This is a genomic window from Paenibacillus sp. FSL P4-0184 (assembly GCF_038004625.1).
Taxonomy (GTDB): domain Bacteria; phylum Bacillota; class Bacilli; order Paenibacillales; family Paenibacillaceae; genus Paenibacillus_AQ.
Window position 1 is genome coordinate 1,638,187 of record NZ_JBBORN010000001.1, and the last position, 57,671, is coordinate 1,695,857.

Below are 57,671 nucleotides of genomic sequence, written 5' to 3' on the forward strand. Positions count from 1 at the left end.
TGTGACGATTGGCGGTAAGCCCATCCTGCAAATTATGGATCAGCATCGTGAGCGGTTCCAGCATCTGGATCTGGAGGACATCTCCCGCAAGACCAAAGATGCGGGCTGGGAGATATTCACTAAAAAAGGCTCCACACATTTCGGTATTGGCAGCGCACTGGCTTACATTACTCGTTCCATTCTGAATGATGAGCATAAGATCATTGCCGTATCCGCAATTCTGGATGGAGAGTACAGGCAAAGTGGTATATGTACCGGCGTACCTGCCATTATTGGCAACACTGGAATTCAAGAACTACTGGAGCTTAACCTAAACACCGAAGAAGCGGAGAAATTCAACGCCTCCTGCAGCATTGTTCGCTCAGGCATTGAGAGCCTACACTTGGAAGACAGCATTTAATCTCCTGCAAACAGAAAAACCGCTCTTTGGGGATCGGTAGATAACACCAATACCCTAAAGAGCGATTTTTTTATCCTTGATCTTTAACCTTTAATGCTCGGATACTGTTCAGTACAGCCAGCACGGTTACCCCAACATCTGAGAATACAGCCTCCCACATCGTGGCAATCCCAAATGCGCCGAGTATAAGAAATATAGCTTTAACACCTAAAGCGAAAATAATATTTTGCCATACGATCATCCGTGTACGCTTGGCAATTCCGATAGCAACAGGAATCTTCGAAGGTTCATCGGTCATAATTACGATATCTGCCGCTTCAATCGCAGCATCGGAGCCCAGTCCGCCCATTGCGATTCCAACATCTGCTCTAGCTAGTACTGGGGTATCGTTAATTCCATCACCGACAAAAATAATTTTCTCGCGATGTGACTTTTCACGATCCAGCTTCTCGATGGCCTCTACCTTATGCTGCGGCAAAAGCTCCGCGTGAACCTCATCTACACCTAACTGCTTCCCAACATCTTCAGCTACAGATGAAGCATCGCCAGTTAACATCACCGTTTTACGGATGCCAAGCTTCTTGAGGCTCTGAATAGCCTGCTGCGAGTCCTCCTTCACTTCATCAGCAATCACCAGATAACCCCCATACTGATGATCCACCGCGATGTGAACAACTGTACCGCTTTGCGCTGGCACCTCATAAGCTATGCCCTCTCGCTCCATCAGACGCGCGTTACCTGCAAGTACGGTCTTGCCTTCAATCGAAACCTCGATTCCATGACCGGAGATTTCGTTGTAATTCGAGATCGCTTCCTTAGAAATCTGTTCTCCATAAGCCGCCCTAATCGATTCGGCAATCGGATGATTCGAATGGCTCTCCGCATAAGCAGCTGTCTGCAGCAATTCATCCTTAGACTTGCCACCTGACGGATAAATTCCTGTAACCTTAAATTGCCCCTTAGTCAACGTTCCGGTCTTATCAAAGACAACTACTTTCACATCATTCAACGCTTCAAGATAGTTGCTTCCTTTAATCAGAATACCACTGCGTGAAGCTGCTCCAATCCCTCCGAAGAAACCAAGTGGAATCGAGACCACAAGCGCACATGGACAGGAGATTACGAGGAATACAAGCGCCCGGTAAATCCAATCTGAGAAGGTTGCCCCGCTAATCACTAGCGGAGGAACCACAGCTAGCAGCACAGCTGTGATCACTACTATAGGTGTGTAAGCCCGTGCAAACTTAGTAATAAAGTTCTCTGTTTTGGCTTTGTTGCTTGAAGCATTCTGTACCAACTCCAGAATTTTGGATACGGCTGATTCACCAAAGGTCTGTGTAACTTGCATCGTAATAACGCCGTTCCGATTAATAAATCCACTTAATACTGTGCTTCCCGGTCCAGCCGAACGCGGTACAGACTCCCCGGTAAGTGCTGATGTATCCATCATGGCGCTTCCCTCAAGGATCGTTCCGTCCAGAGGTACCTTCTCACCCGGTTTCACAACAATCACATCACCGATCGCTACTTCCTCAGGAGAGACTCGTTTTAGATCATTTCCAAGCTTAAGGTAAGCAAATTCGGGACGGATATCCATAAGTGCCGTGATAGATCGACGTGAACGGTTTACTGCTAGACCTTGGAACAACTCTCCGATTTGGTAAAAGAGCATAACCGCTACGCCCTCTGGATACTCACCAATCGCAAAAGCACCGATGGTTGCAAGAGCCATCAAGAAATTCTCATCAAATACCTGGCCCCTGATAATGTTATTAACCGCCTGCCAGACAACTTCACTACCCACAATGAGATAGGCTGCTAAGAAAATCAGCAGTTCTACTACACCCTCCACCGGTAAGAATATTCCGGCAAGCGCGAGTATCCCACCACCACCTAACCGCAGTAGAATCTTACGCGTATCGCCTTCCCCATGCTCGTGGCTGTGGCCATGGCTGTGACTATTCGCATCATCATGCTTATGTCCGTCTGCAGCCTGATGATCGTGTTCATGGCCATGTTTGTGATCCTCTCCATGCGTATGACTACTGTTATTCTGCAGCTTGCGACTGCCCTGAGTCTTCTCTCTTACATTTACATGGGGCTCAAGTGCCTTCACCGTTTTCTTTGCTTCTACAATCGCCGATTCCTCATAACCTGCGGCGGTTTCCATCGTCATTGTCTTCGTAACAAAATTAACGGAACAAGACGATACGCCCTCAATTTTCTTCACTTTATCTTCGATTTTCCTTGCGCAATTAGCGCAATCTAAGCCTTCTAATTCCCACTGACGTTTTACTTTTCCTTGCATTGTATCCATACGGCACATCTCCTCAAATAAAAACCATATATGAGCACTTGTTCATATGTTTTCTTATTGCTATTATATTCCCTTTATTTTTGAAGGTCAATACGTCATATACACCATTTTTCTCCGCTCTCATAAAAATTAAATAAATTGATCTTTTCGCGAAAATATGGTAAATCATGTATGATCGCACCCGAGATGAATTGGCAACTAAATTACACAGAAGGAAGGATGAATGTAGACCATGTCAAAGCTAGCCAAGACGTCTTCTTTTTCACAGAAACACCCTGTTTGGACCGTTGTTATTATTGAGGTGCTGTTACTTCTAGCTGTATCTGCCGCCGGGACTTACGCTACAATTAAAGAGCTTTCGTACACCGCCCCTGTACTGATCTCCTTTATTCCAATCGCGCTTGTACTGATCATCTACTTCACGGTTAAGAACAAATGGAGTGATCTTGGCTTCCGTCCTCTGAATACCATTTCCTCTGGGAAGTGGATCTATTACGCACCTCTAGCTGTCGTCCTGATCACCATATCCTTTAAAGGTTTTCGTGAGATCAGTACGTCTGAGGTGTTGTTCTTTATCTTCTTCACCCTGCTTGTAGCATTTGTGGAAGAAAGTATTTACCGCGGATTGATTTTCAAGACTTTACTCACTAAGGGCGCTAAAACGGCTGTGATTACTTCAAGCATACTCTTCTCTATTACCCACTTGCTTAATGCTTTATCCGGTACAGACATGACACAAATCCTCCTACAGCTCGTATATTCTCTTCTGATCGGTTTTGTGCTTTCTTTATTGATGCTGAAAAATAATAATATTCTACCGCTGATATTGTTTCATTTTGTACATAATCTGATTCAGTTTGTTGGAAATGATAATACAAGCGAATATATGGGGATCGATCTATTCATCCTTCTCGTACTCGCTGTGCATTGTCTCTGGCTGGCTCTATCCTTTAGAAAACCAACCCTATCGAGCAACCTAAATCAATCTAGTTAACGCAAAAGAGCGGTTCTCCAATAATCGGAGAACCGCTCTTTTTTGAAAAGTACAGCTATTCATGACGGACATGTTCATGCGTCTGCAGAAAAATCTGCTCTACATGCGCATCGTTGAGCGAATAGAATACCGTCTTTCCTTCTTTACGACGCTTCACAATTCGTAAATTGCGTAAATAACGGAGCTGATGGGATATCGCAGATTGTCCCATATCAAGGATCACGGACAAATCGTGTACACATAATTCTTTCTGGGACAAAGCGTAAATGAGCCGCACTCGTGTTGGATCACCCAACGCTTTGAACATCTCTGCCATTTTATCCGTTATTTCTCGGTCAGGCAGAATCAATGCAATGGATTCCGGTTCAAGCTCCGAACCCTTGCATGTGTTATCGCAATCTTCTAATGCCGTTGGCTCCATGCTATCGCCTCCTCCACCAGCTAGTCAGCTATGCTGATTGTTTTCCTCAATTATATGAAAACCAGCTCTGGATGTCCATGGAGAAGGCGTTTATAAGAATCGCTGTAAATCAGACCGCTTTACGATAAAAGGAGAGTAGTCCTGCCGCAAAAAACACAATAAAACTACCGCCCACTACCATCATCAGCGTTTCGAACGGTAAATTAAAAGCCCCAAACGTGTCATCACCATACGGCATCATAGCCAACATCGGTTGTACCCAAGGATAATAGGGGCCATAGGTTGAAGAATTGGCGATCAGCATATTAGGAATGGTCAGACTCACATTAAGCGCCAGCGGTGCGCCAAAACTGCTCCAGCCTTGAGAGATAGCCAGCTGCAGTGCAGCGAGTGGCAGACAGGCAATAAAGCCGCCAAATACCGAGCTAAGCAGCAGCGACCAAGGGATTGAATCCGGAATATTTCGGAATAAACCCATTCCCAGCACCATCACCAGGAACGTTAGTTGAACCGCAGCCAGCAATCCGATAATCATCACATATTTTGAGAGGTACACTGATAACCGAGTCACAGGCAGAGACAGCAACATCTTCCAGCCTCCGTCATGATGCTCATAACGACAGATCAGCGCTGCGAAAATACCCGAGAGCACAGGTAGAAACAGCAAGGCATGCATCATGGACATCACATTTAACAACAGTTCCCAACTCATCTTCTCCCCTTGATTATCTGCCAATGCCCCGGGAAGCAATGCTAAAATCGGACTGCCTATAACTAAAAGCCAGACATATGATTTAGACATTTTTAATCGTTCTGCCGACAACACTCTCCAAAATGAATTCATCGTTAATCCACATCCTTTCGTGCGAAGTGCAGTGCACCCGGCAAAAGAATCAGCAGCCCCAGCAGCAACCCTGCGCCGCTAAATAAGAGACGATGCGAAGATTCCCAAGCCATATATGGCCATGTTAAAGGAACCCACTCCGAAAGTAACATGGAGAAGATAGACACCAGAGATAAGGTTATTCCAAGAGCAACTGGCAATGTCTGATTACGGTTAGCCAGAGAAAGCCACAGCTGCAAAGCGATAACCGGCAACGCTGCAATATAGGACATAAAGCCAATTCGTAACACATCCAAATACGGAATCAGTTCGACCTTGAAGCCCAAAACAAGCCCTAAACCAACTGTACCCACCGAGAGCAGCAAACAAGAAACCGCCACTAGCACCAAACATAACACCAGCTTAGCCATAAATACTGAAGTACGTGAGATAGGTAGTGCCAAGAGCTGCTTCCACGAGCTCATCTGATGTTCTACATTTGCAATCAACGAGCATACTAAGGTCCCTCCAAGAAAAAGAGCAATGGGCACAAATGCAGCTACATTGTTCAGAAGCCCTCCCCATAAATCCGCACTATACTGCTCGCGAAGATAATCATAACGAAGGCCGAAGTTCAAGCCTTGCATGGCTACAAGTCCAAGCGGTCCAAGAAACACTAGAAACCAGAGTCCCTTGCCACGGATTTTGAGCCAATCCGCCGACAGTGCCCGCCACATCATGATTCCTCTCCTCCTACAACCTGCAGGAAGAAGTCCTCAAGTGATTGTCTCCGCTCCTCTACACGATAAATAGCATGCCCATTCTCTACCAAGGCTTTGACTAGCAAGGCAACTCTTGCATCGATCATCCGGGAGAAGACTAGCTTTTGGTCTTGAAGTATCCCTGTGTACCCCCGTTCTTCAGCAAGACGCAGCGCGGCCTCCGGGTCCGAGACTGCTAACCGCATTTCTCCCCCGGCTTGCCGCTGCAGATTCGTTATACTATCTTGGTACACCATTTGCCCTTGACGAATGATCCCTACGGTATCCGCCATTTGCTCAATTTCACTAAGCAAGTGACTGGATACTACGACGGTAATCCCTTGCTCCTGCGGCAATCGTTTAATCAGTCCGCGAATTTCCTGAATCCCTGACGGGTCAAGTCCGTTCGTCGGCTCATCCAGAATAAGCAGCTCCGGTTCCCCGAGCAAGGCAGCAGCAATACCTAGTCTCTGCTTCATCCCGAGGGAGAACCCTTTAACTGGACGTTTTTCTTCCCCTGTTAAGGAAACAATATCAAGCACCTCAGCAATCCGTGACTTCGGAGCACCAAGGATACGCCGGATGGCTTCAAGATTATCCACAGCGCTTAAGTGCCCGTAATAGGATGGAGACTCGACAAGCGACCCTACCTTCCGCAAAATTTGCAGTTTATGCTTGCGAAGATCCTGGCCGAAGACTTCAATCCTTCCTGATGTTGGAGTGATCAGTCCAAGCAGCATACGAATTGTTGTTGTTTTCCCTGCCCCGTTTGGGCCAAGAAAGCCATAGATCTCTCCCTTGCGGATGTTCAAATTTAAATTTTCCACCGCAGCCCGGCCACGGTATTTTTTTAATAAATCCTTCGTTTCAATCACTGTTTCTTTCATGTTCCTCACCTCGGTAATTAGCATAACGTCCCAAGGTTAAGAACAAGGCGGCACGAAGTTTAAGTTTTGTTTAAATTTGACGATATGGATGTTCAATGAAAATAAAGTCCTAGACCGCCGCTGTTTAATCAGCAAGATTTCTTAGAACAACGACATAAGGGTAAGGCTTGGACTTGGTCGCCACTCCGTCCTTCTGTAGTCTGCGGCTTCTCGCAAAGGCAACAGTATGGGCGGCGACCGACGAGCGCTGTGCGAATCAGGCATTCAACATTACGAACGGCGACCTGTTTCGTTGGAATGAGTTATAGCCGAAAATCGCTCAATACTTTGGCATGGAAACAGCGCCTCCGTTGCAGATGTCTCTAGACGTTGTCGGACAAGGAGCAGCTTTGGAACAAAATAATTGAGAAGCATGGGCTTGCTCGGCATTCCTATAAAGACGTATCCTCTTGGCTATTCGGCGATTTCGTGTTTGCATGGGATTACGATTTTTTTGCCGACGGAACTACGGCTCGACGTTTAGGCTTTCACAAATTCGTCGATACCGAAGAAATGTTTATGAACATCTTTGACGACTTCCGCAAGCGTAAAGTCATCCCGTAAATTACCGTATAAATTAAGAATGCCTACCTTATACGTGCTCAACATTTGGTTTTGTTTTATGTGGTTTTATCTAATGTTCGTTAAAAAAGCTTTGCAGCGTTTCTAATTTTACGCATAAAAATCTCCGTTCTGTCCATTCTACTTTTGATTAAAACACAAATGACCCGCAGGAAGGGACACTTTTAAAAAGTGTTCCATCTTACGGGTCACCGTTTCAGAGTTGAGGTTTTTGTACTCCTATTCTCCGACCAACCCAACACTGATTGTATTACCTTGAACAAATACCTGGAAGAACAGTTTAGTTCAGTCCTTGTCCTTTTTGGTGTAATTCAACATGATCGTTTTTGGCTCTGGATTATCCATTGGGTTCTATACCTCATGCGCCTTGACTTGTTATTTCTTCGATGGTGTTTCATTTTTGTGTTCAATAATTTGTAATACTTTTGGTTCAATAGCTTTTAACTGTTGTTCATTTGAACGATTACTTTTAGGAACTTCACCTTTAATTTCACCTTGAATTTGTCCATCAACCTGTGTTTTTGCAATGACATCAATCACTTGTTGTTTAGAGACATTTTTAGATGCTGCAATCTCCACAACAGATTTACCTTTTGCTAATTCTTGTTTTAATTCTTCTGGGCTAATTTTTAGTAAAGAAAACAGTTTTGCATCATTTAGATAGGCATCAGCAGAATAATCAGGCTTACCATTTCTAGAGAAAAAACCTTCTACTTTAATGTTTGAAGGTGTAGTCTCACCTCCGATCAGAGAAACACTGATTGTATTGCTCTGAACAAATACCTGATAGAACGGTGTTTTTGATCCCTTTTTGGTGTAATTCACCATAAACGTTTTTTGATCCGGGTTCTCCATTTTCTCCATAGCAAATTCGTACTCTTCGATGTTGCCATACATTTTATCAATTAGATAATCTACCTTCGACTTGATTTCCTGATCGGATAAAGTAGTGAGTGGCTTCTCCTTAGGCTCCCAATTCTCTTGAATCACGTGTTCAATCGCACCCGTAATACCGTTTGTATGAAGGGTAATCTTTTTGCCGGTTCCTTCTTTTTCCTGCAGTATGATGCTTGTTTGGACACCTTGAACGTTGCTTGCATCGATTATCTCAAACGATTTTGTTTCGGGAAATGTGCTATACAGCTTCTCAAGTGTTGCTTTGCCAACCTCATCCGCCTTGACTTGTTCAGCATTCATTGGTGTTCTAGTAAACATTTCAATCAGGGTAGGGGCCGCATATGCTGCGGTTGGAATTAAAATCGCAGCAGCAACTATTCCACCAATTAATCGTTTTTTCATGGTTATTCCGCTCCTTTTTGGTTGCAAATATTGAGAATAGGATTGTTCTATTCGTTTGGAAATAGCCGGAGGGCACTCCATAGTTTCTGCCTCTTTGTGCAGATGTTCACGGATTTTGCGTTCAGTTAGCATTGATCTTTTCCATCCTTTCTGGGGGGAGATTCCATAAGTTTTTTCGAAGCGCCTGAAGGCCAGCATGATATCTGGACTTGACTGTACCCAGCGGAATATCGAGCAATGTCGCGATTTCCTCAAGAGTATAGTCGTGAAAAAAGCGGAGGATAATCACCGTTCGCTGTTTGTCGGTCAGTTTTTGGATTGCCTTCGATATCATTTGATTCGTCCCATCCATCAACACAGTAGGTTGATCCCAATGAGACTCTTCCCGAGAGAAGGCACGAATGCGTTCAAAAATTCGGAATCTCCGCCAGCTCTTGACCCGAAATCTCTGCACTTGACGGATTACCAAGCCGTGTAGCCAGAAGTGGAAAGGTCGGTTCGTATCGTAGTTAGCAAGTGATGTCCACATTTGCATATAGATCTCATTCATGACATCTTCCCGATCCTGCTGATGATCCACCAGAAAGGAGACTGTCCGGTAGACGTCCTGATAGGTGGCATCATACATCGTATGAAACGCCTGTTGATCACCATCTTTCATTTTTATGAGTAATTGGTACATGTATTCACTTTGCATTCAGAGGGCCCTCCTAAGTAAGCTGCTTACACACTATATTGCCTCTCTATCAAAAAAAGGTTCGGTTTTCTTTGTTTTTTTTGCAAAAGGCTGAGTGTCGCCGACCATCGATCAGGAAGACTACCAGGAGTGCCACGACCCTTATGGCAGCCGTGGCCTGTCTAGTGCTTTATTTTTCAGTCTAATCACACTGATCACTGGCTGTCGTAAAGGGATACTAAGTATTTGGATTGACTCATATACTTGCTTCCGATTTGCTGCATGTGGCAAATATACATTTAACGCAAAACAAACATTACGTCCACTACGAGAATAAAACAAAAGCCGGATTCCTTAGAGTAGGAAAACCCGGCTTTTTAACTATTGGATAGTCCTTCGAAATATTTCAACACAGGTCATTGATAACTCCTGAGAATTGGAACCATTAAATGGCCCTATTAAACATTATAACTACAACCAAATATATTACGCTATTCTGCTCGTTAGTTGTTAAAACAGGTGCCGTTGAGCTCGTTTTTATTGACTATTTTTTCCCGTGAGAGCTTAATGACGATGGTAAGTCTAAGATTTTATTTTCTTTCTACAGCGGATTAAAGATTACTACGGAAGTTCCATCTCCTGTACTCTCCATATCCCACTCTAACTCCATATGCTTCATTAACAGATCCACGATGGACAGCCCTAATCCTGCCCCTTTGTAATCGGATGGACTCTGGATACCTCTGCCGTGATCCGTAATCAAAATAACACGTTGCCCATTACGGGACTCCGTAGAAATCCCTACATAAAGACCACTGCTGGCATGACGTACAATATTCTGAAACAGATTATCAAGAATACGGCGGAACCAGACCTCATCCACCATCCAGAACAGCGGATCAGCCTCCAGGTCAATATCGATCTCGAAGTTCTCTTTTTCCCATACGGGGTACCAAGCAGCAGCACTTTCCCGCAACAAGCGCAAGACATCTTTACGCTCCTTCTTCAAAGTGATCCGTCCGCTGTTGAGGAGATTGTAGGATAAAAGATTCTCGATCAAGACGCTAAGATCTGCTATACGCTTATCCATTAGCTCTAAGGACTGTTGTCCTTGCGGGGTTAAGCTCTCCTTAGTCATTACATGAATGTGGCTGCGGATAACAGTTAGCGGTGTACGTAAGTCATGAGATAAGTTGGATACTAAACGCTTACGCAGCTCTTCCTCTTCGATTTCCCTCTTTCGACTTTCGTCAAGCTTCGCCACCATCGTGTTAAAAGCTTCCTCCAGTCTGCCAATCTCATCCAGCTTGCCCGTCATAATAGACTTAGGCATTCTATCCGGTCCCGTAATCGTCATCGCGGTTTGCAGCTGTAGTAGCCGTTTGCGTATTTTTCTAAAGAACAGCAAAGAAACCAGTGCGAACCCTCCAAAAAGTACAAAGAGCACAAAGTAATACAAAGCCCAAGCCCCGACTCCCCCATAAGCCCCTTTGTTGAGCAGCTTGTTTGGAATTTGCATTACCATAAAGCCTTTACCCGCATCCACTCGGTCTCCCATAAAGGCGACGATGGCTAAAGGATCACGCTTTGTACTTTCTTTCATAAAAAAAATAGCCTCAGCCGCCGTCCACTGCTCCGGAACTCCGCTGCCATGGTCCGGATTGCCTTCATCAGGTGTGAGAATCAACTGGGTCATTCCCTGCCCATCTACCCAAAACATAGTAGCCTCAGTGTATTTCCGGCTCAGTTCATATAGCCGCTCATTTATGCCTTCTGAAGAAGCATCTTCCAATTGAAGCGCCTCTTTATGCCACATGGTCTCCAGCGCTGCAACACTCGAATACAGAGAGGTGTCTACAGGTGGAGCCCCTTTAGTCACTTCATTAACCATATTGTAGAGAACAAAAGATAACGGCAGGACCACAGGGATAAAAAGCAGTGCAGAAACAATAATAAGCAAATATCCCGATAGCAAAGAGGAGTTACGCTGCTTGCGAATGCGCCCTGACCCCCTCATGCTCTTACCCGATATCCGATCCCCCGGACAGTTTCTATAATTTCGGGATTTCCCGGATCAAGTTCTAACTTTTCGCGCAAATATCGTATATGTACCATCAAAGTTTTATCCCCTTCGAGATAGGCTTCTCCCCAGACGGCTTCATAAATCTGCTCCTTCGTCATAATCTGGCCGAGATGACGCAGCAAATAAGAAAAAATCTGAAATTGCTTACCCGTAAGCATGACTTCTTCCTGTGTCTGAGCATTTATTACTCGGTTATCCCCTTCATATACGACTAGGTGTTTAAGCGTGAGCGAATCCTGAACAGATGCCCCATTCCGCCTGAGCAGCACTTCAATTCTGGCAGCCAATTCATCCGGATGAAAAGGCTTCGTCAAATAATCATCCGCGAATTCAAGCCCCTGCAGTTTATCATCAATAGAGGTTCGCGCAGAGAGCATCAAGATCGGAAGCTTAGGGTACGCCCGCTTCAATCGTTGTCCGACAGTAAAGCCATCCAGGCCAGGAAGCATTACATCCAGAATGGCCAATTGACAAGGCGCCGCTTCCTCCGTCGCTCCCTCCCCGCTCCGCAGCCAACGCACACTATAACCACGCTCACTTAAATCCGCAGACACGACGCTGCCGATTTCATGATCATCTTCAATATATAACAGAGTAACGGTCATGTATTTTAAGTCCTCCCCTGAGAAATTACGTAAAAAGTTGAAGTCATTATAACATGTTTTAACAGGTCACTCAGGGACTTATCTTTTAAAAAAGCCCTCCTAAACCCGTGGGGGATAGGAAGGCTTTCAGAATCGATTTTAAATTGGTTTAGGGAGTCCACACGCCGTGCTCTTTATTACTGCCAACATACTCAATACGCGTTGGAGTAAGTTCAAGAATCACATAATTAGGGTCATCAGGCCCAGTAAACCATGGCTCCAGCTCTTTGTTCCACACCTTTGTGCGCAGCCCTTCGTCCTTAGAAACGGTAGCGGTGGCTTCAATCTCCAGCACATCTTTGCTTCCGCCTGACTCATATCCAAGCAGTAAAAAAGCATTCGGATTATTCGATAATTCCTCCACCTTATGAGTTTTGCGATTCGTAGCTAAATAAATCTTCAAACCCTCATGGAAAATGGCCATGTAACGTACTTTCGGCTTATTTCCTTCTTCGATCGTACCAAAGGAACCAAACTTGTTGTCATCCAATGCTCTAATAATGAGTTGCTCCAGTTGTTTGTTATCCATTACGTAAATCTCTCCCTTCAAGCATGTAAACAAAAGTTTATATATCCAAGCTCACCGTTTGGATTTATCATAACAATGGTGCTTATTATAATGTACCCTTCCGGTTCACATTGAATCCGACCTTACTCCATAAACTACTTTCAATATAAGGAGCTTACTTCGTGAAAAAACTGATCTGGATCGGCTGTCTTTCCTACTTTGTCATTGGCCTTGCTCATGTAGTGCTGGGATCTATTCTTCCCGTTCTGCTACAGCATTATGACCAAAATTATAGTGCCGGCGGGCAATTAATCTTTAGTCAATTCGCTGGTTTTTTGGCTGGTGTGCTTGTCTCTCCCCTACTCAATCGCCGTTTTGGGAAACGAGGAGGCATCATTATCGCCACCGCTCTTCTCCTGACTGCTGAGATTGCGTATGCTTTTCTACCCCCTTGGGAGTGGATGTATGTCATTGCTGTTGCGGCTGGCTTTGGTTTCGGTATGATCGAAGCCGTCATCGGCACCATCATTATCGGAGCTGTGACAGAAGGAACCGCGATTGCGATGAGCCGACTTGAAGTCCTATTTGGGATAGGAGCACTTGTAATGCCTCTTATCGCCAGTCCGCTCATTGCTACCGGAGCATGGAGATTGGCATTCCTAATTGTCGCTGGCTTCTCATTACTTTCCCTCATTCTCTGGGGAAGAGGCCATTTTGGGAATCTGCAGCCCATACTGGACGAGCGAGCACCTCGCAAAGTCTCAGCATCCGCACATTCCTCGCAGTCCAGCACACAGCTTCCGTATAAAGGGAAACAATGGATTCTGCTGGGCATCTTCATCCTTTTCTTCTTTCTTTATGTAGGTACGGAGATGAGTCTGGTCAACTTTATGCCCGCCATCTTTATCGCCAAGCTAGGGATGACAGAATCTGCGGCGGCGCTGACAGTCACTTTCTTTTGGCTAGCTATGTCTACAGGAAGATTGTTTGCTGGAGTGATTGCAGAGAAAATTTCTTACCGTGTATATATTTTAAGTAGCTGTTTACTGACCTTGTTACTGCTGGCTCTTTTTCCGTTCACAGATAATCGATTAGCTGCATTCATCGTAATTATGCTACTTGGGCTATTTATGTCCGGTATTTTCTCCATAGCTCTAGTCTTCTCCAGCAAGATGCTACCAGGAGCCGAAGAATCAACACCCAGCATAATGATCGCTGCTGGAGGTGTCGGTGGAGCTCTGCTGCCCCTATTTATGGGCTGGTCTATGGACCATCTAAAAGTGGCACAAACTGCTGGGTTACTTGCCGGTTTTGCCGCCTTCTTGTTCTTGCTGAGCATTGCCACATGGAGATTCCAATCCAGACAAGCAGTGCAAAGAAAGAGTTCCAGTATTTAGAATGTTAAAATGGTATCAACCTAATCCTTTTAGGGTAATGTCATCTATAAGCATATTCTGAGCACAAGGATGGACGATGAATGGATAAGCTTTCAACTGAGCCTTTATTACATACTGCGCTTATGCAGTTTATTTTTCCCTTTTCAATAAAAAAGGGCGATTCTAAGAAGCTTATCCAACAATTGCAGGATGATGGCTTCACACGTTTTTTTCTGGATAATAAAGAGTTAGAAAATGCCTATTACGGAGAAGATCACTGTGTTTCCCATGAACGGATGGAGCGCACCTATTTACCGTTTGCTGCACATATTCTTTTTCCACGCAAGAAGGATGTAGACTCTTTCCGCCGCTTTTCCAGAGTCAATAATCTGGACTGTATTCTAGAGATTCCTCAGCAGTCTATATTTTTTAAAATTCTCTCGACGGATATATTCATATGTCCTTTTCAGCTTGGATTTGTGACGATACGTGTCCAGCTTGAGGGGGATTCGATTCCCTTTAGTATTGCACTGGAATTCGCGGACCGCTTCCGGACGCTTGAGAATACCTTCGTACAGGATGACTACACCTATATCCATTGCGGAGAACAGACCTATGAGATGGTAGAGGATTTTGTCTTCCGAAATCTGGTGGATGGACTGGAGCCTTTTCTGGATCACTCGGATATTAATGGGGCTTATTTCGAGACCCTTCCCTTTTTCGTAGATGAAAGAATGCAGGTGCAAGCCTTTTATGGCTTTCAGAGTGAAGGAGATTCTGATGAGATTAGTATAAATATGCGCTATCGCGCCTCTCAGCTTGATGGAATTGATCTGAACGGGAAGCCCTATGCCAGTGCCAGCGATCCAGCGTATATTGCGAACTACTGTCATGAGCATTCCTATAATCGATGGGGCCCAGACTCGTATTATATGATGAATGAGCAGACCTTTTGCTGTCTGACCCGAGCTGAACCAAAGATCGCCGTTAGCCTGGCCAACCAGATGTACGGGCAATATTATTACGGATTTCTACTCAATATTTTCCACAAAATTGTTCTGCTAAAGCTGGCAAATATGCATTCCCGACTACGCATAAACCACGATTATGATGAGATCGACAATTTAATCTACTCGATTAATAAATTCTCGGCAAAGTTTTATTTCTTGGAGCTGATTTCACAGTCGCAAGGACGGGAGATTTTTCTTCAGCTGCGTAAAGTATACGGGAATGACGCTCTGTTCGAGGAAGTAAAAGAAACCTTGACTGACCTGTTTCAGTATCAAGATAAGTTCCAATCGAAGCGCCGGGATAATCTGCTGATGATCCTCACTGTATTTACGGTGGTAAGTGGGATTTATGGCATGAATCAAGTCATTGACGATCTGGATGGAAAGATTCAATGGAGTAAGATGGTTAGCTATTCCCCCTTTGAGTTTCTTGCTCTTTTCGTGATTATGAGCGGGATAATGATCAGTGTTGTCCTTACGCTAGGTGCTCTGGTTACTGAGCTTAAGCGGCGTCATCGCAAGAAACATAAAGATCTGGATTAATGAAAACGGACGGAGAGATTCGAAAAATTTAGGCGCGTGCTACTAGACATTCCGAGAACAGCCGTCTATAATACACCGTATGCAAGCATAAACGCCTTCAGCGTCCTTATAAAGACGATTAGCGTTTAAGCGAGAAATACCCGTTAACTTCATAGAACCAGGGGTGCTGGAATTGGCCGGCTGAGATTGTATCCCACAAGATACTGACCCTTATACCTGATCTGGATAATGCCAGCGTAGGAATCGCCAATTGGTTTTGGTCCCTGTGACCTTTACTAACCTTGCGCCAAGCCAGCGTCCCGATCACTCGGGGCGCTTTTTTTGTGTAGATCACAAAAGATGTAGAAGAAATGTACATACTACACTTTATGGTTCATGTTGGATGACGGGATCTGGCAACCTTAAAGGAGAGAAGAAGACATGCAACTCAAAAAAGCACTTATGCTTAGCCTCACCTGTATGCTCATTCTTGCGATTGCCGGATGCGGCAGCAACAATGGGAATACAGCCGGAAACAAAGGAAATGCTGCGGATTCGAATGCAGCGACCGGATCAAATGCTCCGAAAGAGCTTACCAAAGTTAAGGTTGCACTGGATTGGACACCGAATACGAACCACACCGGTCTATACGTAGCCAAGGATCTTGGTTATTACGCGGAAGAAGGTCTGGATGTAGAAATCGTTCAACCTGGCGCAGCGGGTTCTGATACTATGGTTACCTCTGGCGAAGCCGCTTTTGGGATCAGCGCTCAGGAAGGATTGACTCTAGCCCGTCTACAAGGCGTTCCCCTTGTCTCGATTGCAGCCATTATTCAGCATAATACTTCGGGATTCGCCGCTCCAGTAGACCGCAATATTAAATCACCAAAAGATTTTGAGGGTAAAACCTACGGCGGTTGGGGCTCTCCTGCTGAAGAAGCAGCCATGAAGGCGATCATGGACCCTGTTGGTGGCGATGTGAAAAAGGTGAAGCTAATCAGTATTGGTGAAGCTGACTATTTTACCGCAGTCAAACGTGACATTGATTTCGCTTGGATCTTCTACGCTTGGACAGGTATTGAAGCCGAACTGCGTGGTGAGCCTCTGGATATGCTCTACTTGAAGGATTATGCGCCTCAGCTCGATTATTACACCCCTGTGCTGACCACGAGTGAGAAGCAGATTTCTGAGAATCCAGATTTGGTGAAGGCTTTCCTGAAAGCTACATCGAAGGGTTATCAATATGCGATTGATCATCCAGAAGAGGCTGCCGCTACATTATCCAAGGCTGTGCCTGACCTTGATGCAGAGCTTGTCCTAGCTAGCCAAAAATGGCTTAGCCCGAAATATAAGGACGACGCCCCACGCTGGGGAGAGCAAAAAACCGAGGTCTGGCAGAATTACGGCGACTGGATGTATGATTTGAAGCTGCTGGACAAACCGCTGGATGCAGCTAGTGCATTCACGAATGATTTTTTACCGGCGGAGTAGACCGGACTTCCCAAGTTCGTTCAAGATTCGACGCCGAATCTGCTTCCTGAATTACATCGTTATCAAAGTTGGCTTTTTGAACTTACCTATTTCAATGAGAGTTCAAAAAGTCGACTTTCAGAACCAAGAAGGTTGAACGTTACTTGAGGAAGGAGGAACGGAGCGTAGTGATGTGCTACGTGAGTACCGGACTTCCCAAGTTCGTTCAAGATTCGACGCCGAATCTGCTTCCTGAATTACATCGTTATCAAAGTTGGCTTTTTGAACTTACCTATACTATTTGAGAGGATTGATTATTGTGGCTAATACATTATTAAGCATTCAAGTAATTCCTAAGACTCCAAACAATGAGGACTCCATCCCATACGTAGATAAAGCGATTGAAGTTATTCAAAAATCCGGCGTTAAACATCAGGTGAATCCACTGGAAACTACTATGGAAGGTGAACTGAGCGAGCTTCTGGAGGTTGTACGTCAAATGCAGGAGGCGCTGATCGAGGCAGGTAGTCCAAGCGTGATCTCCCAAATCAAAATCGCTCATAACCCTAACGGAATCAGCATGGATAAATTGACGGAGAAATATCGGCCGTGAGATCGACCTGGAAGCTAATATGGCCGCCCCTTGTGGCGGTCGTCTTCTTTTTAACCGTATGGCAGTTATCTGTTTCTCTATTCCATATCGAATCCTGGATTCTGCCGAGTCCTGCTGATATTGCTCGCGAATCCACCAGTAATGCCTCAGGTCTCTGGGCTCATACGATGGCTACGCTCCGACTCACATTAATCGGTTTTCCTATTGGTACAGGTGTAGGCTTGATCGTTGCGCTACTTTTGCATCTTTTACCTTGGGCTAGACGGGCTTTTTATCCACTCATTATTCTGAGTCAAAATGTTCCCTCTATCGCACTCGGACCACTGCTTATCATCTGGTTTGGCTTCGGCCTTTTGCCCAAAATCGTGCTGATTACAATGGTATGCTTCTTCCCGGTAGCTGTCGCTGCAATGGGCGGCTTGTCTCAAAGTGATCAGGTCATGATGAATTATATGAAAATGGCGGGCGCAAGCAAGTGGCAAATCTTCACCAAGCTGGAGCTTCCGTCTTCTATCCCGGCACTATTTTCCGGTGTGAAAATATCAGCTACCTATGCGGTTATGGGAGCCGTGGTCGCTGAGTGGATTGGCGCGGATAAAGGGATTGGCTATTATATGCTCTTGCAAAAATCGGCTTACCGTACGGATCGGATGTTTGTCGCTATTGTTATTATTGTGCTCCTTAGTCTTGTGCTTTTTGCGATTATCGCCTTGCTCGAAAAATGGTTAGTTCGCTGGAAACCGCGCCGTAACTCATAGAAAGGAAGATGCCTGTATGTCTCAAGCGACGCAAATAGAGCAAAGAACAACTGAAATCATAAGCTCTCCTGAAGCTCATACTGCACCACCTGCTCTTGAAGTAAGCGGCATCTCCAAGTCCTTCACCCATCGTCGCCGCGAGACGAACGTGCTTAACAACGTCTCTCTTAAGGTAGAGCAGCAAGAGTTCGTTTCGATCGTCGGTCCTTCCGGCTGCGGAAAAAGCACCTTATTCCATATGATCGGCGGACTAGTGAAGCCCGATGCAGGAACGATCCGCATGAACGGCAGAGCCGTTACGGGTCAACGTGGTGAAATCAGTTATATGCCGCAGCAGCCTGCGCTTTTTCCTTGGCGAACGATTGAAGATAATGTACTGCTAGCCGGGGAAATTAAAGGCGCTCTGCAGGATGGAGCTCGTGAAGAAGCGCGCCAGTGGCTCGCCAAGGTTGGCTTGAATGGATTCGAACAGGCTTATCCGCATATGCTGTCTGGTGGGATGCAGCAGCGTGCTGCTTTTCTCAGAGCATTGCTGGCTCCGCAGGAGTTGATGCTGCTCGATGAACCTTTCAGCGCATTGGATGCACTAACTCGCAGCGAAATGCAGCGCTGGCTGCTGGAGCTGTGGGAGGAGAATCGCCGCTCCGTGCTATTCATTACCCATAACATCGAAGAAGCGTTGCTGCTCTCAAATCGTATTTATGTATTCTCAGGTCGCCCCGGCTCCATCCTACATACTGTTGACGTGCCATTTCCACGGCCACGCCGCGATGAGATTACGGATTCCCCGGACTTTCTTAAACTCAAACGCCAGCTGTCACAGTGGATGCGAGAAGAACAAGCTAAAAGCGAGAAGTAGCTTTTTGAATAGAGGTCACTCCACTCACTTTAAACGAGAGATTAAACAAAGAACCGCCCGGGCTTCAATTAGCCCAAGCGGTTCTTTTGTTTTAACCAGAATAGCAGTTAAATCTTATTGTGCTTGTACAAACTCAGCAGATTTAATCCCTGCTTGACGGCCGAAAATAATGATTTCTGCTACAGAGTTACCGCCGATCCGGTTTTGACCGTGCAATCCACCTGTAACTTCACCAGCCGCATACAGGCCAGGAATAGCAGCGCCGTCTTTATTTAATACTTCTGTGTTCGTATTGATCTTCACGCCGCCCATGGTGTAATGAATCCCTGGGGCGATCTTAATAGCGTAGTAAGGACCCGCGGACAAATCGTTGTCCATCCCTGTTGTTCTGCCGAATTCAGCATCGTTCTTGTTCTTTACCGCGCTGTTCCAAGTATCAAGTGTCGCTTTTAGCTTATCGGCTGGAACACCGATTTCTTTCGCCAATGCTTCGATGGTATCCGCTTGGATCACGAAGCCCATTTTGTCATATTGTTCAATTGCTTTCACGCGTGATTTGACACCGGAATCAAAGACAAGCGTAGCCGCTTTTTCAGGAAGTGCATTGATCGCTTCGGTAACTTTATCACGTGTAGTCAATTCGTTTACGAACCGTGTGCCTTCGCTATTTACGAGGATAGAGCCTTCGCCGCGTACAGCTTCCCCGATCAGATAAGATTTTTCTTGTTGAACTGTTGGGTGAACCTGGATTTGATCCATATCAACGGTCGTTCCGCCAAGTGCCTCAATCATCTTGATTCCGTCGCCGGTACTGCCGATTTGGTTAGTCGTTACGTATCCTTCCAGATCAGGTCTAACTTTTGATATCATATCCATGTTGGATCCAAAACCACCTGTTGTTACAACAACTGCCTTCGCTGTAATGGTTTTTTCATCAGCTTGGTTAAAGAGTACTTTGACGCCGTTAGCCTTACCGTCTTTTTGAGTAATTTCTTTAACATCCGCGTTCACAAACAGTGGAATTTCTTTTTCTTGTACGTTTCTAACCAATCCTTTGACAAGGTATTGGCCTACCGCAGAGCCGTCTTCTGGACGGTGGGTGCGTTTTTCGCTCATGCCGCCTGTGATCGTAATATTGTTCAGCTTAATTCCGATCGAATCCAACCAATCGATTGCACTTGCGGAATTGTCAACGAAGAAACGAAGCATCTCTTTATCGTTCGTGTCATGGCCGCCCTTTAATGTCTCTTCATAAAACTTATCATTGCTATCTTCAATGCTTTGCTCTTTTTGAAATTTCGTTTGGGAAGCGTTCATTCCTGAGGAGGATTTACTTGTATTCCCACCTGCAACCGGCATTTTTTCTAAAATAACAGGGTTCAAGCCTTTGGCCTTAGCTTCCAGTGCAGCAGACATTCCTGCACCACCAGCACCAACAATAACGATATCATAATTATCTTTTAATTGATCCAGTGGTGTGTAACTAGCTTCTGATGCACCTGATACGGCTTCAGCTTTATCATTTTTGGCCGTCTCATTTACCTTACTTTTGTTCTCGTTGCCATTACTATTACCTGCGCTGTTGCTATTACTGTTACCGCAGCCTGCGATTACGAGCATGACAGAGAGAATGAGAATGAGAGCAGTACTTGTTGTCTTCTTCATCTTTATAACGCCCCTTTGTGAATGTTTTCACATTTATGATAACGCAAAGTCGATGTTTTGTGAAGGTATTTCTGTAATTAGTTATGATTACTGTTACATTTTCATGTATATTTTCATTTAAATTTCCATAAAAATCCTCAATTTCAAAGGCTCCATAGCTTACTACTCAAAGAAAGCCACCCTATCCAGGGTGGCCTTTAATCTTATTTTCTTATCAGCGTGTGAAACACAAATTTGGGTAGTACGGACTGTCTGTGCCTTAAGGTATATAAGCTATAACTTCAATTTCTACGAGCCCATCCTTAGGCAGACGTGCTACTTCAACAGCGCTGCGAGCAGGGTATGGCTGAGCAAAAAACCTTCCGTAAATCTCATTCACCTTAAGAAAATCATTCATATCCTTTAGGAAAACGGTCGTCTTTATTACCTGATCCATGCTTGTACCCGCCGCTTCCAGTATAGCTTTGACATTCAGCAACGATCGTTTGGTCTGTTCCTCAACCGTAGCAGGAAAAGTCCCCTTAACCGGGTCTAGTCCGAGTTGTCCTGAAGTATATAAGACGTTCCCAAGCTTTACAGCTTGAGAGTAAGGTCCAATTGCACCTGGTGCATCCGTTGTTATTACAGTTTCTTTATGCATATTTGTCATTTTAAAAGACTCCTTTATCCAGCTTGTTCATTAGTGTTACCGTCATATTCCTTTAGCATTTCTGCCTGTTGCTCTGGCGTTAACTTCGCGATACCGAATCCCGTGAAGCCCCATATCGTCGCAAAGATTATTCCTGTCCAACAGAGAACAGCCCAAGGTAAATAATCTAGCGTTGCAACACCCAGCGTACCCGCCATATAAGCACCTGCAGCTGTCCAAGGCAGAATAGGCTCGGTAATCGCCGCTGAATCCTCGATGGTACGTCCCAAGTTCTTCGGATGCAAGCCCCGACGGATATATGCTTCACGCAGCATTTCCCCTGGCATTAAGATGGATACCTGACCATTACTTGTAACTCCGATCATCGTAAGACCTGTAACAATTGTTGCTACGATCATTGAACCTGTGGAATGGACGAACTTCAAAAGCTTATTAACAATCAATTCCAAGGACTTCGTCAGAGATATGGTTCCAGCGAACGTGATTGCACAGAAGCAAATGAGAAGTGTACCCATCATGGAGTTCATTCCGCCACGATTTAGAAGACGGGGTACATCTTCAATAACGTTGGCAGAATCAAACCCAGCTACTTGAACCATAGAAATATTAAATCCATTAACAACAGAAGATACGACATCATTCAAAGTAAATCCCTGGAATACAAGTGCGTTAGCCATAGCGAACATAGAAGAAATCAGCATGACCGGTATTGTCGGTTTCTTCGTAATTGAACCATACAAGATGATTAATACGGGTACTATAAGCAGCAGATTAAAGTCATAAATTGTATTCAACGATCCCATGATTGTTCCAACCTTCTCCGGAACAATAGCACCTGCGGCATCTGTGTTTAGGCCTGTAATAATAAAAACAACGCTTGCGACAATAAAGGAAGGAATTGTGGTATACAATAAATGTCCAATATGTTCATATAGATTGACACCTGTTGCTAACGCCGCAATATTGGTTGTGTCTGAAAGCGGTGACAATTTATCACCAAAATAAGCACCTGCAACTACAGCACCAGCCACTGCTGCTAGGTTTGAATCCATACCCGCGCCAACGCCCATAAAAGCAACCCCGATCGTTCCCGCTGACCCCCAAGATGTGCCCGTACAAAGCGAAACGGCAGCTGTCGCAATAAATGCGGTAATAAGCAGAAATTGTGGACTAATAATTTTTAATCCATAGTAAATCATCATCGGAATCGTTCCACCAACCATCCATGCCCCAATCATAAAACCAACCATGATCAGAATAAGAATGGCGGGCATCGTTTTCGCGATCTTACCAGCGATAGATTCTAGTATGTCGTTATAGCTATAACCAAGAATAATCGCGATAATACCAGCAACAACCGCTGAGGTAATAATAAGTGGTTCTGGTGGTAATTCAAACAACACATACCCTAAACTAAGTAGCACAATCATCGTAATAATCGGCAATAGCGCTAAGAACATCGTCGGCTGTTTCTTGACTCTTGGTGTTTCTGATTTGGACATGATTATTATCCCCCTTGATACGGATCTGAGAAAGGCTACTAACGAGGTCTTTCAAGGTCATTGATAAAGAGTTTTTTTATTATGAATTTTTTAATGGATAGGCTCGGTACAGCCGATGAAAAGCTTCTTGTAACATGGGCAGTGGCGTTGCAATATTTAAGCGAATAAAGCCTTCTCCTGATGCCCCAAAACCTGTTCCAAAGCTCACACTAACCTTAGCATCGGACTCAATCCACTGCTTTAGCTCTGCTTCGTTGGTGCTAATTGCCCTACAATCAACCCATAATAGATAGGTTCCTTCTGACTCGATCACGCGAAGCTCAGGCATATATTCAGCTATATAAGCTTTCACCCAATCGATATTGGCTGTGATATACCCTCGTAATTCTTCCAGCCATTCATCGCATTCCGTATAAGCCACTTCTAATGCAGGTACTGCAAAAAAGGTCGGGTTATGACAGCCTGCTTGCTGTAAGCAATGTCTGAATTTCTCACGCAGCTGATCATTCGGAATCACGATGTTAGCAATTTCAAGGCTTGCAAGATTAAAGGTCTTCCCTGGGGAAGTACAGATAAAGGATCGCTGCTCTGCCTCAGTCGATATCTTCCCGATTATCGTATGCTCATGGCCTTCATGGATAAAATCGGCATGAATATCATCCGATACAATATAAGCATCATACTTTGTACACAAGCTAACGATTCGTTCTAGTTCAGCTCGTGTCCATACTCGTCCAACCGGATTATGCGGTGAGATGAGCAGTACAATTTTAACCCCTGCTTGCATCCGCAACTCCATATCAGCAAAATCGATCTCATAACGCCCGTTCACTTCACGAAGCGGACTTTCCACTAATACGCGGTTATTTAGTTCTACCGATTTAGCAACCGGCTGATAGGCTGGAGTATGAATTAACACTTGATCACCTGGTTGAGTGAAGTTCTGAATGATCAGAGAAACCGCTTGCACAATACGAGGGCAAAACACGATCCATTCTTGCGGAACCTCCCAATCGTAAGCTTTTTTAATCCATCCCTGAACTGCCTCATAATAAGGTGGAAAAGGATCGGTATATCCATATATGCCATGCTTCGCCATCTCCGTTACTCGCTCTATCACCTGTGGGGGGGCTTGAAGATCCATATCCGCGACGGAAAGCGCTATCATTTCTCTGCCCAAAACTTGCGCCATACCATCCCATTTAGCGCAATTGGTCCCATATCGGCTAACAACCTTATCAAAGTCTATTGTCATCTAGCCCACTTCCTCTCTTGAGAGTTCTGTTTATTCTCACTTAATTTTTTGCAAATAACGATAAACTGTTGGCTCAGATATCATCAAGGTCTTAGCGACTTGAGAAACTCCGCCTTTAAGTAGAAACACGCCCTGCTCGTTAAGTACTTTCACAAGTTCAATCTTCTCTTTCGAGGACAATCGCTCTGCCGGGACATTAATTTTACCGAGCACCGAATCAATCATGTGCTGGAGTAGGTCATCTACGTTTCCTTGTAAATACTCTTCCGTCTGCTTCTCTACAACCTCTTGTTGTGGTATTAACGGTACTGGTGGAAGTGTTGATCCTCCTTGCAAAATGTTTTGTATCCACTCAGCTGCAACCTCCATATGCGTGACATCAATGTTAATACACATCATACCGACCAATTCGCTGCTGCTGTTTTTAATATAATAAGTAGCGGAGCGAAATACCTGACCTTGCGAACCACGCGCTTTATAGTTAGCAATAAACGGTTGCTCACGGTAGGACTCATCTTTCAACAGCTTAAGCACGAGATCTGTTGAACTATCGCCTACTTTACGCCCACTAATGTATCCGTTCTCAATAAAAATAATTGAACGCTCTGGATTGCTTATATCATGAATAACAACCTCACATTTTGAACCTATAATTGAAGCAATAAAAGAAGCGATTGGAAAATAGGACTCCAGGCAGCTGCGATCTTCTAACATGTGAGCATCTCACTCCTTTCGTTTTACGTCTTTTCTATTTTGATAATAATTTATTATCTTGATAAGATTTTATTACAACATTCTTAAAAAAGCAATCAGTAATATATTGGAATTGTTCCAGCCAATATTCTCTCTTAAATACTTAGGGCATATTTCCTGTAAAGCGATAACAAAAAAAGTCTTTCACTATTTCTACAAATTGCAGAAATAGTGAAAGACTATATTTACTGCTGTGCCTTATTTCCTAATCATAGCTCGATACACGAATTTAGGAAGAACTGCTTGCCTGCGCCAGCGCGACTTTTGTCCTTTGGCCACAGGTGCGAATAAGAGTCGATGCAGCCACTCCAAATTGAGCTTCTTCCATATCGCAGGGGCTGGAGTCACTTTTCCCGCTATAACATCCAAGCTTCCCCCCACGCCAAACACAACCTTAACCTGAGAAAGCGCCTGTTTATGCTTATAAACCCACTTGTCAGAGTATGGAGCCCCCATCGCGACAATCAGGAAATCTGGCTGTGCGTGCTGAATTTCTGCCACAATGGCCGGTTCCTCTTCTTTAGTAAGAAAACCATTATGTCTTCCGGCAATTTTCACATTCGGATATAGCTCTGTAATCTTTTCGACCGCTTTACAGCTGGTATGCTCATCCGTGCCTAAGAAATAAAAGCTCCAGCCCAGCTTATTCCCTTGTGCAAGCAGCTCAAGAAGTAGTTCATACCCCGTAACTCGTTCAGCTATAGGGTCACCTTTTCTTCTCGATGCCAGCACAATGCCAATCCCATCAGGAGTAATCAAATCTGCCTCATGGAGTATGGTTCGAAGCAGCTCGTCTGATTGGCTTGTTATCGTAATTTCCGGGTTCGCCGTAATCAAATGAAATAGCTTCGGTTCTCCGGATTGAATATGTTTTGTTAGATGAAGTGTTGTCTCGTTAAGTGTTAGTTTTGAAAAAGGAACGCCTAATATAGAGACTGTCCCAGCCATTTAATCACCTCTTACTGAAAAGTTCATTCCAGTATACCTTACCGTAATCAAGAAGGATAGTCAGCGTCATTACTCCGTTTATTCCTTCAAAAACTTCCACCACTCTATTAACCAAGGTTCATCGATCCCTCGCAGGCGGAATTCCTCCAAAAGTATCTTTCGAAATTGTTTTTCCATTTTGACAAAATTATTGTCCTCCTGGTGCATGGGAGCAAAGGATTCATCCTCTCTAAGATAACTCCAAAAATCGCCTGCACACTCCAAAATCTTTCGACCTACGACCGTTTGCTGCGCTACGGGAACAAGCCATTTGTCATAGGGATACGGATAACCTTCAATAGTGATTGCACAGCGTAAAGCCTCTTTATAAAGAGAAACCGCTAAGAACAAGATGGGAAAGGCGTCGCCACGAACTACAGGATTATCTAGACTTCTGGCATAGCTTCTTAGCTGTATGTATGAATTCTTACGAAATTTCATTAGTACTTCAGGTTGGAGTGGAACATAGGAATGAAAAAGTGACTTCAGATCCAGCAGATCGTAGTAAATATAGGACACAGATGCATTCCATAGCCATTCCATATCCCCACTCATTAAAGCTTCTTTGATATCAGATATTTTATGGAGTGTATAATGCCCTATCTTCCCACTCGGAAGCCTTAAATCCATAAAAAAACTACTGTGCTCCGGAATCAGCCCGGCTTCCTCGAACCGATGATTAATACTGTTGTAAGACTCATCCTCACAAATAATGATTATATCTACATCCGACTGCCCATCTACCACCCCGAGTGCGGTCGATCCATCTAGGATAATGCTTACCCTCTGACGATCTTCTTGCAATAACGGATGATTTAGGATCTCTTGCGTAATGTACTTTCCAATCTCCTCTAGTAATTCGCGATGAAGTAGCAACTTATCAGGTGTTAGTAAAATATCCGACAATACTGATTTCATCATCGTATCCATCAGCCTCCAATCGATCTCAATTCCCTCATAAATATAGCGCTTACATTTAATCTGAAATGTGGATTTGGGAATATCATTCTATACTCTGGAGATACATCTTGCAACGATATATAGTACCCTTTTGCCCTTGCCCAAATATAATGAATCATCTAGTCATTTGAAGAGGGGTATAAGCATGGCGCAGCCAAAAGTGATTGCTACAGTCCGCTCTGCCGGACCGATCGGAGATATCGAAGTAAATGTCAGCACAAATAGGGTATACTTTGTTAACCCAGACACTGAGGCTGGAACTATCGGGGTACTCGATGGCATAACGAATCGAATTATCGCACGCATCAATGTTGGAAGACTGCCAACACAGCTTGGGATTAACCCCCAAACTAACCGAATCTATGTAACAAATTTTCGTGACGATACGGTTTCTGTTATTAACGGGCGGACAAACCAGGTGATAAAGACTGTGAAAGTGGGCCGCATGCCTGATAATATCGGAGTAAATGTTCGAAAAAATTTGATTTATGTAACTAGCATAGCAGGAATTATATTCGTCATCGATGGGAAAACAAACCAGATCAAAACGAAGATTGAAGTCGGCGGTCGCCCTTCCAGAATCGTTATTAATGAGCTTACAAATCGTATATATGTGACCAATACAATAAAAAATTCCGTCTCCGTCATTAATGGAAATACACAGGCTATCATTGCCACCATAAAAGTCGGTAATAACCCTGTGATACCACCCGCACTTAATGTAATCACAGGCCGCATTTATGTCGCTAATAACTTAAGTCGGTTTCTCTCGGTAATCAACGGCCGCAACAATAAATTGCTGCAAAATGTACAGCTGGGGCGTCTGCAAAGTGAGGTCGTTATCAATCCGCTGACAAACCGTATCTATGTCTCAAGTGCACAAGTTGAAGGTAAAGGAAAGCTATTCGTCATCAATGGAAGTAACAACAAAATCATCACTACAAAGGTTCTGCCTACCTCCTCCAACATAACCATTAATCCGAATACAAATCATTTGTTTGTTGGTAATTTCGATAAGAACCACATGTCCGTTTATAACGCCACCACGTTTAAAAGGCTCGTAAGATTCCCTTTAGTGTCAGGCAGTACTGTGCTAAACCCAGTCACCAATAGAGTTTATGTTGGAGGAAATGATTCCATCACAGTCATTCAGGATGTATCAGAACTTATATTTAAAAAAGGCGCCCACCATTAGGTGGGCGCCTTTCTATATAACAAATCTCGTAGAACTAATGCGTTGTAACCTGCTTAGCAGCTACTTTCTTTGCAGTCACTTTCTCTTCTGCCGTTTCCTTAGGCTGTACACCTCTTTTAATAAAGAAGGCTAGAATAAATGCAATAATCGCTACGCCTACAGATACTAAGAATGCATCATTAATTCCTTCAATAGTAGCTTTCGCAATGACTTGATTTTGTATACCAAGCAATTGGTCTGCCGAAGGTTTAGCCGTTAATTTACTTACAGCATCAGCGACCATATCTTTCACATGTGAAGTGGTACTGTTAGACATAATGGTTACGAGCAGTGCCCCACCTATCGCCCCTGATACTTGCTGAATCGTACTGTTCATAGCTGTACCATGCGGCGTATATTTGGCTGGGATAGAATTCAAACCATTGGTCATAACTGGCATCATCACCATAGAGATCCCGAACATTCTCACAGAGTATAGAATCATGAGTGTCGAATATTTAGTCGTTTCAGTCAGATCACTAAAGAAATACGTACTAATCACTACAACCGCTAGACCGATTAGCGCTAATACCTTACCGCCGAATTTGTCGAACAATTTACCTGTGATTGGTGACATAACACCCATAATTAACGCACCAGGCAACATTAGAAGTCCCGAATCCAGTGGTGAAATCCCTCTAATATTTTGCAGGTAAATCGGCATTAGCATCATCGCTGAGAACATTGCCATATTCAGTGTAATCGAAATCGCTGAGGATAAAGCGAACATCGGATATTTGTACACTCTGAAGTTAAGCATAGGCTCCTTCATCTTCATTTGGCGCATAATGAAGATCACTAATCCAATCGCTCCGATAATAAGCGCGGAGTAGACCATTGGATCATCCCATCCTTTGTTCCCAGCAGAACTGAAGCCGTATAGGAGACCCCCGAAACCAATCGCTGATAGAACTACAGATAAGAAATCGATCTTAATAGCCACATCTTTTTTAGGATCATGCAATTTGAAGAAGGCCAGAATGAACACCAATACAGCGATTGGGGCAATCATAAAGAATAGTACAGGCCATTCATAGTGCTGAATAATCCATCCAGATAATGTAGGTCCGATAGCTGGTGCAAAAATCATAACCAACCCGAACATCCCCATAGCTGAACCACGTTTCTCAGGTGGAAAGGTAGTGAACAATACATTCATTAATAATGGCATCATGATTGCAGCCCCTGAAGCCTGAACCATTCTGGCGATCAGCAACACAGGGAAGCTTGGTGCTAATCCGCCGATAAAGGTTCCTATCGTAAATAATCCAATCGCAATTAAGAACAACCGTCTCGCGGTATACTTTTGAATCAAAAAAGCTGTTGAAGGAATCATGATCCCGTTCACCAGCATATAGCCCGTTGATAGCCACTGTACCGTTGAGGCACTGACATTAAAATCCTTCATAATCGATGGTAAAGCTATATTGAGTAGGGTATTACTCAGTAAAGCAACAAATGCACCAATCATGAGGATTGCCAATATCCCGTAAGACGCTTTACTTTCTTTTGCTTTCATTTTGGAATCCTCCATTCTATAATCATACTAAAGGTTCAATTTTGAACTCATGTTATAATCCAGTGTAGAATATATTACTCCCTTATTTCTCGCTTGGCAAGACAAAAATCATTTAAAATTGAAATTGTATTAAGTGGAAATATACGCTAGTCTATATTGGAACAAAGAGTTCAGCTTAAAGGGGCACCTCAGATGATAAATAAACGAAAAGAGCAAGTGGTTCATAAAGCGCATGAATTATTTATTGAAAAAGGCTACCACGCCACATCCATTCAGGATATTTTGAATCATAGTCGGATCTCCAAAGGGTCTTTTTATAACTATTTTCCTTCCAAGGGGGATCTTTTTAAGGCTGTATTCACTTCTATTCACATTCAGCTGGAAGAAGGGCGAAATTCACTGCTCATTGGTCAAGATCCCTCTGACATTAAGATATTTGCCGAGCAGGTTCAGCTGGTCATGAAAATTAACAAGAAAAATAAATTGTTACAGCTCGTAGAAGATGCTTTGGTCTCCAATGACCCAGACTTAATAACGTTTATCAAAAAAACAAAGTTCAGCCTCCTTACCTGGGTACATGAACGTTTCCTTCATATTTTCCCTGAGGATAAGAAACCCTATTTACTGGACGGAGCCATCATTTTTACCGGAATTCTGCAAAATATGCTACAAATCAACAGTGCTATGAATGAAGTCATCACCTCTAAGCAAATCATTGATTATTGCACTACGCTTATCCAAACCATTGTTGAAGAAGTAAGTCAAATGGGCATTCAACTCATCTCACCAGAGCATGTGGGCAAATTATTACCCGCAGCGGAATACAGTGATTTTTTCAATAATGATTTATCCTTTGCGACCATCAGCTTAAAAAAAGTAATAGAGAGATCATTTACAACTGGTGATGCGAACCTCACTAATTATCTAAAGCTGTTATACTTTATCCAGGAAGAAATCATGAACAACAAGGAACCGAGACAGTTCTTAATCGAAAGTGCTCTACTATCCTTAAGGACATGTCCTAATCTAAATGAAGCCAAAGAGTTTAAGCATTATCAGGATGTATTATTTAAAATGCTGTAAAGCTAACTAAAAGTGTGGTGAAGCATTTGTTCAAGCTATTATTAATCGAAGACGATTCAACGCTGTTTAATGAGATCAAGGAACGACTTACTCAGTGGTCTTATGATGTGTATGGCATTCAAGATTTCAGCAATGTCACGCAGGAATTTATAGAGATCAAACCTGATTTAGTCATCATCGACATCCAATTACCTAAATTTGATGGGTTTCATTGGTGCCGAATGATTCGTTCCCACTCCAACCTTCCGATTATCTTCTTATCATCCCGGGATCATCCTACGGATATGGTAATGTCGATGCAGCTTGGAGCCGATGACTATATTCAAAAGCCCTTCCATTTCGATGTACTCATTGCCAAAGTACAAGCGATTCTTCGGCGCGTCTACAATTACAACACGGATAACCTTGAGCTCAAGACATGGTGCGGAGCAACCGTGGATTACGAGAGAAATGTATTGACGCATGATATGGGATCGATTGAGCTTACGAAAAACGAGATTTTTATATTGAAATTGCTTATTGAGAAAAAAAATAAAATCGTCACCCGCGAGGAATTAATCAATAGCTTGTGGGATGATAAACGTTTTATAAGTGACAACACCCTTACCGTCAACGTAAACCGGCTGCGAAAGAAGCTGGATGAGCTTGGATTAGGTGTTTTCATTGAAACGAAAGTAGGACAAGGGTATATGGCCATCGAAGAGGAAGCACTATGATTAAAAAGTATCTCTTGGAAAGAAGTAGCTGGATCCTACTAGTCCTCTTTACCAATCTTTTTATACTTTTTGTCACCTATATGGATTCATCAATCCCATTCTCTTCAGTTCTCTATCTGGTCTCCTTGTCGATGCTTTTTTTTGTGATGTTCTTAATCCTTCGCTATCCCAGAGAAACCAGGTTCTATAAAAGCTTGGTTGAGCGAGATGATGATCTGGATGTAACGAGTATCGCCACCCCCGAAAGCCCGTTTGAGCATATTATTGAAGAGAGCATTATCAATCAAGCTAAATGGTTAAAACAGGCTGCCTCGAACAATCAAATGACGTTAGAACAGGAAAAAGATGAACTATTATCGTGGATTCATGAAGTGAAGACCCCTCTGACAGCGATGCATCTAATGATGGAGCGAATCGAAGATGATGTAATGAGGAAACATCTGACCTATGAATGGCTGCGTATACATCTTCTGCTGGATCAACAGCTACATCAAAGGCGAATTCCCTTTATCGAAAATGATCTATATATAGAACATATCGATTTAGAAACGCTTATTTTCGGGGAGATTAAGACGTTGCAATCCTGGTGTATTCAGAAGGGAATCGGCTTTGAGCTGAACTTGGACGTAGCTGAAGTGCTTAGTGATGCCAAATGGCTGGCTTTTATTATCCGACAACTACTAACCAATGCCGTAAAATATAGTGAGGCTTCAGATATTATAGTGAGTAGCTATCAGCAAGCTGAGCATATCGTTCTTGAGGTGAAGGATGGTGGGCGCGGGATAGATCCAAAGGATTTGCCTCGGATATTTGATAGAGGATTTACTTCCACTACCGTGCATCGCGACAATGCCGCCACAGGTATGGGATTATATTTAGCCAAAAAAGCGGCGCAATCCTTGTTGATCGTCATCGGAGTTGAATCGAGGCCCGGATCAGGGACGACGTTCACTTTAACCTTTCCGCTTAAAAATGAATTTGTAAAGCTCTCAAGCGTGTGACAACAATGTCACATGCTTTTTTATTTTGTTCGGGCAATCGAAGGATAAGAACGGCAAAGCCTTTTATAATAAAGCTATACAAAAAGAACGAGTATAAAAAGGGAGTGAATCATTATGGTAATTCTTGAAGCCACTAAAATTCATAAAAGCTACGGAAATAAGTTAAACAAACAATCCGTGTTGAGTGGACTGGATATTTCTATAGAAGAAGGCGAATTTGTTGGGATCATGGGCTCTTCCGGTTCAGGAAAGACCACCCTGCTTAACGTTCTCTCGTCAATTGATCAGATCAGCAACGGATCGATTACCATTGAGGGTACTGAAATTTCTAATATGAAAGAAAAGCAATTAGCTGAATTTCGGAAAAATCATTTAGGATTTATTTTTCAAGAATACAATCTCTTAGATACGCTGACGGTGAAGGAAAACATCCTGTTACCTCTATCCATTACCAACACCCCTAAGAAAATTGCCAATGAGAAATTCGAAAACGTCGCGAGGGAGCTGGGGATTTTAGAGTTGAAAAATAAGTACCCGAATGAAATCTCTGGGGGTCAAAAACAACGCACCTCTGCAGCTAGAGCCTTCATTCATGATCCAAGCATTATTTTTGCTGACGAACCTACAGGAGCCTTGGATTCTAAATCTGCTTCTGATTTGTTAAACAAGCTGAGTGAACTAAATCAAAGACGAAAAGCAACGATCGTTATGGTTACACATGATCCAGTGGCAGCTAGCTATTGCAGTAGAGTTATTTTTATAAAGGATGGTACGATCTATACGCAATTAAATAAAGGAGAACAATCAAGACAAGTCTTCTTTAATGACATCATAAAAACACAAGGTGTACTGGGTGGTGTGCAGAATGAGCATTAATGTACTGATGCTTCGAAATCTGCGAAAAAACATCAGAAATTACTATCTGTATGTATTTGCTCTCGTTTTTAGTGTGGCCTTATATTTCGCCTTTGTTACATTGCAATACGATCCTTCGATGGATGCGGTAGAAGGCTCGATCAAAGGTGGCGCAGCAATCAAGGCTGCCTCAGTCTTGCTGGTCGCGATTGTATCCATTTTCCTGTTATATGCAAACACTATCTTCATCAAACGCCGGGGAAAAGAAATTGGCCTGTTCCAGTTAATCGGGATGACCAAAGGTAAAATATTTCGAATTCTTTCAGCAGAGAACTTCATTTTATATTTCGGCTCTTTAGTTTTAGGGATCGCCGTAGGCTTTTCTGTTTCAAAGTTAATTCTCATGATTCTTTTTAAAATAATGGGGATCGATGCGATAGCATCTCTTCGTTTTTCTACACCTGCCCTGGTTCAAACGCTGATCGTATTCTTTGTAATCTATCTTTTGATCATGCTGATGAATTATGGATTTATTAAAAGACAAAGCATTCTATCCTTATTCCGGGTGACCTCAACCACAGAAGGCAACGTGAAAAAGCTGTCCTTCTTTGAAATGATTATAGGGATCGCTGGGATTGGATTGATTCTGCTTGGCTATTCGATTTCATCCCGATTATTTAGTGGAGACTTAACATCAATGACTGAGTTATCTATAGCCATGATCACTATTCTGGCTTCAGTTATCATTGGGACTTATCTTTTTTATAAAGGCTCTGTAAGCTTTATCTTTCATCTCATTCGCAAAAAGAAAAACGGATATCTGAATATCAAAGAGGTGTTGTCTCTCTCCTCCATTATGTTCCGAATGAAATCAAACGCCGTACTACTGACCATTATTACAACGGTATCGGCACTGGCGCTAGGTTTATTATCCTTGAGCTACATTTCGTTCTACTCTGCTGAGAAAAGTGCGAAGCTCTATGTTCCGTCAGATTTTATTCTTACGGATGTCCAGGATGCTGAACAATTTAAAGAGGCATTAACGGCTGAAAATTTGATGTTTACGGAAAAAATAACCGAAGTCATTCAGGTAGATGTAAATGTGGAGAAACTACTAGGTAACAATCCCCAGGCAATCGGTATGATGTCGAAGAATATGACTCTCCCTGTCATTAGTGAAAATTCTCTTGAGGGCATTGATCTATCCCCGGATGAGGCCTATTTTACGAAGACAAGTAGTGCAATGGAGAATCTGATTTCTATGAAGGACCAGGGTGGCATTGAATTCAAGGGACAACATGAAGTCATTCCGCAGTTTTATAAAAGAATTGATATAGAAGCCCCCGTTTTGTTTTATTTCACGGGTGGAGGGTTACCCCTTGCTATTGTAGACGGTACGACCTTTGAACGCTTAAAGAAGGATCTAGATCCAGCCCTTCAAAGAAAGTCCTCTCTTAATATCGGCATCGATATGAAGGATCGGTCAAGCGTTGAACAAGCTAATGAGCTTTTTCAGAGCATGAAATTTAAAAAGGACAGCAAATACGACTCTCAACTGGAGACGAAGAACAATCAAAAGCAAACTATGGGACTTATCATGTTTATCGTGGCCTTTCTGGGGCTAACCTTCCTGATTACCTCTGGATGCATTCTTTACTTTAAACAAATGGATGAAAGTGAGAATGAAAAGCCCAACTACACGATCCTCAGAAAGCTTGGTTTCACGCAAGGGGATCTGCTTAGAGGGATTCAGGCGAAACAATTATTTAATTTTGGGATTCCATTAGTCATTGGATTGCTTCACAGTTACTTCGCCGTAAAATCAGGATGGTTCTTCTTCGGTACAGAGCTCATGACACCGATGATTCTGGTGATGCTGCTATACACCGCCTTGTATTCGATTTTTGCAGTGCTATCCGTGTTCTATTATAAAAAAGTGATTAAAGAGTCGCTTTAAAACAAAGAGGGGTTCCACAAGCCAGCATGGCTTAGGAACCCCTTGTTGTTATCATACCTCTATCTCCTATCTTCATATTCAATTCTAGTTAACCCGTAGAAGACTATATCCTCGAATTTATCCCATTTTAAAATATGCCGTTTAAATTCCCCTTCAAATCTCATTCCAGCTTTTTTCATAACGTTAGAGGAGGCAGGATTTCTAGTCATTGCCGCTGCCCATATTTTATTTAATGCGAGGTCTTCAAATCCAAAATCAATTAATCGCTTAGCTGCCTCAGTCGCATAGCCATTTCCCCAAAAAGGTGTTCCTACCCAATAAGCAAGCTCACCTCTTTTATGCGATTTGTCTATATTTAGACTCATACAGCCTATTAAGGTATTACTCTCTTTACTAATTAAAGCAAAAGGAAATCCTTCCCCTTCGTCTGCGCTTTTCCTACAGGCACCAATCCAAGATTCAGCCGCTCCATCAGGGTATGGATGAGGAATAGATAGCGTTGTTCTAGCTACTTCTATATCCCCAGCAAGCTCTTGAACTTTACTTGCATCTGTGGATTGAAACGGTCTTAGTATTAACCTTTGTGTTTCAAATGTAGGTTGCATAGAAAGTACCTCTCACTATTGGATTTTCAATAGATTATATTACAATTGTTGGATATTGCAATACATATATCAGCTATTCACAATCCCCAATACGAAACCATCGTACCCTTTACTTCCCACTGTCTGAATGGCAGTAGCCGAAATCTTAGGCTCTTCAGCCAACAGATCATAAAATTCCCGTACGCCTACTACACGAGGATCTTTGCTATTCTTGTTAATGATCTCGCCTTCACGAATCACATTATCGCCTATAATCACCGTACCGGGCCGGGAAAATTGAAGCGCCCACTGTAAATAGTTAGGGTTGTTGGGTTTATCGGCATCAATGAATATAAAGTCAAAGGGTTCCACACCCTCTTGTTTCATCTGAGACAATTGCCCCAAAGCATCGCCTATACGAAGTTCTATCAGATCATCTACTTGAGCAAGCGCAAAATTGGCCCCAGCCACCTGAGCATGCGATGGATCTAGCTCCAAGGTAACGATATGTCCGTCAGATGGGAGCGCCCTTGCCATCCAAATTGTACTGTACCCACCCAAAGTGCCAATCTCCAGAATCCGGCGTGCACCTTTCATTTGAACCAATAGGTTAAGGAATTTTCCCTGACTAGGTGAGACATCAAAGGGCGGCAGCCCTGCCTGTTGATTCGCGGACAACACTTCCTCCAGCACGGAGTCCTGCGGAATTAAGCGCTCTGTGATGTACTGATCGACTTTATCCCATGTAGTCGTTTGATTCATATTTATCACTTCTCCTTTGAATTAAAATTTTCATTTCCACAATTAGGGTTCGATCGTAACTACGAGGAGTGTTTGGACTTCCGGTCGCTGTTGTCTCCAGATTTCCTTTATATAACCAATACTAGAGGTTGAAATCCGGAGACAAAGGCGAACGCTACGCTCCTACAGTTCCAAACCTCCTCTTCGTTACTCCTTTTCCCTAACTAAAGATTCAAGTTCAACTTCAACTTCAACTTCAACTTCAACTTCAACTTCAACTTCATACCTGTATTGTAAATCAGTTATAATCATAAATATAATATATCTTTAAACCGAAAATATATATTTTATATATGAATTAAACGATAACAGATAGGAGCTTAACCATGAATCTACACGCCTTGCGCTTATTCCATGTAATCGCATCGACAGGAAGTGTGACACGCGCCTCAGAAACTTTAAATATCAGTCAGCCTGCGATTACGGCTCAGATCAAGAAATTCGAAAAGGAACTATCCTTCGCTCTATTCAAGCCTCAAGGTAGAGGAATTGCTTTAACGGATGCGGGTGAAGAGCTTGCCCTACTCGCGAAAAGACTGTTCGCTGTCGAACAGCAGATCGAACAATTCACTCAGGATTATGTTAACGGCACGAATGGAAGTATCCGCCTAGCCGCGACGTATTTGCCTGCTCATTTCCTTATCCCTACCTGGATCGCAAAGTTCAAGCAACAATATGAGCAAGTGGAAATGGTGATTACTACCACCAATTCAAGCGATGCCCTGAAGCAGCTGTTAAATGTAGACGTGGATATGGCGATTTACGGAGGGATTACCGAAGCCTATCCAGATACGATCCGGACAGAAGAGTTATTTCAGGATGAGTTATGGTTTGTGGTCGCACCCCATCACCCCTATGCACATCAGCGAATTTCTTTATCCGAAATGATGAAGGAGCCCTTTGTCATGCGTGAGGAAGGGAGTTCGACGAGAGAGAGATTATTATCGTTATGCCGTACATATAATACGCCAGCTCCCACGATCTCTTTGCAATTTAACGGACTTCATGAAGCGATTCAAGCCGTTATCGCCGGGTATGGCGCCAACTTCGTCTCTTCACTCGTTGTTCGCGAATATGTTGAACGTGGAGAGTTATGCCGAGTTTATGTTGAAGGCATACATCTGAAGAACAGCATTGCGATCTGTACGCGAAAAAATGAACCATTATCCGCCTCAGCGGCAAACCTTATTCAAATGATTCGCCAAAATCCTTATACGATGTAGCATTTTTTAAAAAAGGACTGCTCTCTAGGCTGACTATATCCAGCCCGGAGAGCAGTCCTTGTAAGTTTGTAAGTACCGGCTTTATTGGAACGCCTTACGCTTGCTTCTTCTCCGTTAAATAGTACAGAAAAGCCAAGATCGGCAGCGCCAGACCGATCAAGCTGGTCAGACTCCAGCCCCCGTACGCATATGCCCAGCCGCCTAGTGAAGAGCCAACGGCTCCGCCTACAAAAAATATCGCCATAAATAATCCGTTTAAACGTCCTCTCGCCTCGTTGCCAAGGGAATAAATTGCCCTTTGTCCAAGCACCAGATTACCCGATACCCCCATATCCAGCATAATAGCTGCTGCAACCAGCAATCCGAGCGTCACTCTTGAATCATTCTGAAACAAGTAAGCAAGAAGAAAAGCCACAGCTGCCAGCACAAACGCAAGTCCGGTCAAAGGGCGGGTCCAGCCCCGGTCAGCCAATCTCCCAGCGATAGGAGAAGCGATAGCCCCAGCCACACCGGCTAGCGCAAACAAGGCAATACCTTGCTGACTTAAATGATACGTATCGGCCAGATGCAAAGAGACCGTCGTCCAGAACAGGCTGAAAGCTCCAAACAGGCTAGCCTGATAAATCGCCCGGCGGCGCAACACTGGCGTACTCTTCAGTAAAGTACCTAGAGAATGGATCAATCCGCCATAATTCATGGTAGGCACAGGCTGGCGCTGCGGCAGCACACGGGATAATAGAAGTGTTAATAAGGCAATCACTACGGCGGATATAGCATAAATCGCATGCCAGCCCCACAATCCAGAGACAAAGCTAGCCAGTGGCCGGGCGAACATAATACCGAGCAGCAGCCCACTCATTACATTACCGACCACCCGGCCGCGCTGCTCTTCAGCAGCCAGAAAAGACGCATATGGCACAAGAATCTGGGCTGCTACAGAACCGAGGCCAATGAACAGAGACGCTCCCAGAAAGATCGCCGCATTCGGAGCCAGTGTGGCTGCTACCAGTGACACCACCACCACAGCCAGTGACGCCACTGTCAGGCGGCGATTTTCAATAATATCGCTAAGCGGTACTACGAACAAAAGTCCAAGAACGTATCCTACCTGGGTCAAAGTTACAATCAAACCCGCTGCTCCAGAAGAAAGCTGGGTAGCTTGGGCAATCTGTCCGATCAGGGTTTGGGCGTAATACAGATTGGCCACAATTAATCCACAGGAGGCTGCCAGTAAAACTGTAATCCATCCAGGGATCGTCTTTCCTTCCGCATGTTCCTTCGCAGGATTCACTGAATTTACTGAACTTACAGGATTCATTCGTCTTCCTTGATTCATAAGATCTCCACCCTTCGATTTTAAATACTGAACGCACAGTTCATTAATTGATTTAAATATATACTGAACGTTCAGTTTTGTAAATAGGCGATTGGCTACTTCATATAACCTTTTGTATAATGAACGTATAGTTTCTTTTTTTGAATCGAAAGGCAGACAAAGGATATATGAATCGGGAGGGATATCTGATGGATAAAAAAAGAGGACGACCGCGCAATAGTGAAGCCGAGGCTTCTATTCTGGCAGCATCGTATGATCTACTACTGGAGACTGGATTTGGTGCTGTGACTGTGGAGAAAATTGCCGAGCGGGCTAAGGTAAGCAAAGCGACCATTTATAAATGGTGGCCCAACAAAGCAGCCGTTGTCATGGACGGCTACCTTTCTGCAGCCTCTGCAAGATTGCCAGTGCCAGACACCGGTTCGGTCATGGACGATATTATGATCCATGCCACAAATCTGGCTAATTTTCTTCGCAGCCGAGAAGGAAAGATCATTACTGAGTTGATCGGCGAAGGTCAATTTGATGCCGGCCTTGCTGAGGCCTATCGTGCGAGGTTTTTCGCTCCCCGCCGACAAGAGGCACGACAGTTGTTGGAGCGTGGGGTGACCCGGGGCCAATTAAAAGCGGATCTGGATATTGGGATCACGATTGATCTGCTGTACGGACCGATATTTTATCGGCTTCTGATCACAGGGGATGAGCTGGACGAAGCTTTTGTGAAATATTTGATTACCTCTGCCTTTGAGGGCATCAAAGCATAACAAGCATAAACGCCCTTGACGCGTGAAACTTATACTTTTTTATATTTTAAAAAGCCATCCTCTGCAGGATGGCCTATCACATTTATTTACACCGTTCGATCTAAATTAACTTCAAACGTGTCTCCAGTTACATAATCCATATACCTCGTATTCCCATCGTAATCCAAATAAGCTTGATAGCGGGTACGAATAGCCGGTTGTGTAATCCAATCCAGCACTTTCTCTTTTGCCACCCACATCACTTCAGAGGTTTCCTCAGAGGTACATAATTCCCCACCTACGGGCTTGCAGATAAAATCAAACATGACCTTGGTCGGAACATCCGTCACACCATCATACCATTTATGAATGCCTGTATTGGAATACACACCAATCAATTGAGATACCGTGACATCTATTCCACTTTCTTCTTTAATTTCTCGAATTAATGCATCCATCAGGTTCTCTCCGACCTCTACTTGTCCACCAGGAAATACCCATCCACCATTATGAGTCTTTACTAAAAGGATATCTCCTTGTTCATTTTCTGCGAATCCACCTGCCGCTACAATATGTGTTGGCCAAGCCATAGTCTGCACCTCTTTTTTAGAAGAGTCTAACCATTTACCCTTGATCTGTAAACGATATTTTTCTATTCCATAACGCTTTAAAAGCTTCGCAATGCTCTATTAAATCATCAAACTTTCCTTCACCCACGACCGAACCTTGATCCACTACCAGTATTTTATCAACGTCTTTTATAAAATTCAGTCGGTGGGCAACAATGATGATGGTTTTGTCCTTGAATTCCTGCAAAATAGTCTCCATAAGGCTTTGCTCCGTAATATTATCAAGTGCAGAAACAGGTTCATCTAGAATTAGAATGTTTCTTTTCTGAGCAATGATTCTGGCAAAAGCTAAACGCTGTCTTTCCCCGCCTGATAATTTGACCCCTTTTTCACCTACCAAAGTATCTAAACGATCCGGTAATTGGCTTACCTTGTCCTGCAGATGAACCTTTACCAAAATCTCATACAGCGCTTCATCGGACAAGGAATGCTCATCAAATATAATATTGTCCCTAATTGTAGCATCAAAAATCGGCGTGTCTTGTGATAAGTAAGAGATATGATCATAGTAGCTATCCAGATGGATCTCATCGATATCCTTACCGTCCAATAAGAGTTCACCTTTGTCCTTTTTTAATAAGCCTACGATTAACTTAATCAGAGTTGATTTCCCGCCCCCACTTAATCCGACAATAGCAACCGACGTTCCTCGTGCAATCGAAAAGGATAGATTATTCAAGATCTTCACTTGCCCATAATCAAAAGATACATCCCTAAATTCAATATTACCGTGGATCTCAGTGATAACTTCTCCTCGTTCTAGATTCTTATCTTCTGGGGCATGAATAAACTCTTCAAATCTCTTGTAGGTCACTCTATTCAGTCTGTAATCTACAAAGAGGACATTGAAGATAGCAATCGGCGAATAAATCTTATCAATAAACATAAACAAAGCGACCACAACACCGAGTGACGTCTCACCTGCGACAATGCTTTTCACACCGTAAATTAAAACAACGACTTTAATAATCGTGACAAACAACTCGAATATCGCGAAAAAAGCTTCATGGATCATTTGTAACTGAGCATTTTTTTGAATGATAGTGCGTGCAGTCTGGCTTAATTTATCGATCTCTTTCTCATATCTTTTGTTCGTTCGGAAGACGACTAATTCCATAAATCCACGGATAGAGAATCTGGACATCTTTTCTTGTTCCTTTAGAATGGCCGCCTTCATCGCATACAGAAATTTCAACAGCAGATTCGTTATCAAAAAGACGACCACATAGCCAGCAGCAATCACTACCATGATCCTTAAATCATAGAAGCTGATAAAGATAAGACTGAACAGAAGAGTGGGCAATAACTCATGTAATGTTTTGAGGAAAAAGGAGAATATCATGCTGTTTCCAGCTGCTGCTCCATTCTCGATCACTTTAATCATCTGACCTGTGCCCATATCCTGATAGGCTTGAAAGTCGATTTTGGATATTTTAGATAGTGCAAGTATCTTTAACCTCTCCGTTATACTGTTCGATAAATATACACTAGGGTATTCATCCACATAATTTAGGATCACCACCCCAGCCAGCAAAAGGCCGTACACCAAGATTAAATTAAATATCTCACCAAAGCTGTTGATCACCGTGACCTTGTCTAATATTTTTTGAAACACCACAATGCCTAAACTACTCAGCAGCTGAATAGTAAAACCCAATAAAATATAACCGCATATCCACCATTTCAGGTGAGCTAGACTCTTTTTCAACATATCGTTAATCCCCTATCTTTTAATTGAATGCAAAAAAGCCAGGCAACGCCCATCATCCAACTATTAAAAACCATCCACAAATAAACGGTTCTCAAAGTTAAATAGGTTAAGTGCCTGGCTCTATACAAAAAGCTGCCTATGGCACCGTTCAAAGCTCTAGTTGATGTAATCAAAAGGGCAGACTCCCCCCTTGATAGCTGGTACGCGTTTGACCCAGCCCGATAACTAGTTACTTCGAACGATACGGAAAGACATCCATTTCACCCCAATTAAAAGAATTATTCCTATTATAATTCTCTAATCCATATATTTCAAGAATTACGTTTGACGATACGTAGTCCTGCCACTTGGCCCACCTTATGTCCTTCATGTGAAGCGAACTTGATCGTAACCGCTGATTTGCCGCTAGTGATGGTCTGCGGGAGTTCATAGCGAACCGTCTCCAGCTTATTCATCTCCTCAGACTCAAGAGTGCCTACACCAAGTTGCTCCCCATCCGCCAAAATATCGAATGCCAGCGAAGTATCGTTCGACTTCAGATACGTGACCACCAGATCCACTTGCTCCTCTGGCAAGACTTCCATCGTGAAGGAGAACCAGCCATTGATCCAGCTATCGCGATACTTGCGGTTGTAGATTTTGCCTAAGCCTACATACTCTCCTTCGAAGTTATGGTCACGTTCAGGTTGCATTTCAGCAGGTTGTACCGAATCGACGGTTAGCTGTTCAAGCAGCAAGTTATTCTCCACGGCTTCGCGATATTCAACTTCTATCAGCTTCCACTCCTCCGGCGTGAACAAATCCCAATACACGGAATAACGATGATCATACATAGGGTAGAATGGACGAAGCTCATGGTCTCCTGCATATCCTAAACCTTTCATCCGGAACACATTTTTGCTAACGTTAGACTGAATCAGGCTATCCGTTAGCGTCTCGCGATCTCCAATTAATACAGAAGCAAGGGCGCGATCACTGCCTAGCTCAGCATTTATAGGTCCAAAATCACCTGCAAGCACAAGCGGTCCATAGAGGAATGCAATTCGGTTTGGATTATCCGGCATGGACTCGATTCTTACCGACATCGGAATATCATATTCGACAACGTCTCCATCCTGCCATACTCTATCCAAAGCTAGGTAGCTGGATTTGCCCACATTCACTTGAATGTCTTCACCATTTACTTTAACGCTCATGCCTTGCTCAGCCCAGTAGGGGGATCTTAGCTTCAATGTGAATTTAGTTGGTTTCTCCGTGCTGATACACAGGGTGCCTAGTCCCTCTTCAGGGAACTTGGTCTCTTGCTTCAAACTAATGCCTTGCTCTTTCCAAGTCACTGTTGAAGGTACGTACTGATTCACATACAGCTCATCTTCACTATGGAAGTAAATCGCCGAGCCATACATAGAATGGCTTTCCATTCCTGAGCCTACACAGCATGTAAAGCTCTGAAACTGGGAGTTGAACGACTTATGCCCACCCATTTCAAGGGATACAAAATAACACACACGTCCATCTACCGGCTCCTGAGAAGCTAGGATATGGTTATACATTGCACGTTCGTAGTAATCCGCATATGCGGCATAAGCATCCCACTGGAACATATGCTTGGTCAGCTTCAACATGTTGTAGGTATTACACGTCTCACATGACCCCTCTCCCAATCGATCGTTCAGCTTATCCGGTTCGCCAAAATGCTCATTATAGCTGTTGCCGCCGATCACGTAAGAATGATGATTCACAACCCGATCCCAGAAGAAGCGAGAGATGCCTGCATAATGCTCCTGTCCCGTTACCTCATATTGTCTAGCAGCTCCAATGATTTTTGGAATCTGTGTATTAGCATGTCTTCCAGCTAGGGTATCTTTTTCTATAGCAAGATCATTTAGCACTTCTCCATGGTAAAAGCTTTCAGCTAACGTGAGGAAACGGTCATCGCCAGAATCCTCTGCCAAATCTGTGAGGACTTCATTCATACCGCCGAATTCACAACGCAGCACCTCTTGGATCTGATCTTTATTCAGCCCTGCAAAAATATCTTCAAGCCACAGCCCAAGCTTCGTTTCAATAACGAGCGCCTTCTGATTTCCGGCCAATCGATAAGCATCACGAAGACCCGCAAACAGCTTATGCATCGTGTACAGCGGTACCCAGCCACCGTTGAGGTCAAAGCCCTGTGAGCGAATGTCGCCTACCTTCACTTCCTCAAACAGCTCTTTGCCACGAGGAATACCGGAAATGAAGCCATTACCATGCGCATCCTGACAATGCTCCAATTCGTCTACTACATAATTCACGCGGGTGAGCAGCTCTTCATTCCCTGTCGAGGCATACATTAACGCACATCCAGAGATATAATGGCCTAGCGTATGGCCGCTAATGCCTTGAGATTCCCAGCCTTCATAGTGAGCAGCCTTAGGCTCTAAGCCAGCATATTGGCGAAAACGCGACAGTAGCCGATCTGCCTCAAGCTTGAGTAAATAATCAGTATTTAACTCCATCGCATGGAGAAGTGGACCTGAATCAATGCGTACATTCTGCAAATCAAAAGCTTGCGTCTTCAATGAAATCGCTCCCTCGCAATCTTGTCAGGGTGATATGACAAGTGTATATTTGTATCCATAAGATAACATCGGAACCTTGATTTGTCGGTAGATCAGTCGTACAAATAGTGGACAAACCCGACTTATTGATTGCTAGGAGGACCGCATGACCTATTTAAAAATAAATGTAGATGTACCTGTTCATTTTACAGCGGCAGGTGAATTTATCTCAGAAACACCATGGAAGCATGTGGAGCGTGTTATGGGGAACTACGAACTAATCATTGGCGTGAACGAAACGGTATATTTAAATGAGGAGACCAAAAGCTTCGAAGTAGGCCCTGATGAAGCTCTTTTGCTTATGCCTAATCGCACGCATGTCGGCTATAGAGAATCACGACCCGGGGTTAAGTTTTATTGGTTTCATTTCGAGCTGAAAAGCGAGGGGGTATTACTGAGTGAGGAGGAAATGAAGCCTGAGGCGGAAAAAATCTTTTCGCGCACACAGCGCTTATGGTCTGTACATGATCTATATCTACCACAGTTCATAAAGATCGAGCACAGTGACCGGATTCATATCCTGGCGAATCAAATCCTCCATGTAGCTAACTCAGGATATTTGACCTATTCCAGTGTTAATTATTTATTGACCTCACTCTTAATTGAGCTATCTGAGCATGCACTTCAGCCGTTCGCCAGTAAGCTAATCCGTGCGCAGCAAGATGTCACCTTTGTAAAAATAGCCGAGTGGACAAGAATACATGCAAGCGAACCTCTTACGGTGGCAATCATCGCAGAGAAATTCAATTACAACAAGGATTATTTATCCCGGCTATTTAAACAACATACCTCGATGGGGCCTTTGGAGTATATTCATTCAATACGTGTGACTAAAGCGAAGGAGCTGCTAACTAGAACCGCCCTCAGCGTTAGAGAAATCGCGACAGAGACGGGGTTCACCGACGATAAATATTTCATGCGCCTCTTCCGAAAATACGAGAACATGACACCTACCCAATACCGTAACGCCTATCATAAGACGTTTATGAATAATAATTGAAGTAAAAAACTGCGGCAGGCTTCACGTTTTGAAAAGAGTTTGAAACAACACTCCGTTCGTGGATCCTCCTCGCCATGGGTTGAAGAAGGGGAAAGTGGATCCTCCGATAGATAATCAGGGAATATCTCCCTAAAATTCGACCGATTTGCTGAAAAGTATAGATATTACCCCGATTTTAGGGATAAATTCCCTAATTCCATTCATTTAAAGCAAAAATCAGTATTTTTCAGGGATTTTTTCCCTAATTATTCTCAAGAAAAGAAGCTGCCTCTAAGTAGCATTCACTACTTTTGAGACAGCCCCTTCTCTAACTTACAATCTTTATATTATTGAATCGTTTGCGAAGAAGAATTCCATCGCCAGCGTGGAGTCGATCCTTGCAGATGCACCCCACCATACCATTCTTCGATTCCTTTTTTCTGAACCCAGTCTTCATTTCCAGCCAATACACTTTTGCCTAGCTCGCTTAATGCAAGCTTGCAGTCTTTGAATGGCATTACTGGATCGTTATAACCAGGAAAATCATTGACCCCATGGGTTTGCAGCAAAGGGTACGTGCCTTGTACCATCTTTCTTAGGATATGCCAATATTGCAAGTCGCCCATTCCCAAGATATGAAGCTTATCACCCACATTTTTGAATAGCTCATAGGGTGATTTTATTCCCTTATGAATCATCTCCAGAGTCATCTGTTCAACAATCCCAAGTCCATTATAGGTCGAAGGAAATCGTGATAAATGCGCCACGAAGGCGTCATGTGCAAATGGCAGTGCGGACGTATCCTTAGTTAGTAGCTGTTGTAATGATTCTGGATTCGGTGATACATAGGCTTCCCAGAGCGATTGAGCTACTTCTAGTTCTTTGGCTCCGATTAGCTTCCATGTGCCTGATAATGTTTCCATCTGCTCTATGGAAAGTTGTCCAAGACCTCGAAACAGCTCAATGCCGGGATACTCTCCAATGCACAATAAACTCAGCTTCGTTGATCCCTTCTTCTGCTTCGAGAACCAATGGAGCAAATAGCACAGCATCGTCTGGTCGAATAGATCATGCTCGAACCATAGCACCACTTCCTCATATTTATGAAAATCAGCTAATATTTTTTCCTGACTCTCACTGCCCTGTATGAATTCCGTCTGCGGAATCCCCATCGTTTGTTCCAAATATTGCGCTCGAACGGTACGGTTATCTCCATCGGCAGGATCCAAAAATACCGGCCCATGCGAATAAACCTCTCTCCAGACTAGTACATCACCTTTCACGATTCCTTGCCGCAGCTTCTCTCCCACTACATCTCCATTTACAATGTGAAGCACATCTTTTCCCCCTTCGTACAAATGGTTGAATACGGAAAGAACATCTGCCACAGGCAATGCACCTTTCAGCTTGCGGCGGGCATCAAAAAGTCGCTTCTTCAATACCGAAACCGAAGTCCCCAGAAAGTCAGCAATCTCTTGTAGTGAGTAGCCTTGAAAATAATATAATTGAACGGCAATTCGCATATTGGACGTTAATGCAGCTATAGACTCGTGAACCAGCCGCTGGGTTTCCTTTTTCTCAATAACATCTGCTATAGAAAATGAAGATTCTGTCGCTTGCGCAGCTTCATCGTAAGGTACTGCAGGATGCTGCTTTCTTCGCAAGATACGATAACATTGCCGCACCACAATAGCTTTAAACCAGCCCGGGAATGCCTCTACTGCTCGTAATTTATTCAAATGCAAAAAGGCTTCTGTGAAAGCTTCCTGCACAGCATCTTCCGCTAATTGATAGTCCCGCAGTTTTTCGAACGCAACTGCATTTGCCATCGGTGTAAAGTGCCTAACAATCTGTTCAAAAGCTTGTCGGTCTCCTTGTTTAGCCTCTTCGATATACTGAAGCATCTGTCCTCCGCTCCCTTCTTCCGTATTATATACAAGTGCCAATGAAGTTCCTAAAGGTTACGGATGGGATTGAAAAAGTCAGACGTTATTTATTTTTTCCTATTACATCCTTTGCAACCTCTAGAGCTGAAGAGGCTCGCGGCCAACCTACATAAAAAGAAAGGTGGGTGATGGCCTCCACGATTTCTTCAAGTTGTAAGCCGTTCTCTAAAGCCAAGCGCAGATGATAGGGGAGTTGTTCCGTCATGCCCCCCATCACCAAAGCAGAAATCGTAATCATGCTACGATCGCGAAGTGATAATTGCTCACGTCTCCATAAGTCCCCAAATAACACATTTTCCGAGTAGTCGACGAATGCCGGAGCGAACTTCCCTAACGATTCCCGTACATTTGTGACGATTTTCTGATGCGCCATATTACACCTCCCTAACCGGAGGTTGTAGCATTTGAGCAACACCGTTACCAAACGACCAATCTTCGAATTCCGTGTCGACGAGCACAATGAATATATCTTCTTTTCTGATGTTTAGCGTCATCGATAATTCCTCGGCTAGCCTCGCGTAAAAGCTTTTCTTCTGTTCCGTTGATCTTCCGGATTTTAGCGTAACTTGGATATATATCAGTCCGTCGCTTCGTTCAATATTTAAATAATCTTTACTATAAAAAAATCCCCCCGCTTTATGCGCATGAAAAACCTGAAACATATCATCCTCCGGTACATGGAAATGCTGAATTAACGCGCTCATAATCGCTCTGCATATTCCTTCTAGCTGATGATTGTCGTATTGTTGCTCCAGATAACTGACTCTAATGAATGGCATTTTAATTCACTCCTTCTTTGGAATTCTTTTATTGTACTCTCAGTATTTTGATTTATATAATTGAATAAGATAATAATCTTAATCAATTATACCGATAGAGGTGACAATCTTTGAATCTAAAAGAACTGATGGCTTTTAAGACCATTCTTCAAGAAGGCACTTTCTCACGCGCTGCCGAGAAGTTGAATTATGCGCAGTCTACCATTACCAACCAAATTCAACGACTTGAAAAAGAACTGGGCATACAACTCTTTCACAGAGGCTGGGAAGTAGAACTGACAAGTGCTGGGCAAGTTTTTGCAGCGGAAATCGATAACCTTATTCAACATTGGAACTATGTATCAGAACTCACCAAGGCTTTACAGCATGACGAAATTGGCACACTTCATATCGGAGGCATTGAATCCATGATGGAATCCGTCCTACCGAACGCCTTGCGAAAGTTTCATGAGCAAAAACCAAAAATGGAATGTAACTTCATTCAGGGTAACACTGATTCCCTCTCGCAACTCGTCCTACAAAGTGAACTGGATTTCGGCATCTGCGGTGAGCCGTCTGACCTGTCTTTCTTTTATTTCGAACCGCTCTATCACGAGAAAATCGCTTTTATAGTAGATCACAATCATCCTTTAAGCGGACGACACGATATTCCATTTCGAGAAATTCTTGAATATCCAATTATAGCTGGAGGACGGACTTGCTTATATTACCTTCGGTTAGCTAAGCAATTTTCGAGATTCGAATCAAAGCCCACTTTATCCACCATAAACCAAATTTCTGCTATTCCGCATTTTGTAAGAAAAAACCCTGGGGTGGGGGTAGTGCTTGATTCGACAGCTTTAATGACAGATATCGTGAAAATCGATGTTGAACTAAGCGAGCCGTTCATTCAAGTGGGTATATTGCAGCGGCGCAACCGAGAATATCTAGCAACATCATCTAAAAAACTAATCATACAAATCATAAAAGAAGAAATTGAGAGGATTAGTAACGCTAATCCTACGCTCCACATTTGAACCTCAAGCTAGTTCCATATATGATAGCTTTATCATCGTTATCAGGGGAGGATTCATAGAAGTGGCAGTATTAATCAACGAACAAATCAGAGCATCCGAAGTAGTCCTTACAGGACTTAGGGGTGAGAAGCTGGGTATCGTCTCCCGGGAAGAGGCCCTGGCCCTGGCCAGATCAGCAGGTGCTGATCTGGTATGTACCTCGCTAATGAGCAGCCCACCACCCTGCAGCCTAACTGCAAAGGGCAAAGCAAAAGCGGCCGCGCAGAAGGAGGCAGCCTCAGCACGCAAGGCTAGTGGTGGCTCAGCTGCAAAAGGTGGCAGCAAGGAGAAGGTCAAAGAACTCCGCTTCACGGCTCATATTGAAGAGCATGATTACGATACGAAGCTTCGCCAGGCAGAGAAGCATCTCCGTTCTGGCAAGCCAGTGCAATTAGTCGTGAAGGCATCCGGCGCCAAAGAAGCTGCTGCTTCCAAGGCCGTTTTGGAGCGACTAGTGACTGACTTGAAGGAAGTTGGAACGAAGGACACTGGTATCCAGACAGGTGGTAAAGGGTCGCAGGTGAAATTAAATCCACGTTGAAGATTGGCCTATACGCTCCAATCATATAGAGCTAGTAAAAAGGCCATCCTCTATGGGATGGCCTTTCACTTCATAGGCAATGTTCTTAATCTTTTAACTTAAACATGATTGCCCATTAATCCCCTCGGGCGATAGTTCATGCCGCCAGCATAAAGGTGGGAGACATCTCCTAGTCCAATACATCTAGGAACCGCAAAGTGCTCGCTACGCTCTTCGAACAAAATTGTCGTTACCGAGCTTGGCGCTAACCAAAATACGGACCAAGCCAAGGCTAAAGGAATCTGCAATAAATGAGCTAGCCATGCGAGGCCAAAGCCGCCATGGCATACTACTCCAATCTTCTTGGTAGAAGGCTCGAGTATCCGATACAGGCCATCTTCTCTTTTATAATGGTGTCGAATTAAGAATTGATCTGAAGCTGCTTGTAATTCGCTGAACCGCAGTCTGTATTCCTCTTGCTTCAACCAATGATCTGTTTCATCAGACCATTCTCTCTTTCCACTCGATAGTTCGCTAATATGTTCTCCGGGGCTATCCCAAATAGACGACAATTGTCCGTCTAACATAATCTCTGTCCAATCTAGTTCACAAGTCCAAGGTTCTGTCTGAATTACAAGTCCCGTCTCTTTGGCCACATAACTGGCTGTTGTCTGTGCTCTACCCAGTGGTGAAGCATATAGTTCATCCAGACCGATAGATGCCATGCGTCTTCCCAATGCTGCGGCTTCCTGATGTCCGAATTCTGTTAGACCATCTATGGAATAGTCCGGATCACCATGACGAATCAGAAATATTTGCATAATAATGCCCTTCTCCCCTCAAATCCAGCCTTTTTCCTCTGCCAGTCGTACCGCCTCAATTCGACTTTTCACTTCCAGCTTATTGAGTATTTCAGAAATATAATTGCGAACAGTTCCATAAGAAAGGTGTAGCGAAAAAGCGATCTCCGCCGCCGTTTGCCCTTCACCAGCCAGCTTTAAGATCTCCCGCTCCCGTGCTGTTAGTGGATTTTCTTCCCGCAAGCTACCAAAAACTAACTCGGGGGATACCTCCCGATGTCCAGCCATGACACGGCGAATAGATTCAGCCAGCTTATCTACAGGCTCGTCCTTCAACAAATACCCTTGTATACCAGCCTTCACTCCACGCTCGAAATAGCCCGGACGGGCAAAGGTAGTCAAGATGATAATTCGAGTCGGACAACCTTTACTCCGCAATATTTCTGCAACCTCCAGCCCGCTCTTGAACGGCATTTCAATGTCCATGAGACATACATCCGGCTGAACCCTGTCGATTAAAGCTAATGCCTCAGCACCATCACAAGCCTCGCCGACGACTTCGATATCATCCTCAAGATCCAATAAGGAAGCCATAGCCCCCCGAAGCAGACGTTGATCTTCCGCAATAACGATGGTTATCATGCACTCTCACCCCCTGTTGCTTCCTTAACGATTAGAGGGATCATAACGATTAGCGTAGTTCCCTGACCCTCTTCTGAGCTTAGCGACAGAGAGCCATCAATCAGGGATAGACGTTCCGCCATCCCCTTCATACCATTTCCATCACTAAGCTCACCGTTACATCTCTCACCGTTCTGGAGGCCAATTCCGTTATCTTTAACGGTAATTCGAACTTCTCCGGCGGTCTTTGCCACCCCGATGAAGCATTTATCCGCTCTACTATGCTTCACAATGTTAGTCACCGCTTCTTTGATACAGAGGCTGAGAATATTTTGCGTCAGATCGGATACTCCCTCCAGCGAGATATCGCCCTCCACTTCCAAGGCAATCTCCGCCGTGCGCAGCATTTCCCCGGTTTCTGCCAGTTCTTCTGCTACTGAGATCGCACGCATTTCCGACACTAGCTCACGCACCTGACGGAGCGCAGCCCGCGAAGTACGCTGAATTTCCCGCGCTTCCTCTTGAGCTCGCTCCGTATTTTTGGTCACCAGCTTCTCTACGAGTTGGCTTTTTAATGTAATCAAGGACAGCGTATGCCCGAGGGTATCATGTAAATCACGTGCGATTCGCATGCGTTCCTCACGCTTCACCAACTCTTTAATCACCTCATTAGCTTGATCTAGCTCTTTCTCCAGCTTCTGATGTTGATGCATGGATCTTACGCCGAATGGCATAATCAGCATAATAACGATAAACGGGATTAAGAACATAATACTAACCCATTCCAACTCACGGCCTACTAAGACCAACACTGAAAGTACCATGACCACAAAAGAAGTAAATGCAATTTTAAACCCTTTATTCTCCGTATAATAAGCTATAAAATTCACGGTGAAAAAGCCCATGTACAGATTAAATGGCGTATAGAACAAGCTAAGCACCACGATGATGACCATTTGAGTCGTTAACCAAACATTAAACGCGCCACCCCGAACCCAATACAACTGGCGGTAGCTGATGGCAAACACCGCTATCATAATCCCACCTAGAATGAGCTTCACTCCAGTCTCCCCACGCAAATTCAGGATGGGCAAAATCAGATAAACAGCCCATACATAAGGGAAAAACCCCTGACTTCTTGGAAATAACTGGAACTTACTACGCTCGGTCATTACTTTACACCGCTTCCTGTTTTTTTCGAATATAAACCGATAGTAACATAAAAACTACCAAATATCCGAGTAAAATCAAGACATTACTCCAATGCGGGGCTGAGCCACGTACAATCTCCCACGCCCCATTTCCATAGTTATAAGAAGGTAACCAATGACCAATCTTCTGCATTAAACGTGGTAAAATCTCAATTGGCATCCACATGCCCCCCGCTACAGCAAGCGCCATATAAATCACGTTACTGACTCCACTAGCCGTATCCACCCGTTTCATAGCACCCACAAGCGTACCAATCGCCAAAAATGGAAGGGAACCGATCAGAATCCATAGCCCACTAAGCACCCATTGACCCGCAGATAAGGAGACACCGTTGATTAAATATCCTGCGATAAAAATACAAATGACCGAAAACAGATGCATCATCGTTTGCCCGAACATTTTTCCGAAGAAATAAACAGAACCAGGTAGCGGGGTAATCCGAATAAAGGTAGTCCAGCCTTGTGTTCGTTCTTGCACTAAACGGATGCCAAGCGTCATGATCGCAGAGCCCATTACACTAAAGGTTGCCATCGACATTAAGTAGTGAGCGCGCCAAGTCGGGTCATCATTACCTGTATTAACCACGCGGGTGAAGATGAAATAGAACATAATGGGCATGAGCAATGACCAGAATACGTAATAAGGATTACGGATGATCCTCAGCATCTCGGCTTTACACTGTACAGTAATTAATCTCATCTTTAGATAGCCTCCTCTTGGTTCATGGTCAATTGTTCAAAAGCGTCATCCAAACGTCCCTGATCTATACGAACATCCTTCACGGGAAGTCCGGTAACAAAAATCGCTCGCAGCGCTTCATCCGTATCGTCTGTCGTCACATGAATTCGGCCTTCTTTTTCATAACAACCCTCAATAGCGGTTAGTTCCAGCAGGCTCCTGCGTAATTTAGATCGATCACCTATTGGCAAAAAGGACAGCGAACGCTTCACAATCCGCGATTTAATCTCATCTGGACTTCCGTCAGCAACTAAATGGCCTTTGCTAAACAACAGAATACGATCCGCAATATCTTCAGCTTCCTGTAAGTAATGTGTCGTGAACACAATCGTCTTGCCCTGCTCCGCAAGTCCACGAACCGTGTCCCAGAAGCGCCGCCGGGAAGTAATATCAAGTCCAACCGTAGGTTCATCGAAAAAGATCAGCTCTGGATCACCAGCCAGGGCCAGCGCGAAGCCTAGACTACGCTTTTGACCGCCCGAGAGCTTCTCGGCGTATCTATTCAGATCCGCTGGCGCAAGCCCTGTAGCTTTAATTAGAAACTCCATATCCATCGGCTGTGGATAATAGCTACGGATCAGAGCAATGATCTCCCGAACCTTCAGCCGATCCATCACACTTACCTCTTGCAGCATCGCGCCGGTCTTTTCACGTACGATTTTATCTTTTGGATGTTGTCCAAATATTTTCACTGTACCTTCAGTGGGCTCTAATAACCCCAATAACATTCCCAATGCCGTTGTTTTGCCTGCTCCGTTTGGTCCAAGAATAGCTGTAATCGAACCCTTGGCAATGTTGAAGCTGATATTATCTACTGCTTTCTTATCCTTATATAATTTGCTAACTCCATTCATCTCAATAACACTGTCCATTTCGTAACCCCTCCGATTCCGAATGCGTTTGATCTATTTCAATCATATGGAAAAAGGAGACCTGACATTAGTATGGACTGTCATTTCTTTAAGATGACAACTGTCACCTTCATGCCTCAGGGTACGAAAAAGAGGTTGCCCTACCCGTAGTTTTAACTACGAATAGGGCAACCTCTTTAAGCGAAAATACTAGATTACCTCTTAAAGAATCCTTTTCCGAGAAGGAATTCCTTCATATGCATTCGCGCTGGCTGTGCCAACCGTTCTGCCATAATCACAGACCAAGGTGTATCCTTGGCACCATGAGTCCGCTCACGCATATAGTCTGAAGAGACTTTATCGTAAGTCTTGACCTGCTCCACTGTCGTTTCGGCATTGTAGCGATTACGATGTAGAACAGCCTCTAATGGCAGACGCGGACGCAGGCTTGTGGCTCCATCAGGGTAGCCCACACACATTCCAAATATCGGGTAAACCAGCTCGGGCAGTCCAAGCAGCTCCGAAACCTCCGCAATCCGGTTACGGATTCCGCCGATATAAACAATTCCGAGCCCAAGCGATTCCGCAGCTACAGCAGCATTCTGAGCAGCAAGCGCAACATCAACGGTAGCTACAATAAGGTTCTCAGCAGAATCTTCATACGATGTCTCTCCCTGCAAATGAGGTTTTGTCACCTCACGCAACCGATACAGATCCGCGCACCAGACCAAGAAGACTGGGCATTGTTCTATATAAGCCTGATTACCCGCTAATCCGGCAAGCTCTGCTTTTATAGCCGGGTCAGTCACTGCAATAACACTATAGGCTTGTACACTGCTGGAAGTCGAAGCCATTTGGCCTGCTTCAATAATAGCTGCAAGCTGCTCTTCACTTACTGGCTTATCCTGATACTTGCGGACAGATGCATGGTTCATTAATAGAGATATTGTCTCGTTGTTTTCTTGCACAGCGGCCACTCCTTACATAGTTAGGTTTCTCTTAAAGCTTTACCCGCTGCAAACGAAGTGCATTCAAGACGACGGACACAGAACTGAATGCCATCGCAGCTCCAGCTAGCCATGGAGCTAGAAATCCGAGTGCAGCAATCGGTATACCTATTGTATTGTATGCAAGTGCCCAGAACAAATTCTGCTTAATATTACTCATCGTTTTACGGCTCATCATAATGGCATCGGGTATGCTCTTCAGATCTCCCCGCATCAGCGTAATATCTGCAGCCTCCATTGCTACATCCGTACCTGTACCGATCGCCATGCCCGTATCTGCAGTAGCCAGTGCAGGAGCATCATTGATGCCATCTCCAACCATAGCTACCTTTGTCCCATTCCGCTGCAGCTTACGAACTTCCTCCGCTTTGCCTTCTGGTAGAACCTCTGCTAACACTTTTCGAATACCTGCTTGCTTCGCAATAGCTTCTGCGGTGATTTTATTGTCACCTGTAATCATAATGACCTCTATGCCCATCGCATGAAGCGCAGCTACAGCTGCTTTTGAGGTTGGCTTAATCGTATCCGCCACAGCGACAATCCCGGCAATCTCATCGTCCACCGCTACAAGCATAGCTGTCTTTCCTGCCTCTTCCAGTCTCTTCATGACTGGGGTCCACTCTGTGATGTCCAATTGATGATCTTCCATCATACGCCGTGTACCCACCCTAACTTGTTGATCGGAGACAACAGCCATAATTCCCCGTCCAGGTACATTATCAAACTGTTCAGCGGTGGGTAAGATCAAATCTCTGTCAGCGGCTCCTGCAACGATAGCTTCCGCAAGCGGATGTTCTGATAATTTCTCGGCTGCCGCAGTTAAAGCTAATAGACGATTCTCTGCACTTTCTTTACCATAAGCGGCAATTCCAGTGGTAGTCACGATATCAGTCAGCATGGGCTTACCATTTGTAACCGTACCTGTCTTATCCAAAACAACGATCTTAATCCCTTGTGCGCCTTCTAAATGCTCACCACCCTTGAACAGAATACCAAGCTCCGCAGCGCGGCCTGATCCCGCCATAATGGAGGTCGGCGTTGCAAGACCTAACGCACATGGACAGGCGATTACGAGCACCGCAATGGCTTTTTCAAGGGCATCGGCAAATTGACCAGGTGCTGCCCAGAAGTACCAGACCAAGAAAGTGATCATCGCAATGCCTACAACAATCGGTACAAAAATACCTGAGATGACATCCGCGATCCGCTGGATCGGCGCTTTGGAGCCTTGGGCCTCCTCCACTACTCTAATGATTTGAGCGAGCGCAGTGTCTCTTCCTACTTTGTTGGCTTTAATTCTTAAAATCCCATTCTTATTTAATGTAGCACCGATAACGGTATCTCCAGGTTTTTTCTCTACAGGAATACTTTCTCCGGTCAACATAGACTCGTCCACAGAAGAGGAACCCTCTACTACCTCGCCATCCACCGGCACCTTTGTTCCGGGCTTCACCAATACAATATCGCCGGGAATCACTTCATCTGTCGAGATATTCATTTCTTTGCCATCGCGGATCACGAGAGCCGTCTTTGCCTGAAGCCCCATTAAGCTCTTAATGGCGTCAGAGGAACGTCCTTTGGCTAGCGCCTCGAACCATTTACCGACGAGGATGAGTGTGATGAGTACAGCACTCGTCTCATAATACATTGGGGCGGTATGATTCATTCCCTTCATACTTAATGAATCAATCGTCAGATAAAGACTGTAGAAATACGCTGCTGATGTCCCCAGTACGACCAACACATCCATATTGGCACTCCCGTTACGAAGTGCTTTATACGCGCCTACGTAGAACTGCCAGCCGATGATAAACTGTACGGGGGTCGCCAGAACAAGCTGAAACCAAGGATTCATAAATAACTCCGGTGTTGGAATCCAGCTTGTGAATGAGAAATGACCTGCCATCGCCCATAACAATGGGAAAGAAAGAATAGCAGAAATGATCCACTTCCACTTTTTATGCTGAATTTCCTGTACACGACGATCCACATGATCCTTGCGGTCTTCTTTAAGAGTAGCTTTATATCCGATATTGCTTACCTTCTCCATGATCTCTCTTGGACTAATATTACCGGGAGTATATTCTACATGTGCCGTTTCCAGCGCTAAATTCACATTCACTGCTGCGATCCCCGGCGTACGACTCAACACTTTTTCGATCCGCGCCGAGCATGCAGCGCAGGTCATGCCTGATATATCAAAATCCGCGGTCTCTTTGACGGTATCATAACCAAGAGCGCGGATTTTATCTTCAATTTGTGGTAACCCTGATACAGAAGGATCGAATCCGACAGTGGCTTGTTCCAAGGCTAAATTTACATTTGCGCGAGAAACACCCTCCATCCGGGACAAAC

At 44.0% G+C, this 57,671-nt stretch carries 53 protein-coding genes, 1 pseudogene and 1 riboswitch (2 of these 55 only partly in view); of the genes and pseudogenes, 20 read left to right on the top strand and 34 right to left on the bottom strand.

Annotated features, from left to right (window positions below):
* Positions 1 to 400, top strand: the 3' portion of a protein-coding gene (locus tag MKY52_RS06980; RefSeq protein ID WP_341050614.1) for an L-lactate dehydrogenase. Its footprint begins 563 nt before the window's first position; 400 of the gene's 963 nt are visible here — the last part of the coding sequence; its start codon lies off the left edge, out of view; it ends in the stop codon at positions 398 to 400.
* Positions 401 to 470: 70 nt separating this feature from the next.
* On the opposite strand, the gene MKY52_RS06985 is transcribed toward MKY52_RS06980, so the two are convergent.
* Positions 471 to 2,717: a heavy metal translocating P-type ATPase gene (locus MKY52_RS06985; protein ID WP_341050616.1), complete on the bottom strand. Its 2,247-nt coding sequence runs from the start codon at positions 2,715 to 2,717 to the stop codon at positions 471 to 473.
* A 232-nt stretch (positions 2,718 to 2,949) separates the two neighbouring features.
* On the opposite strand from MKY52_RS06985, the gene MKY52_RS06990 reads away from it, so the two are divergent.
* Complete coding sequence (locus tag MKY52_RS06990) at positions 2,950 to 3,711, top strand: CPBP family intramembrane glutamic endopeptidase (RefSeq protein ID WP_341050618.1); 762 nt, start codon at positions 2,950 to 2,952, stop codon at positions 3,709 to 3,711.
* A 55-nt stretch (positions 3,712 to 3,766) separates the two neighbouring features.
* On the opposite strand, the gene MKY52_RS06995 is transcribed toward MKY52_RS06990, so the two are convergent.
* From MKY52_RS06995 to MKY52_RS07010, 4 genes are all read right to left on the bottom strand, one after another.
* Complete coding sequence (locus MKY52_RS06995; RefSeq protein WP_042184384.1) at positions 3,767 to 4,132, bottom strand: ArsR/SmtB family transcription factor; 366 nt, start codon at positions 4,130 to 4,132, stop codon at positions 3,767 to 3,769.
* A 109-nt stretch (positions 4,133 to 4,241) separates the two neighbouring features.
* On the bottom strand, positions 4,242 to 4,976 hold the full coding sequence (locus MKY52_RS07000) for an ABC transporter permease (RefSeq protein ID WP_341050620.1): 735 nt from the start codon (positions 4,974 to 4,976) through the stop codon (positions 4,242 to 4,244).
* 2 nt (positions 4,977 to 4,978) lie between these two features.
* A complete protein-coding gene (locus tag MKY52_RS07005) occupies positions 4,979 to 5,695 on the bottom strand; it encodes an ABC transporter permease (protein WP_076285176.1) in 717 nt (238 codons plus the stop codon).
* Entirely contained in the window at positions 5,692 to 6,603 is a 912-nt protein-coding gene (locus MKY52_RS07010) for an ABC transporter ATP-binding protein (RefSeq protein WP_042184378.1), read from the bottom strand. The genes MKY52_RS07005 and MKY52_RS07010 overlap by 4 nt, the downstream gene beginning before the upstream one ends.
* A gap of 114 nt (positions 6,604 to 6,717) precedes the next feature.
* Between MKY52_RS07010 and MKY52_RS07015 the strand changes: the two are divergent.
* A pseudogene (locus MKY52_RS07015) lies at positions 6,718 to 7,206 on the top strand (NAD-dependent dehydratase); the annotation flags it as partial.
* A 393-nt stretch (positions 7,207 to 7,599) separates the two neighbouring features.
* Here MKY52_RS07015 and MKY52_RS07020 read toward each other — a convergent pair.
* The 5 genes from MKY52_RS07020 to MKY52_RS07040 all read right to left on the bottom strand — a co-directional run bounded on the left by MKY52_RS07020 (position 7,600) and on the right by MKY52_RS07040 (position 12,455).
* Entirely contained in the window at positions 7,600 to 8,655 is a 1,056-nt protein-coding gene (locus MKY52_RS07020) for a hypothetical protein (protein ID WP_341050623.1), read from the bottom strand.
* Positions 8,645 to 9,220 carry a sigma-70 family RNA polymerase sigma factor gene (locus MKY52_RS07025; RefSeq protein ID WP_149646220.1) on the bottom strand — a complete coding sequence of 192 codons (576 nt, stop codon included), beginning with the start codon at positions 9,218 to 9,220 and terminating at the stop codon, positions 8,645 to 8,647. Before MKY52_RS07025 ends, MKY52_RS07020 begins: the two co-directional genes overlap by 11 nt.
* 580 nt (positions 9,221 to 9,800) lie before the next feature.
* The gene (locus MKY52_RS07030) at positions 9,801 to 11,216 is read right to left on the bottom strand and encodes a HAMP domain-containing sensor histidine kinase (RefSeq protein ID WP_341050627.1); all 1,416 of its coding nucleotides are present in this window, start codon (positions 11,214 to 11,216) and stop codon (positions 9,801 to 9,803) included.
* Positions 11,213 to 11,887 carry a response regulator transcription factor gene (locus MKY52_RS07035; protein WP_076285173.1) on the bottom strand — a complete coding sequence of 225 codons (675 nt, stop codon included), beginning with the start codon at positions 11,885 to 11,887 and terminating at the stop codon, positions 11,213 to 11,215. The genes MKY52_RS07030 and MKY52_RS07035 overlap by 4 nt, the downstream gene beginning before the upstream one ends.
* Before the next feature lie 148 nt (positions 11,888 to 12,035).
* On the bottom strand, positions 12,036 to 12,455 hold the full coding sequence (locus MKY52_RS07040) for a pyridoxamine 5'-phosphate oxidase family protein (RefSeq protein ID WP_042184372.1): 420 nt from the start codon (positions 12,453 to 12,455) through the stop codon (positions 12,036 to 12,038).
* 161 nt (positions 12,456 to 12,616) lie between these two features.
* Here MKY52_RS07040 and MKY52_RS07045 point away from each other — a divergent pair, with 161 nt between their 5' ends.
* The 6 genes from MKY52_RS07045 (at position 12,617) to MKY52_RS07070 (ending at position 19,042) form a co-directional block, all read left to right on the top strand.
* Positions 12,617 to 13,831: an MFS transporter gene (locus MKY52_RS07045; RefSeq protein WP_339288931.1), complete on the top strand. Its 1,215-nt coding sequence runs from the start codon at positions 12,617 to 12,619 to the stop codon at positions 13,829 to 13,831.
* Between the two features lie 80 nt (positions 13,832 to 13,911).
* Entirely contained in the window at positions 13,912 to 15,363 is a 1,452-nt protein-coding gene (locus MKY52_RS07050) for a hypothetical protein (protein WP_042123643.1), read from the top strand.
* 149 nt (positions 15,364 to 15,512) lie between these two features.
* A riboswitch (TPP riboswitch) is annotated at positions 15,513 to 15,623 on the top strand.
* Between the two features lie 160 nt (positions 15,624 to 15,783).
* Complete coding sequence (locus MKY52_RS07055; RefSeq protein WP_042123640.1) at positions 15,784 to 16,833, top strand: ABC transporter substrate-binding protein; 1,050 nt, start codon at positions 15,784 to 15,786, stop codon at positions 16,831 to 16,833.
* A gap of 298 nt (positions 16,834 to 17,131) precedes the next feature.
* Positions 17,132 to 17,425, top strand: coding sequence for a thiamine-binding protein (locus MKY52_RS07060; RefSeq protein WP_036682688.1), 294 nt, complete (start codon positions 17,132 to 17,134; stop codon positions 17,423 to 17,425).
* Positions 17,422 to 18,183, top strand: a complete 762-nt coding sequence (locus MKY52_RS07065) for an ABC transporter permease (protein WP_341050634.1) — start codon at positions 17,422 to 17,424, stop codon at positions 18,181 to 18,183. The genes MKY52_RS07060 and MKY52_RS07065 overlap by 4 nt, the downstream gene beginning before the upstream one ends.
* Positions 18,184 to 18,199: 16 nt before the next feature.
* Positions 18,200 to 19,042 (top strand): ABC transporter ATP-binding protein, encoded by an 843-nt coding sequence (locus MKY52_RS07070; RefSeq protein ID WP_341050636.1) that lies wholly within the window; start codon positions 18,200 to 18,202, stop codon positions 19,040 to 19,042.
* A 114-nt stretch (positions 19,043 to 19,156) separates the two neighbouring features.
* Here MKY52_RS07070 and MKY52_RS07075 read toward each other — a convergent pair whose 3' ends face one another.
* The 7 genes from MKY52_RS07075 to MKY52_RS07105 all read right to left on the bottom strand — a co-directional run bounded on the left by MKY52_RS07075 (position 19,157) and on the right by MKY52_RS07105 (position 26,774).
* Positions 19,157 to 20,707 (bottom strand): flavocytochrome c, encoded by a 1,551-nt coding sequence (locus tag MKY52_RS07075; RefSeq protein ID WP_076285167.1) that lies wholly within the window; start codon positions 20,705 to 20,707, stop codon positions 19,157 to 19,159.
* Between the two features lie 259 nt (positions 20,708 to 20,966).
* Positions 20,967 to 21,356 carry a RidA family protein gene (locus MKY52_RS07080; protein ID WP_445670986.1) on the bottom strand — a complete coding sequence of 130 codons (390 nt, stop codon included), beginning with the start codon at positions 21,354 to 21,356 and terminating at the stop codon, positions 20,967 to 20,969.
* A gap of 14 nt (positions 21,357 to 21,370) precedes the next feature.
* Positions 21,371 to 22,858 (bottom strand): Na+/H+ antiporter NhaC, encoded by a 1,488-nt coding sequence (nhaC, locus tag MKY52_RS07085; protein WP_339799941.1) that lies wholly within the window; start codon positions 22,856 to 22,858, stop codon positions 21,371 to 21,373.
* 79 nt (positions 22,859 to 22,937) lie between these two features.
* Positions 22,938 to 24,113, bottom strand: a complete 1,176-nt coding sequence (locus tag MKY52_RS07090; RefSeq protein WP_341050638.1) for a MalY/PatB family protein — start codon at positions 24,111 to 24,113, stop codon at positions 22,938 to 22,940.
* Between the two features lie 36 nt (positions 24,114 to 24,149).
* Complete coding sequence (locus tag MKY52_RS07095) at positions 24,150 to 24,827, bottom strand: helix-turn-helix transcriptional regulator (protein ID WP_042184354.1); 678 nt, start codon at positions 24,825 to 24,827, stop codon at positions 24,150 to 24,152.
* A gap of 237 nt (positions 24,828 to 25,064) precedes the next feature.
* Complete coding sequence (locus MKY52_RS07100; protein WP_341050641.1) at positions 25,065 to 25,814, bottom strand: WecB/TagA/CpsF family glycosyltransferase; 750 nt, start codon at positions 25,812 to 25,814, stop codon at positions 25,065 to 25,067.
* 78 nt (positions 25,815 to 25,892) lie between these two features.
* The gene (locus MKY52_RS07105) at positions 25,893 to 26,774 is read right to left on the bottom strand and encodes a nucleotidyltransferase domain-containing protein (protein ID WP_341050644.1); all 882 of its coding nucleotides are present in this window, start codon (positions 26,772 to 26,774) and stop codon (positions 25,893 to 25,895) included.
* A 184-nt stretch (positions 26,775 to 26,958) separates the two neighbouring features.
* On the opposite strand from MKY52_RS07105, the gene MKY52_RS07110 reads away from it, so the two are divergent.
* Positions 26,959 to 28,008: a YncE family protein gene (locus tag MKY52_RS07110; protein WP_341050647.1), complete on the top strand. Its 1,050-nt coding sequence runs from the start codon at positions 26,959 to 26,961 to the stop codon at positions 28,006 to 28,008.
* A gap of 34 nt (positions 28,009 to 28,042) precedes the next feature.
* On the opposite strand, the gene MKY52_RS07115 is transcribed toward MKY52_RS07110, so the two are convergent.
* Entirely contained in the window at positions 28,043 to 29,566 is a 1,524-nt protein-coding gene (locus MKY52_RS07115) for a DHA2 family efflux MFS transporter permease subunit (RefSeq protein WP_341050649.1), read from the bottom strand.
* Between the two features lie 192 nt (positions 29,567 to 29,758).
* Here MKY52_RS07115 and MKY52_RS07120 point away from each other — a divergent pair, with 192 nt between their 5' ends.
* From MKY52_RS07120 to MKY52_RS07140, 5 genes are all read left to right on the top strand, one after another.
* Entirely contained in the window at positions 29,759 to 30,649 is an 891-nt protein-coding gene (locus MKY52_RS07120; protein WP_341050650.1) for a TetR/AcrR family transcriptional regulator, read from the top strand.
* 26 nt (positions 30,650 to 30,675) lie between these two features.
* Positions 30,676 to 31,365, top strand: coding sequence for a response regulator transcription factor (locus MKY52_RS07125; RefSeq protein WP_341050652.1), 690 nt, complete (start codon positions 30,676 to 30,678; stop codon positions 31,363 to 31,365).
* Positions 31,362 to 32,366, top strand: coding sequence for a sensor histidine kinase (locus MKY52_RS07130; protein WP_341050653.1), 1,005 nt, complete (start codon positions 31,362 to 31,364; stop codon positions 32,364 to 32,366). Before MKY52_RS07125 ends, MKY52_RS07130 begins: the two co-directional genes overlap by 4 nt.
* 114 nt (positions 32,367 to 32,480) lie before the next feature.
* Positions 32,481 to 33,242 (top strand): ABC transporter ATP-binding protein, encoded by a 762-nt coding sequence (locus tag MKY52_RS07135; RefSeq protein ID WP_149646232.1) that lies wholly within the window; start codon positions 32,481 to 32,483, stop codon positions 33,240 to 33,242.
* The gene (locus MKY52_RS07140; RefSeq protein WP_341050655.1) at positions 33,232 to 35,178 is read left to right on the top strand and encodes an ABC transporter permease; all 1,947 of its coding nucleotides are present in this window, start codon (positions 33,232 to 33,234) and stop codon (positions 35,176 to 35,178) included. Before MKY52_RS07135 ends, MKY52_RS07140 begins: the two co-directional genes overlap by 11 nt.
* 59 nt (positions 35,179 to 35,237) lie before the next feature.
* Here MKY52_RS07140 and MKY52_RS07145 read toward each other — a convergent pair whose 3' ends face one another.
* Together MKY52_RS07145 and MKY52_RS07150 are read right to left on the bottom strand one after the other, a co-directional pair.
* Positions 35,238 to 35,783, bottom strand: a complete 546-nt coding sequence (locus MKY52_RS07145) for a GNAT family N-acetyltransferase (RefSeq protein WP_341050657.1) — start codon at positions 35,781 to 35,783, stop codon at positions 35,238 to 35,240.
* A gap of 69 nt (positions 35,784 to 35,852) precedes the next feature.
* A complete protein-coding gene (locus MKY52_RS07150; RefSeq protein WP_076285158.1) occupies positions 35,853 to 36,524 on the bottom strand; it encodes an O-methyltransferase in 672 nt (223 codons plus the stop codon).
* Positions 36,525 to 36,889: 365 nt separating this feature from the next.
* On the opposite strand from MKY52_RS07150, the gene MKY52_RS07155 reads away from it, so the two are divergent.
* Positions 36,890 to 37,786: a LysR family transcriptional regulator gene (locus MKY52_RS07155; protein ID WP_341050660.1), complete on the top strand. Its 897-nt coding sequence runs from the start codon at positions 36,890 to 36,892 to the stop codon at positions 37,784 to 37,786.
* Positions 37,787 to 37,880: 94 nt separating this feature from the next.
* Here MKY52_RS07155 and MKY52_RS07160 read toward each other — a convergent pair whose 3' ends face one another.
* On the bottom strand, positions 37,881 to 39,122 hold the full coding sequence (locus MKY52_RS07160; protein ID WP_341050662.1) for an MFS transporter: 1,242 nt from the start codon (positions 39,120 to 39,122) through the stop codon (positions 37,881 to 37,883).
* 188 nt (positions 39,123 to 39,310) lie between these two features.
* Between MKY52_RS07160 and MKY52_RS07165 the strand changes: the two genes are divergently transcribed.
* A complete protein-coding gene (locus MKY52_RS07165; RefSeq protein ID WP_341050664.1) occupies positions 39,311 to 39,886 on the top strand; it encodes a TetR/AcrR family transcriptional regulator in 576 nt (191 codons plus the stop codon).
* 86 nt (positions 39,887 to 39,972) lie between these two features.
* On the opposite strand, the gene MKY52_RS07170 is transcribed toward MKY52_RS07165, so the two are convergent.
* The 3 genes from MKY52_RS07170 to MKY52_RS07180 all read right to left on the bottom strand — a co-directional run bounded on the left by MKY52_RS07170 (position 39,973) and on the right by MKY52_RS07180 (position 44,769).
* Positions 39,973 to 40,455, bottom strand: coding sequence for an NUDIX hydrolase (locus tag MKY52_RS07170; RefSeq protein ID WP_341050666.1), 483 nt, complete (start codon positions 40,453 to 40,455; stop codon positions 39,973 to 39,975).
* A 34-nt stretch (positions 40,456 to 40,489) separates the two neighbouring features.
* On the bottom strand, positions 40,490 to 42,205 hold the full coding sequence (locus tag MKY52_RS07175; protein ID WP_341050667.1) for an ABC transporter ATP-binding protein: 1,716 nt from the start codon (positions 42,203 to 42,205) through the stop codon (positions 40,490 to 40,492).
* A gap of 311 nt (positions 42,206 to 42,516) precedes the next feature.
* Positions 42,517 to 44,769, bottom strand: a complete 2,253-nt coding sequence (locus MKY52_RS07180) for a beta-L-arabinofuranosidase domain-containing protein (protein WP_341050668.1) — start codon at positions 44,767 to 44,769, stop codon at positions 42,517 to 42,519.
* Between the two features lie 145 nt (positions 44,770 to 44,914).
* On the opposite strand from MKY52_RS07180, the gene MKY52_RS07185 reads away from it, so the two are divergent.
* Positions 44,915 to 45,808 carry a helix-turn-helix transcriptional regulator gene (locus tag MKY52_RS07185; RefSeq protein WP_341050669.1) on the top strand — a complete coding sequence of 298 codons (894 nt, stop codon included), beginning with the start codon at positions 44,915 to 44,917 and terminating at the stop codon, positions 45,806 to 45,808.
* Positions 45,809 to 46,134: 326 nt separating this feature from the next.
* Here MKY52_RS07185 and MKY52_RS07190 read toward each other — a convergent pair whose 3' ends face one another.
* The 3 genes from MKY52_RS07190 to MKY52_RS07200 all read right to left on the bottom strand — a co-directional run bounded on the left by MKY52_RS07190 (position 46,135) and on the right by MKY52_RS07200 (position 48,512).
* Positions 46,135 to 47,691, bottom strand: a complete 1,557-nt coding sequence (locus MKY52_RS07190) for a sigma-70 family RNA polymerase sigma factor (protein ID WP_341050670.1) — start codon at positions 47,689 to 47,691, stop codon at positions 46,135 to 46,137.
* An 85-nt stretch (positions 47,692 to 47,776) separates the two neighbouring features.
* A complete protein-coding gene (locus tag MKY52_RS07195) occupies positions 47,777 to 48,106 on the bottom strand; it encodes a carboxymuconolactone decarboxylase family protein (RefSeq protein WP_341050671.1) in 330 nt (109 codons plus the stop codon).
* A gap of 1 nt (position 48,107) precedes the next feature.
* Entirely contained in the window at positions 48,108 to 48,512 is a 405-nt protein-coding gene (locus MKY52_RS07200; RefSeq protein ID WP_076285149.1) for a tautomerase family protein, read from the bottom strand.
* A gap of 110 nt (positions 48,513 to 48,622) precedes the next feature.
* Between MKY52_RS07200 and MKY52_RS07205 the strand changes: the two genes are divergently transcribed.
* Both MKY52_RS07205 and infC read left to right on the top strand, forming a co-directional pair.
* The gene (locus tag MKY52_RS07205; protein ID WP_341050672.1) at positions 48,623 to 49,528 is read left to right on the top strand and encodes a LysR family transcriptional regulator; all 906 of its coding nucleotides are present in this window, start codon (positions 48,623 to 48,625) and stop codon (positions 49,526 to 49,528) included.
* A 61-nt stretch (positions 49,529 to 49,589) separates the two neighbouring features.
* The gene (gene infC, locus MKY52_RS07210; RefSeq protein ID WP_341050673.1) at positions 49,590 to 50,108 is read left to right on the top strand and encodes a translation initiation factor IF-3; all 519 of its coding nucleotides are present in this window, start codon (positions 49,590 to 49,592) and stop codon (positions 50,106 to 50,108) included.
* 98 nt (positions 50,109 to 50,206) lie between these two features.
* Here the strand turns inward: infC and MKY52_RS07215 are convergent, their stop codons facing one another.
* The 7 genes from MKY52_RS07215 to MKY52_RS07245 all read right to left on the bottom strand — a co-directional run.
* A complete protein-coding gene (locus tag MKY52_RS07215; RefSeq protein ID WP_341050674.1) occupies positions 50,207 to 50,908 on the bottom strand; it encodes a histidine phosphatase family protein in 702 nt (233 codons plus the stop codon).
* A gap of 18 nt (positions 50,909 to 50,926) precedes the next feature.
* The gene (locus tag MKY52_RS07220) at positions 50,927 to 51,529 is read right to left on the bottom strand and encodes a response regulator transcription factor (protein ID WP_341050676.1); all 603 of its coding nucleotides are present in this window, start codon (positions 51,527 to 51,529) and stop codon (positions 50,927 to 50,929) included.
* Entirely contained in the window at positions 51,526 to 52,680 is a 1,155-nt protein-coding gene (locus MKY52_RS07225) for a sensor histidine kinase (RefSeq protein WP_341050677.1), read from the bottom strand. The genes MKY52_RS07220 and MKY52_RS07225 overlap by 4 nt, the downstream gene beginning before the upstream one ends.
* A 4-nt stretch (positions 52,681 to 52,684) precedes the next feature.
* Positions 52,685 to 53,419 (bottom strand): ABC transporter permease, encoded by a 735-nt coding sequence (locus tag MKY52_RS07230; protein WP_076285145.1) that lies wholly within the window; start codon positions 53,417 to 53,419, stop codon positions 52,685 to 52,687.
* A gap of 2 nt (positions 53,420 to 53,421) precedes the next feature.
* Complete coding sequence (locus MKY52_RS07235) at positions 53,422 to 54,330, bottom strand: ABC transporter ATP-binding protein (RefSeq protein WP_076285144.1); 909 nt, start codon at positions 54,328 to 54,330, stop codon at positions 53,422 to 53,424.
* A 194-nt stretch (positions 54,331 to 54,524) separates the two neighbouring features.
* Entirely contained in the window at positions 54,525 to 55,277 is a 753-nt protein-coding gene (gene nfsA / locus MKY52_RS07240) for an oxygen-insensitive NADPH nitroreductase (protein WP_076299885.1), read from the bottom strand.
* Positions 55,278 to 55,308: 31 nt separating this feature from the next.
* Positions 55,309 to 57,671, bottom strand: partial view of a heavy metal translocating P-type ATPase gene (locus MKY52_RS07245; RefSeq protein WP_341050679.1) — the 3' portion only. It continues 100 nt past the right edge of the window; only the last 2,363 of its 2,463 coding nucleotides appear in the window; its start codon lies beyond the right edge, outside the window; its stop codon occupies positions 55,309 to 55,311.

Coding starts and splice junctions, on each gene's coding strand:
- MKY52_RS06985 (WP_341050616.1), bottom strand. CDS start 2,717: ATGGATACAATGCAAGGAAAAGTAAAACGTCAGTGGGAATTAGAAGGC.
- MKY52_RS06990 (WP_341050618.1), top strand. CDS start 2,950: ATGTCAAAGCTAGCCAAGACGTCTTCTTTTTCACAGAAACACCCTGTT.
- MKY52_RS06995 (WP_042184384.1), bottom strand. CDS start 4,132: ATGGAGCCAACGGCATTAGAAGATTGCGATAACACATGCAAGGGTTCG.
- MKY52_RS07000 (WP_341050620.1), bottom strand. CDS start 4,976: ATGAATTCATTTTGGAGAGTGTTGTCGGCAGAACGATTAAAAATGTCT.
- MKY52_RS07005 (WP_076285176.1), bottom strand. CDS start 5,695: ATGATGTGGCGGGCACTGTCGGCGGATTGGCTCAAAATCCGTGGCAAG.
- MKY52_RS07010 (WP_042184378.1), bottom strand. CDS start 6,603: ATGAAAGAAACAGTGATTGAAACGAAGGATTTATTAAAAAAATACCGT.
- MKY52_RS07020 (WP_341050623.1), bottom strand. CDS start 8,655: ATGCTAACTGAACGCAAAATCCGTGAACATCTGCACAAAGAGGCAGAA.
- MKY52_RS07025 (WP_149646220.1), bottom strand. CDS start 9,220: ATGCAAAGTGAATACATGTACCAATTACTCATAAAAATGAAAGATGGT.
- MKY52_RS07030 (WP_341050627.1), bottom strand. CDS start 11,216: ATGAGGGGGTCAGGGCGCATTCGCAAGCAGCGTAACTCCTCTTTGCTA.
- MKY52_RS07035 (WP_076285173.1), bottom strand. CDS start 11,887: ATGACCGTTACTCTGTTATATATTGAAGATGATCATGAAATCGGCAGC.
- MKY52_RS07040 (WP_042184372.1), bottom strand. CDS start 12,455: ATGGATAACAAACAACTGGAGCAACTCATTATTAGAGCATTGGATGAC.
- MKY52_RS07050 (WP_042123643.1), top strand. CDS start 13,912: ATGGATAAGCTTTCAACTGAGCCTTTATTACATACTGCGCTTATGCAG.
- MKY52_RS07055 (WP_042123640.1), top strand. CDS start 15,784: ATGCAACTCAAAAAAGCACTTATGCTTAGCCTCACCTGTATGCTCATT.
- MKY52_RS07070 (WP_341050636.1), top strand. CDS start 18,200: ATGTCTCAAGCGACGCAAATAGAGCAAAGAACAACTGAAATCATAAGC.
- MKY52_RS07075 (WP_076285167.1), bottom strand. CDS start 20,707: ATGAAGAAGACAACAAGTACTGCTCTCATTCTCATTCTCTCTGTCATG.
- MKY52_RS07080 (WP_445670986.1), bottom strand. CDS start 21,356: ATGACAAATATGCATAAAGAAACTGTAATAACAACGGATGCACCAGGT.
- nhaC (WP_339799941.1), bottom strand. CDS start 22,858: ATGTCCAAATCAGAAACACCAAGAGTCAAGAAACAGCCGACGATGTTC.
- MKY52_RS07090 (WP_341050638.1), bottom strand. CDS start 24,113: ATGACAATAGACTTTGATAAGGTTGTTAGCCGATATGGGACCAATTGC.
- MKY52_RS07095 (WP_042184354.1), bottom strand. CDS start 24,827: ATGTTAGAAGATCGCAGCTGCCTGGAGTCCTATTTTCCAATCGCTTCT.
- MKY52_RS07100 (WP_341050641.1), bottom strand. CDS start 25,814: ATGGCTGGGACAGTCTCTATATTAGGCGTTCCTTTTTCAAAACTAACA.
- MKY52_RS07105 (WP_341050644.1), bottom strand. CDS start 26,774: ATGATGAAATCAGTATTGTCGGATATTTTACTAACACCTGATAAGTTG.
- MKY52_RS07110 (WP_341050647.1), top strand. CDS start 26,959: ATGGCGCAGCCAAAAGTGATTGCTACAGTCCGCTCTGCCGGACCGATC.
- MKY52_RS07115 (WP_341050649.1), bottom strand. CDS start 29,566: ATGAAAGCAAAAGAAAGTAAAGCGTCTTACGGGATATTGGCAATCCTC.
- MKY52_RS07120 (WP_341050650.1), top strand. CDS start 29,759: ATGATAAATAAACGAAAAGAGCAAGTGGTTCATAAAGCGCATGAATTA.
- MKY52_RS07130 (WP_341050653.1), top strand. CDS start 31,362: ATGATTAAAAAGTATCTCTTGGAAAGAAGTAGCTGGATCCTACTAGTC.
- MKY52_RS07135 (WP_149646232.1), top strand. CDS start 32,481: ATGGTAATTCTTGAAGCCACTAAAATTCATAAAAGCTACGGAAATAAG.
- MKY52_RS07140 (WP_341050655.1), top strand. CDS start 33,232: ATGAGCATTAATGTACTGATGCTTCGAAATCTGCGAAAAAACATCAGA.
- MKY52_RS07145 (WP_341050657.1), bottom strand. CDS start 35,783: ATGCAACCTACATTTGAAACACAAAGGTTAATACTAAGACCGTTTCAA.
- MKY52_RS07150 (WP_076285158.1), bottom strand. CDS start 36,524: ATGAATCAAACGACTACATGGGATAAAGTCGATCAGTACATCACAGAG.
- MKY52_RS07155 (WP_341050660.1), top strand. CDS start 36,890: ATGAATCTACACGCCTTGCGCTTATTCCATGTAATCGCATCGACAGGA.
- MKY52_RS07160 (WP_341050662.1), bottom strand. CDS start 39,122: ATGAATCAAGGAAGACGAATGAATCCTGTAAGTTCAGTAAATTCAGTG.
- MKY52_RS07165 (WP_341050664.1), top strand. CDS start 39,311: ATGGATAAAAAAAGAGGACGACCGCGCAATAGTGAAGCCGAGGCTTCT.
- MKY52_RS07170 (WP_341050666.1), bottom strand. CDS start 40,455: ATGGCTTGGCCAACACATATTGTAGCGGCAGGTGGATTCGCAGAAAAT.
- MKY52_RS07175 (WP_341050667.1), bottom strand. CDS start 42,205: ATGTTGAAAAAGAGTCTAGCTCACCTGAAATGGTGGATATGCGGTTAT.
- MKY52_RS07185 (WP_341050669.1), top strand. CDS start 44,915: ATGACCTATTTAAAAATAAATGTAGATGTACCTGTTCATTTTACAGCG.
- MKY52_RS07190 (WP_341050670.1), bottom strand. CDS start 47,691: ATGCTTCAGTATATCGAAGAGGCTAAACAAGGAGACCGACAAGCTTTT.
- MKY52_RS07195 (WP_341050671.1), bottom strand. CDS start 48,106: ATGGCGCATCAGAAAATCGTCACAAATGTACGGGAATCGTTAGGGAAG.
- MKY52_RS07200 (WP_076285149.1), bottom strand. CDS start 48,512: ATGCCATTCATTAGAGTCAGTTATCTGGAGCAACAATACGACAATCAT.
- MKY52_RS07215 (WP_341050674.1), bottom strand. CDS start 50,908: ATGCAAATATTTCTGATTCGTCATGGTGATCCGGACTATTCCATAGAT.
- MKY52_RS07220 (WP_341050676.1), bottom strand. CDS start 51,529: ATGATAACCATCGTTATTGCGGAAGATCAACGTCTGCTTCGGGGGGCT.
- MKY52_RS07225 (WP_341050677.1), bottom strand. CDS start 52,680: ATGACCGAGCGTAGTAAGTTCCAGTTATTTCCAAGAAGTCAGGGGTTT.
- MKY52_RS07230 (WP_076285145.1), bottom strand. CDS start 53,419: ATGAGATTAATTACTGTACAGTGTAAAGCCGAGATGCTGAGGATCATC.
- MKY52_RS07235 (WP_076285144.1), bottom strand. CDS start 54,330: ATGGACAGTGTTATTGAGATGAATGGAGTTAGCAAATTATATAAGGAT.